Origin of the sequence: Pollutimonas bauzanensis (assembly GCF_900129885.1) — a bacterium.
GTDB lineage: Bacteria > Pseudomonadota > Gammaproteobacteria > Burkholderiales > Burkholderiaceae_B > Pollutimonas > Pollutimonas bauzanensis.
This window is the reverse complement of the sequence record NZ_FQXE01000010.1, coordinates 114,507-170,162: the sequence shown is the minus strand read 5'-3', so window position 1 is coordinate 170,162 and position 55,656 is coordinate 114,507. Positions and strand designations below refer to the sequence as shown.

The window sequence follows — 55,656 nt, the reverse complement described above, 5'->3', positions numbered from 1 at the left end:
TTCTGGTCTTTTCTATCGCCGTAGCCTTGTATTTCTGGCCCACGGACCAGCGCTATGTCGCCCTCGGGCTGCTGGCGCTGTTCTATGGCTTGCTGGGCTGCGGCTTGTTCCTGGCGGTGCGCAGCAAGCTGCTTTTCGCGCCCATCCCGTTTGCCGCCACGGTGGACGAGTTGCGCCGCGATCTGAGCCTGCTGGAGCGCTTGCGCGAGCCGTCTTCGCCGTCCGGGCAGTCATTTGAACAGTCCTCGAGCAGGGATCTGCGATGAAAAAATCCTTGTCCGCCAAAGAACGGGCCTTGCAAGTCGAACTAATGCGCGCCCGCGCCGCGCTGGAGCGCCAAAGCCTGGCGCGCGACCTCAATGGGCTGAGCCAGTCCATGAGGCCGGCGGCGCTCATGCATGCGCTGTTTCCGCGGCTGTCTTCCAGGAAACCTTCCGACTGGCTATTCCAGGCGCTGGCGCTGAGCCGGCAATATCCTTTGCTGGCGTCCGGCGCCTCGGCGCTGCTTACCGGCATAGGCAAGCGCCGGCGTTTGTGGCGCATAGGCGCCGGCCTGCTGCTCAGTTGGCAGGTCGCGCGCGCCATGAAGAAATAGCCGGCGCCTCCGCCTTACAATCCCAATTCGCCCCACATGGCGTCCACCCGCGTTTTGACGGCGGCGTCCATGTGTATGGGCGTGCCCCATTCGCGTTGCGTTTCGCCCGGCCATTTGTTGGTGGCATCCATGCCCATCTTTCCGCCCAGGCCGGACACGGGCGAGGCGAAATCCAGGTAGTCGATGGGTGTGTTCTCGACCAGCAGGGTATCGCGCACCGGGTCCATGCGGGTAGTCATGGCCCAGATCACTTCCTTCCAGTCCCGGGTATCGATATCGTGGTCCACCACGACTATGAATTTCGTGTACATGAACTGGCGCAATACGCTCCATATGCCGAACATCACGCGCTTGGCGTGGCCGGGGTATTGCTTGCGTATGGACACGACCGCCAGGCGGTAGCTGCACCCTTCGGGCGGCAGATAGAAATCCACGATCTCGGGGAAGGTTCGTTTCAGTATCGGCACGAAGACTTCGTTCAGGGCGACGCCCAGTATGGCGGGCTCATCTGGCGGCTTTCCCGTATAGGTGCTGTGGTAGATGGGATTGCGGCGCATGGTGATGCGCTCGACCGTGAAGACGGGAAACCAGTCTTTTTCATTGTAATAGCCGGTATGGTCGCCGTATGGCCCTTCCAGCGCCATTTCATAGCCGCTGGCGGGCGGCCCCGAAGCGCCGTCCGGCACTGCCGGCTCGATGGCGCGCGGGTCCGACGAGGGCAATATATGGCCTTCGAGGACGATTTCGGCGTAGGCGGGGACGGACAGGTCGCTGCCCAGCGCCCGGGTGACTTCGGTGCGCGAGCCGCGCAGCAGGCCGGCGAACTGATATTCCGAAAGGCTGTCGGGCACCGGGGTCACGGCCCCCAGTATGGTCGCCGGATCCGCCCCCAGCGCCACGGCAATGGGGAAGGGCGCGCCGGGATTGCCCAGGGCATGATCGCGAAAGTCCAGGGCGCCCCCGCGATGCGACAGCCAGCGCATGATGAGTTTGTTGCGGCCTATGAGCTGCTGGCGGTAGATGCCCAGGTTCTGGCGCTTGGCATTGGGGCCGCGGGTGATCACCAGCCCCCATGTCAGCAGCGGGGCGATGTCGCCGGGCCAGCAGCGTTGCAGCGGAATCTGGTTCAAGTCGACATCGTCGCCTTCGAGGACGATATCCTGGCAGGGCGCGCCTTTGACCGACTTGGGGCTCATGTCCCACAGGGCGGCCTTGAGCATGGACACTTTGGCCAGCGCGTCGCGCAGGCCGCGGGGCGCCTCGGGTTCGCGCAGGGACGCCAGCAATTCGCCGGTCTGGCGCAGGGCGCCGACGTCTTCGGCGCCCATCCCCCAGGCGACCCGCCTGGGCGTGCCGAATAGGTTGGTCAGCACCGGTATGGCGGCGCGCGATCCATTATGCATGGGGTGTTCGAACAGCAGGGCCGGGCCCGCCGCGCGCAGCACGCGGTCGCTGATCTCGGTCATTTCGAGATCCGTCGATACGGGAGCCGTCAGGCGCTTGAGTTCGCCCGCGCTTTCCAGTTGCGCGATAAAGTCTCTTAGGTCACGGTATTTCACAGAGTTCGCCGATCAGGTTACATTAGTACGACAGGCTAAGGTTAACATCGAGTCTCATTATTTCATCGAAAGGGGCGCAATGGCCGTGATTGGTTCCGGCAGTCTGGTAAGCCGTTCGGCGCGCGGCGCAATGTATCAGATGGGCGAGCTCATGCATGTCTGCGCCGTCTACTTGGGGATCGCCGTGCTGGTCACCCTGGCGCTCAGCGCCACGGTGCCCTCTTTGCGCGAGCAGGCCAGGCAAGTGCACGCGGCGCTGGTGCTGGTCCTGCGCCCCGACGGGCTCAAGGGCGATGTGTTCGCTACGCTGGGCGCGGACCAGAGCGGGATATTCCTGGGGGGCGAGGACTTCGACGCGGACGATGCCGAGCCGCCGCCCGCGGCGCCGCCCGCCGGGGGGCCGGCGCCGCCCCCGGCCGTGAAACCGGCGCCGCCGCCCGTGGCCGCCCCGCCCAATTTCAGCAAGGCCTTGAGCGCCTCGATGGCGGGGCAGCCCATCGCGGGTGTCACCCCGGCCCAGGCGCAGGCCTTGCGCAGCTATATCGCGCGCAAGTACAAAATCGCTCATAGCGTGGCCGGGGCGCTGATCAATACGGCATTCCTGGTCGGCAATGAAACCAAGCTGGATCCCCAGCTGTTGTTGGCGGTGATCGCGATTGAGTCCCGCTACAACCCCTACGCCGAAAGCCATGTGGGCGCGCAAGGCCTCATGCAGGTGATGACCAAGGTCCACAAGGAAAAATTCGATGCCTTCAACGAAGGCTCCATCGCCGCGCTCAATCCGATAGCCAATATCCGCGTGGGTTCGCAAATCCTGCGCGACTGCATCAAGCGCCGCGGTTCGGAAGAGGGCGGCCTGGCCTGCTACGTGGGCGCCACCGGGCCCAGCGACGGCGGTTATGGCGCCAAGGTGCTGGCCGAAAGGCGGCGCATTGCCCTGGCTTCGGGCATCCCCATAGGGCGTTGAGGCGCTCAGGCCAGGAAGCGTTCCATGCGCTGCACGGCTTCCTGCAGGCGGTCCAGCCCCGTCGTATACGAGAACCGCATGCTGTAAGAGGCATGCGCCGGGCCGAAATCCCTGCCGGGCACGGCCGCCACGCCGGCCTCGTGCAGCAGCCGGTGGGAAAAATCCCCGCTGTCCTGGCTGTGCTGGCGGATATCGGCATATATGTAGAAGGCGCCATCGGGCGCGACCGGAACCCGCAACCCCAGGCGTTCGAGCTCGGGCAGCAGGTAGTCGCGGCGCTGCTTGAATGACAGGCGCCGGTTTTCATAGATGCGCATGACTTCCGGCTCGAAGCAGGTGATCGCCGCGTGCTGCGCCAGGGACGGGGCGCAGATGGCCAGGCTGGCCGCCAGCTTTTCGATGGCCGGCACCATATGCGGCGGGGCGATCAGCCAGCCCAGGCGCCAGCCCGTCATGTGGAAGTATTTCGAGAAGCTGTTGATGATGACGATATTGTCGTCCAGCGTCAGGGCGCTTTGCGGGACATCGCCGTAATACAGGCCGAGGTAGATCTCGTCCATGATCACGAAGCCGCCGCGCTGCCTGACCTCGCCTATCAAGGCTTGCAGGTCCTCCCTGGCTATCGTTGTGCCGGTCGGGTTGCTGGGCGAGGCGATCAGCACGCCGCGGGTCGCCGGGCCCCAGTGCTCGCGTATGGCGGCCGCGTCCAGCTGGAAGCGCTGCCGGGCCGAGCAGGGGATCAGCCGCGGTATGCCGCCGGCCGCGGTGATGAAATTCTGGTTGGCCGGATACGACGGGTCCGGCATCAGGACTTCGTCGCCCGGATCGATCAGGGCCATGGCCGCCAGCAGCAGGGCGCCCGAGGCGCCGGCGGTCACGATGACGCGGTCGGGATCGAGCGCCGCGCCGAAGTGCTGCTCGTAATACAGGGCGATGGCGGCGCGCAGGGGCGCTATGCCCGCCGGCGAGGTATAGGCGCTCAGCCCGGCCTGCGAGGCCCGGTTCAGGGTTTCAACGACCTGGGGCGGCGCCGTAAAATCAGGTTCGCCGATTCCCAGGCTGATGATATCGCGGCCCTGCGCATTCAGCGCGCTGGCCTGTTTGAAGAGTTCCACAGCGTAGAATGGCATCACTTGTTCAGTACGCTTGGCAAGGCGGGGCATAAGGCGCAGTCTCAGGCAAAAAGCAAGATTGTAGCGCCCGCATTGCCGTCTGATCATTTTCAAGGTCGTTCAAAGGAAGTAAAAAATGGAGTCTCGTTCTCGCCGGGCCTTTCTGACGGGCAGGCGCTTGTCCCAAAACCCATGGGAGGCGTTTTGCCAGCGCGTGCGCCGCGTGGTGGCCGGTACGTTTTTCGAATTCGAGATGCACGAAGGCGTCGGCAGCGCCCGCCTTATTCCCAGGCAGGGCAGCGATGTGCACCAGGCCAGGGCCTTGTGCGCGGAATATGGGGTGGTGATGGCGCTGGACGGCATGCAGCATGCCGCAAGGCTCAATGACCAGCCCGTGCTCTGGGTCGAGCCGGGGCGCGATATGGCGGGCTGCCAGCGGCTCGAGCCAGGCGGCAGCAAATGGTTTGTACAGCCGGGCTGCCTGCTGGGCGAGCTCGAGGCCGCCGGCCTGCGGCAGTTCGCCGACTTGCCCTGCCACATCACCGTCGCCGCCTGGCTGGCCGACCGCACGCTGTGCGACTGGGACGCCGGTGAAACCTACAAGTCCGGCATCGAGCACGCCTGCGTGCTGCTGGCCGACGGCTCCAGCGTCAACCTGGGGCCTTTTGGCGAACGCAACCAAAAGCCGCTGGACGGCTTGCGCCTGCAGCAGCTCGTGCCCGTCCTGTTCCAGACGGCGGCGCATCCGGATGCGCTGGCTTGCCGGCAGGCCGCGCGCTGGCCCGGCCGCTACCGCCTCGACGCCCTGCTGCCCGCCGCCGGGCAAACCACCAATCTGTCGCACCTGCTGCTGGGGCATGGCAGCGACCTGGGCTGGGTGGAATGGATAGTGCTGGACCAGGAGCAGGCGCAGCCGCAGGTCGAGGCGCCCTATGCCGAACGCTATTCCTCGCGGAAAAACGGGCAGGACGAACTCGGCACGCGCGCGGCCGACCTGGACGCCCGCGTGAAGACGCTTTTCGACCCCGCCGAGGTATTCCCCTACCCCGGCCAGGATGTCTGAACGGCAGCGCGCCTGTTGTTTATATGGCGTATAGACATGTTCTAAACCCCGTCCAAAGGCTAGAATGTCTGTCTCTCACTCTAGACTATAAAAAACACCATGGAAGAAAATTTTCGCAAAGCGGCTCTGGAATACCATGAGCACGGGCGCCCCGGCAAAATCTCCGTTACGCCAACCAAGCAGTTGTCGAATCAGCGCGACCTCGCCTTGGCGTATTCCCCGGGAGTCGCGGCCGCTTGCGAAGAAATCGTCTCCGATCCCGCCAATGCGTTCCGCTACACGGCGCGCGGCAACCTGGTAGGCGTCATCACCAATGGCACGGCGGTGCTGGGCCTGGGCAATATCGGCGCGCTGGCGTCCAAGCCCGTCATGGAAGGCAAGGCGGTCCTGTTCAAGAAGTTTGCCGGCATCGACGTGTTCGACATCGAAATCAACGAAACCGACCCCGACAAGCTGGTCGACATCATCGCCGGCCTGGAACCGACTTTCGGCGGCATCAACCTCGAGGACATCAAGGCGCCGGAATGCTTCACGGTCGAACGCAAGCTGCGCGAACGCATGAACATCCCGGTCTTCCACGATGACCAGCACGGCACGGCCATTTGCGTTTCCGCGGCCTTCATCAACGGCCTGGAAGTCGTCGGCAAGGACATCAAGAAAATCAAGGTGGCGGTGTCGGGCGCGGGCGCGGCGGCCCTGGCCTGTCTGGATCTGCTGGTGGACCTGGGCCTGCCGCTCGAAAATATCTGGGTGACCGATATAGAAGGGGTGGTGTACAAGGGCCGCAAGACGCTCATGGACCCCGACAAAGAGCGTTTTGCGCAGGAGACCCCGGCCCGCAAGCTGGGCGAGGTCATCGACGGCGCCGACGTATTCCTGGGGCTGTCGGCGGGCGGGGTGCTGAAACCCGAAATGGTCGCCAAGATGGCCGCCAAGCCGCTGATCCTGGCGCTGGCCAATCCCAATCCCGAAATACTTCCCGAAGACGCCCACGCGGTGCGCGGCGACGTGGTCATGGCGACCGGCCGCTCCGATTACCCCAACCAGGTCAATAACGTCCTGTGCTTCCCCTATATTTTCCGCGGCGCCCTGGATGTCGGCGCCACCACCATTACGCGCGGCATGGAAAAAGCGGCCGTCATTGCCATTTGCAAGCTGGCCCAGGAAGAACAGAACGATGTGGTGGCCGCCGCCTACGGCACTTACGGCGTCTGCTTCGGCCCTGAATACTTCATTCCCAAGCCCTTCGACCCGCGCCTGATCGTGCGCATCGCGGTGGCCGTGGCGGTCGCGGCCATGCAGGACGGCGTGGCCACCCGGCCCATTGCCGATATCGAAAGCTATGCCGAGCAGTTGCAGCAATTCGTATATCGCTCGGGCTCCTTCATGAAACCGCTGTTCTCGGACGCCAAGAAGCTGGTGCGCGATGGCGGCAAGTCGCGCATCGTATTCACCGAAGGCGAGGACGAGCGCGTCCTGCGCGCGGTGCAGATCATCGTCGACGAAAAAGTCGCCAAACCCATTCTGGTGGGGCGTCCGGCCGTGCTGGCCGACCGCATCAAGAAATTCGGCCTGCGCCTGCGCCTGGGCCACGATGTCGAAGTGACCAACCCGGACTACGATGAACGGTTCCACCGCTACTGGACGACCTACTGGGAATTGATGTGCCGCCGCGGCATCAGCAAGGAAATGGCGCGCGTCGAAATGCGCCGCCGGCTGACCCTGATCGGCGCCATGATGGTGCATCTGGGCGACGCCGACGGCATGGTGTGCGGCACCGTGGGCGCCTATGCCGACCATTTGCGCTTCATCGATGAAGTCATAGGCAAGGCGCCCGGCGCCAAAATCTACGCCGCCATGAACATACTGCTGCTGGCCGAGCGCACCATAGCCCTGGCCGACACCCATATCAATGACAATCCCGACGCCGAGCAGGTCGCCGAGATCACCGTGGCGGCGGCCGCTGAAATGCGGCGCCTGAATATCGAACCCAAGGTCGCCCTGTTGTCGCGCTCCAATTTCGGAACCGGCAGTTCGTCGTCGGGCAGCAAGATGCAAGCGGCTCTCGCCCTGGTGCGCGAACGCGAGCCCGGGCTCGAGATCGACGGCGAAATGCATGGCGATTGCGCCCTCGACGAGGCCTTGCGCAAGCGCATCATGCCGTTGACCACATTGCAGGGGGAGGCCAATCTCCTGATATGCCCCAACGTCGATTCGGGCAATATCGCCTACAACCTGCTCAAGACGGCCGCGGGCGGCAATGTGGCGGTGGGGCCCTTCCTGCTGGGCGCCAACGCGCCCATCCATATCCTGACGTCCAGCTCCACCGTGCGCCGCATTGTGAACATGGCAGCTCTCACGGTTGTCGATGCGAACACCCCCCGCAGCAGCTGACGGGGTCGCTGTCAGCGGTTCGCCCGTCGGACTGATCCTGACAGGGGGCGGCGCGCGGGCCGCCTATCAGGTGGGCGTGCTGTCGGGCATCATGGACATCCTCGACCCGGCCCGCGCGCCGGGTTTCGCCAATCCCTTTGCGATTATCTGCGGTTCCTCCGCCGGCGCCATCAATGCGGCGGCGATGGCCTGCTTCGCCGACGACCCACATACCGGAATGGAGCGCCTGCGCAAGCTGTGGAGCGACCTGCACACCGGCATGGTGTACCGCGCCGATGCGGCGGGCCTGCTGCGCACCGGCCTGCTGTGGCTGGGCATTCTGGCCATGGGCTGGCTGCTGCCGGGCCTGCGCAATCGCCAGCCGCAATCCTTGCTCGACAACCAGCCGCTGGGCGAGCTGTTGTCCGCGACGCTGGATTTCGACCGCCTGCGGGACAACCTTTCCAGGAACCACCTGGATGCGCTGGCCATAACGGCCACCGCCTACACGACGGGCGAGCATTTGACCTTCTACCAATCGCACGGCACCATCAAGCCGTGGCAGCGTTCGCTGCGGCAAGCCGTGCCCTGCGCGATAGGGGTGGATCACCTCCTGGCATCCAGTTCCATACCATTCATCTTTCCCGCCCGGGCCATGCTGGTGCGAGGCCAGACCGCGTGGTGCGGCGACGGATCGATGCGGCAGCTGGCCCCCATGAGCCCGGCGATACACCTGGGCGCCAAGAAAATATTCGTGATAGGCACGGGCTATAACGACGATACCCATCCTGAAAAGCGCAAGGTCGACACGAAATACCCTACACTGGCGCAAATTGGCGGGCACGCCTTGTCGAATATCTTCCTGGACAGCATCTCGATGGATGTCGAGCGCATGGAAAGAATAAACGGGCTGCTTGCGCAGTTGCCACCAAATGTATTAAAAAGCCAGTCGTTGCGTCCGGTCAGCACTTTTTCGATTACACCCAGCCGGTCCCTGGACGAGATCGCCCTGGCGCACCTGGAACAAATGCCGCGCGCTGCGCGCGCCCTTTTCCGCGTTATCGGTGTATCGTCGAATTCCAGGCAAGCCAGCGGCGGCGCGCTAATCTCATATTTGTTGTTCGAGGCCAGCTATACCCAAGAGCTTATCCGTTTGGGACGAGCCGATAGCATGAGCCGTATTGAAGAAGTAAAAGCGTTTTTCAAGGAGACGCCAGAATGAACCAGGCGCAGTCATTGCAAAAGAAATTGCAAAAAGGCGGTTTGATGGATGTTTCCGCAGTTTCTCGGGACGAAGTGATAGTCGCCGCCGGCGCGCTGGGCATGACTGCTTTTGTGGTGGATTGTGACCGGGCCAGAAGTCGTTCCGCTGTATTGCGCGCCGTCGTCAAGGCCGTGGATTTTCCCGAGTATTTCGGCGGAAACCTGGATGCGCTGTACGATTGCCTGTGCGATACCCTGCTGGACCAGAAAACAGGCATGTTTTTATGGTTTCATAATCTGCATTCCGGCGATCCGGCGCTCAGCGACGATGCCCAAGCCATTCTGGGCGTATGCGCCGATGTGGTGGAGTTCGCCTCGAATAATGAAAAGTGCTTTACCTATGTCGTGGAGCACGCCGGCAGGCATCCGGACCCCGAACCGGGGATATCGCCCACGCCGTATTCCGGCTCGCGTTCGCCCGAATGAGCCCGCGTTCCGGGCGGCGGCCCTAGGTCCAGCCGCGCAGGGCGCTGACGGCGGCGATCAGGGCCAGGCCGGCGGTTTCGGTGCGCAGCACGCGTTTGCCGAAACTGACGGGAGTCAGGCCATGGCGCTCTACGGCGGCCTGTTCTTCTTTCGACCAGCCCCCTTCGGGCCCCACCAGAAGCGCCAGGCTATCCTGGCCCGGCGCAAGAGCCTGGGCCAGTGTATCCGGGCTGCCCGGATGGCAGAACAGGGTCGCGGCGGCTGATTGTTGCCTGGCGTCCTGCGCCAGGTAGTCCGGGAGGGGCAGGGGGTCGTCGATTTCCATGATGCGGTTGCGGCCGCTTTGCTCGCTCGCCGCTTGCGCAATCCGGCGCCAGTGCTGCATGCGCTTGCGCAATCGTTCGCCCGTCAGCTGCAGCACGCTGCGTTGGGCTGCAATGGGAACGAGGCGCCTGGCGCCCAGTTCCACGGCCTTTTCCACGATCCAATCCATTTTGTCGCCGGCGGGAATGCCTTGCACCAAGGTGATGTCGCCATCCAGTTCGGCCTCGGCGGGGTCGTGCTCGCCGACGGCTGCCAGGCCGTTCTTGCCTTCGATCAGCAGCCGCGCCGGATACTGCCCGCCCTGGCCGTTGAACAGGATGATGTCCGAATCGGGTTTCAGCCGCAGCACGCGTATGGCGTGATGCGCCAGTTCGGGCGGCAGTTCGATGGTGGCATTGGCCGCCAGGGCAGCGGGGCAGAAGAATCGGGGGGTGGCCATAAGACAAATACCGGACGGTGATCAAGACCGAAATGATACTGTCACATTCCCATATCGACACAGCGGCGTGTAAAACACCCCGGCCGGCGGTGCCCGCCCCTTGACTTCCATCTCGTCATAAACTATCGTACGACATATCTTAAGATATAAAAGGACGAAGAATGCATACCCACGACAGGATGAAATTGCAGCACAGCATATCCGGAACCCACGCGCGGGCGCTATGGCTGGCGCTGCGCGGGCACCACGGCCGGCACGGCGGCGGCCGGGGCGCCATGGACGATGACGACGGCATGGGCGGCGATGGCGCCGGCGGGCGCCTGACGCGCGGGCGCAAGTTTGGCTCGGACGAATTGCAATTGATGCTGCTGGCCCTGCTGGAAGAGCGACCCAGCCACGGCTATGAGCTCATCAAGGAATTGGACGCCCGGTCCAATGGCTTTTACAGCCCCAGCCCGGGCATGGTCTACCCCGCGCTGACGTATCTCGAAGAACTCGATTACGCGACGATAGAGGCGCACGGAAACCGCAAGCGCTACCATCTTGCCGAACCGGGACGCCTCCACCTGGAAGCCAATCGCGACCGCGTCGAACTGCTCTTCGCCGGCCTCAAGCATATGGCGCGGAAAATGGCCTGGGTGAAGCAGGCCCTGAACGACGAAGCGGCTACCGACCGCGCCGCGGTCGAGGCCGACGGGTGGCTGCCTGAGTTCGTCGCCGCGCGCCGGGCCTTGAAGACAGCCTTGCTGCGGCGTACCGACGCCTCCGCCGCCGAGCAACGGCGGATCGCCGCGGTCCTCGAACGCGCGGCGTCCGAAATCCTGGGCGACGCCGCTGCGCCTTCCCGATCTATTTAGGAACCACCATATGAATGCTTTAATGAACCCTGGACGATTGGCGCTGCAGAAAGTTCGCCATCCTCTCAAGACGCGGATGTTGCAGGTGCTGCGCGTGTCGCGGCTTGCGCCGTCGCTGGTGCGCGTAACCTTCACCGGAGACGACTTGGCCGATTTCATATCGGCGTCGTTCGATGACCATGTCAAACTGTTCTTGCCGCCTTCGCCAGGCGTCCGGCCCGTATTGCCTGTCATTGGTCCGCAAGGGCCGGTTTTCCCCGAAGGAGAGCCGCGTCCGATTGCGCGGGATTACACGCCGCGCCGATACGATCCAGCGGCGCGCGAACTCGACATTGATTTCGTGTTGCACGGCAGCGGCCCCGCGGCGACCTGGGCCGCTCAAGCCGCCGCGGGCCAGTACGCCGGCATTGCCGGGCCGCGCGGCTCCTTCGTCATTCCGCCGGAATTCGACTGGCATCTATTGATCGGGGACGAGTCGGCGCTGCCGGCCATTGGCCGCAGGCTGGCCGAGCTGCCCGAAGGCAAGCGTGTACTGGCCGTCATCGAAACAGGGCATCCCGGCGCCCAGATCGAGCTCGAAACCCGTGCGGATGCGAGCATCCAGTGGGTGCATTGCGCCGTCGACCCCGCCGACGGAATAAGCGCTCTGGAACGCGCGGTTCGCCGGCTTCAGCTTCCCGATGGCGATGGCTATGTATGGGCCGCCGGCGAGTTTGCGTCCATCCGGGGCATACGCCAGTATCTGGTGCATGAACGCGGGCTGGACAAGTCGCGCATACGGGCCGCCAGCTACTGGCGGCGTGGCGCCAGCGCCGCCCACGAAACCTTCGACGACTAAGGCGGCCGCCCGCCCGAGGGCCTTGCGGCAATGGGCGCGCCGGCCCGTTTTCCTTACTTCGCCAGGGCTTTCAGGGTTTCCAGCTGGTCCGCCTGCGCCGCGGACTTGTCATGCCGCCAGCGCAGTATGCGCGGGAAGCGCACGGCAATGCCGGACTTGTGCCGCCGGGACAGATTGACCGCTTCGAACGCCAGCTCGAAGACATGACGGGGCTCGACCGACCGCACCGGCCCGTAGCGTTCCAGCGTGTGGGCGCGTATCCAGCGGTCCAGTTCCAGTATCTCCGGGTCGCTCAAGCCGGAATAGGCCTTGGCGACCGGCGTCAGGGCCTGCTCGTTCCACAGCCCGAATGTATAGTCGGTATAAAGGGTGCTGCGCCGCCCGTGGCCGGGCTGGGCGTACAACAGCACCGCATCTATCGTCAGCGGGTCGATTTTCCATTTCCACCAATCGCCGCGCCGCCGGCCGGCCTGGTAGGGCGCGGTCTGGCGCTTGAGCATCAGGCCTTCCACGCCGCGCTCGCGCACGCCGGCGCGTAGCAGCGCCGCTTCGTGCCAATCGGCCGCGCCCACCAGCGGCGACAGGCGCAAGGGGGAGTCGCGGGGGCCTGCCGCCAGCAGCTCTTCCAGCGCAAGACGGCGCTCGCGCTGCGGCCGCGGCCGCCAGTCTTCGCCGTCCAGCTCCAGCAGGTCATAGAGCATTACCTGGACAGGCGCTTGCTGCAGTGTTCTGGGACCCGGCTTCAGCCTTTGAATCCGGGTCTGCAGCGCGGCGAAGGGTAGCGGAGTGTCCTCGTCATCGCGCCACGCCAGCAATTCACCATCGAGCACGCAGTCCCGCGGCAGTTGCGCCGCGGCTGCCTCGATTTCGGGAAAGCGCCCGTCGAGGCGTTCTTCGCCCCTGGACCAGAGCGCTACGCCGCCGCGCCGCTTGAGCACCTGCAGCCGGATTCCATCCCATTTCCATTCGAGCATCCAGTCTGCGATATGGCCGAGCGCGCTGGCCTGGCTTTCCAGGGGCGAGGCCAGGAAAAAAGGGTAGGGCTGCTGGCTGTCCGTGGGCAATGTTTCCGGCGTGAGCAAGTCGCGCAGGAAAGCGGGGGACGGCAGCCATGCGCCCAGCATGCGCTGGGCTATGCGGGCGATGTCTATGCCCGAAAGTTCCGCGAGGGCCTGCTGCACCAGCCGCCTGGATACGCCCACGCGCAGGGAGCCGGTCAGCAGCTTGTTGAACAGCAGCCGTTGCGCCAGCGGCAGGCTGCGCCAGGCATCGGTGATGGCTTCCTGCCGGACCAGCGGCGCGTCGTTGGCGACGGGCAGGAGGCGCAATTCGATCCAATCCGCCAGCGAAATATCCACCCTGGGGAAGACGGGATCAGGCAGCAGCAGGGCCAGGGTCTCGGCCAGGTCGCCGACGTGCTCATAGCTTTCCTGCACCAGCCAATCCGACATGCCGGCCGCCGCGGCAGCCCACGCGCGCAGCTCGGACGTGGTGGCGATCTTGCGTTTCGGGCTGGTGATCTTTCCACCCGACAGCAGGTATAGCGCCCATGCGGCGTCGCGCGGCGGCGCATCGCGAAAGTAGCCTACCAGCGCGGCGCGCTTGTCCAGGGTGGCGGTGCTGCGGTCGAGTTCCTGGTAAAGAAGAGCGAAGCGTTCCATATTGGTTTCAGTCGTCCTCGCCAAACTGGGTCGCCAGCGCTTCGGCGGCGATGCCGTCTTCATTGAGCGCGCGCACCAGTGCGCGTGTATCGCCATGCGTGACGATGACGCGGCGGGCGCCCGTGTCGCGTATGGTGCGCATCAGACCGGGCCAGTCGGCATGGTCCGAAATGACGAAGCCGCGATCCATGTTGCGGCGCCGGCGGTTGCCGCGCACCCGCATCCAGCCCGATGCAAAGCCTTGCTGCGCGCCGCCGAAGCGCCTGAGCCAGGCGCTGCCCGCCGCCGACGGCGGCGCCAGCACCAGCTCGCCGGCGAAATCCGCCGCGGCAGGCGTTTCGCCGGCCAGCCGTGTCCGGATCATGGAAATGCCGGCGCGGCGATAGATTTCCACGCCAGCCGCAATGGCGCCGTGCAGCAGCACCGGCTTGTCGGTGTGCGCCATCAGCTCGGCCAGCACGCGTTGCGCCTTGCCCAGCGCGTAGCAATACAGTATCGCGGCCTGGCCGCGCGCGGCGCAATGATCGCGCCAGCGCACGATGTCGCGGACGACTTCGGCGGTGTCCGGCCAGCGGTAGATCGGCAGGCCGAAGGTGGATTCCGTGATAAAGGTATCGCAGGGCACCACTTCGAAAGGTTCGCAGGTCGGGTCGGCTTGCCGCTTGTAGTCGCCCGAAACCACCCACGTGCCGCCGCGGGCCTCTATGCGCACCTGCGCCGATCCCAGCACATGGCCGGCGGAATGCAGCGATACCCGCGCATCGCCCAGCTGGAATACCTCGCCATAATCATGGCAGTGGAATTGCTGTTCCCGCAAACGCCATTGCAGAATGGGCAGGCCGCTGCGCGAGGTATGGTACTGGCCCATGCCGGCCCGGGCATGATCGCCATGGCCGTGCGTGATGACGGCGCGCGCCACCGGCCCCCAGGGGTCGATATGGAAATCCCCCGCTGGACAGTACAAACCTTCAGGGCGCAGCTGGACGATGTCTTCCACGGCTCGGCTTTATTGGCTGGATTCCTGTAGTGTAAGGAAAATCGCGCCTTGCCGCCGATGGTCCATGAATGGCGCGATCGCCGCGATTCGGGCGGATCGCTATTCCGCCTCAGGCCGTCCCGCCGCGCGCCTCGGCAAGCGCGATGGTCAAGTGCTGGACTTTCTTTTTCAGATGGTCGCGCTCTTCGGTGAGTTCGGCGACCAATAGCGTCAGGCGGTGGATCCGGATCTGATCGGGTGTGGCGTCGCTGGGCGGCGCCTCTGGTTCCGGCCTGAGCGGCAGCCTGGCTTCGCGCACCTGCCTTGCCGCCTGGCGCAGTTCCTTCCTGCCTCCGGCAACGGCCGCGGCTTGCTTCTCGCTGGGCAGGGACGCCACGGCGGCCGCGGCATTGATGGAGATCACGCCCGACTTTACGGCGTCCACCAGTTCCGGCGCGGCGGTCTTCTGGATTTTCTCGATCTGGCCCAGCGTTGCGCTGCTCACCCGCGCGGCGCGCGCGACGAGCTCGCGGGTCCAGGGCGGCTCGGCCTCCGGCGCGGCCCCGGCGCCGGCGCCGGCATCGGCGAGTTCCGCCGAAGCCCGCCGGGCTTGCGCCTGCGCCAGGCGCGCGGATATGATTTCCTTCTTGCGCAGCGCGAGCACGCCGCGCTGAAAATCCGATACGCTGCGCCGCCCGAGGTGGTTGTCTATCATCCACAGGTGCACGTCCTCCATGGACTGGAAGCTGTGGTTCTGCGTGGTGTTGAAAGGAATTCCGTGCTTCTGGCAGATGCTGTAGCGGTTGTGCCCGTCGACCAGAATATCGCCCCACAGCACCAGGGCATCGCGGCACCCTTCGGACAGCAGGCTGCGTTCCAGCGCTGCGAATTCGTCATTGGTCAGCGGGTCGATATAGGCACGGAGGTCTTCGTTGATAATAATGGTCATGGCCTGAAAAAAAGCGAGGGTAGCGCGCGTAGTGTACACAGCGGCGCCGCGGCGCGCCGGTGCAAGCGGCCTGTCCGGGAAGCCGGCCAGCCCCTGCCCTGCGGCTCAGCCGGCGCCGAGCAGGTCGTGCGCGTCAAGGAGGGCGTAGGCGATGTCGGGGTTTTTATCGAGGCAGCGGCGAACGGCCGCGGGGATGGATTGCCGCGTCTTGCGGCAAAGCCCGGGACGCTCGGCGAGCTGGATATTGAAGCCGCGCACGGTTCGGACTCCGCGCCCGCTCGGGGTGATCCGGAGGACAATCCCCAGTTGCGCCTGCATGCGTTCTTCGACATGCTTCAAGTCGGCATAGCTGGAAATATTCTCGATGCGCTCGATGAGCTTTTTTTCTTCCTGCCTGGTCAGCATCAGCACGCGGGTATCGCCGCCGGCCTCGTTCAACAGGCCGTCGCGCTCGCAGGTGCAGGCGCCAGGCGGGCAAGCCTCGCGTATCGGGACGGGGTTGGTCTGCGACATATGGGCCACACTGCGGACATGCATCCGGTTTTTCGGTAGATAATGGCATTTATCATAGCAAGAGATAAAGCAACAAAGGGATCATCATGAATTGGAGAGCCTGGCGCCGCCAGTGGCTGACTGAGCCTTTATACCGCAAGGCGCGCGAAACAATGCCGACCCTGTCGCCAACCGAGAGGCAAGCCATCGAAGCCGGCGACGTATGGTGGGATGCCCAGCTCTTTTCGGGCAAGCCCGACTGGCGCACCCTGGTCAATGCAAGGCCGGTCGCACTAACCGCCGGCGAACGCGCCTTCATGGACGGCCCCGTGGCCCAGGTATGCCGCATGCTCAATGATTGGGACATCACCTGGAAGCATGGCGACCTGCCCGAGGATGTCTGGGCCTTCCTCAAGCAGCACGGCTTTTTCGGCATGATCATCCCGCAGGAATATGGCGGGCTGGGCTTCTCGCCCTACGCCCATTCGGAAGTCGTGCGCCGGCTGTCCGTGCGCTCGGTCACTGCAGCAGTCACCGTCATGGTTCCGAATTCCCTGGGCCCCGGAGAGCTTCTCATGCAGTTCGGCACCGAGGAGCAGCGGCTATATTGGCTGCCGCGCCTTGCGCGCGGCGAGGAAATCCCGTGTTTCGGCCTTACCAGCCCTGAAGCCGGTTCCGACGCCGCGGCCATGACCGACACCGGCGTGGTATGCCGGCGCGATATCGACGGCGTCGATACCCTGGGCATCCTGCTCAATTGGCGCAAGCGCTACATTACCCTGAGCCCGGTGGCGACGGTGCTGGGCCTGGCGTTCAAGCTGTCGGACCCCGAACGGCTCATAGGCGGCGAGCGGGAATTGGGGATTTCCGTGGCGCTGGTGCCGACTCATCTGCCCGGCGTCGTCACGGGACGGCGCCATCTGCCCGCGATGCAGGCCTTCCAGAACGGCCCTACCGAAGGCACTGACGTGTTCGTCCCCCTTGACGCCCTGATAGGCGGCGTGGAGCGCGCGGGGCAGGGCTGGCAAATGCTGATGAGCGCCCTGGCCGCCGGCCGGGGCATTTCCCTGCCTTCATTGTCGGCGGCCGCCTGTGTGTTTGCGGCGCATACTTCGGGGGCATATGCCCGCGTTCGCACGCAGTTCGGCATCCCCGTCGGCAAATTCGAAGGCGTGCAGGAAAAGCTCGGCCGCCTGGCCGGCAATGCCTATCTGGTCGAAGCCGCGCGCCGCTTCACCTGCGCGGGCCTGCAACTGGGATACAAGCCGTCGGTAGTGTCGGCCATCATGAAGCTGCACGCCACCGAACGCATGCGGCTATCGGTAAACGACGCCATGGACATACACGCGGGCAAGGCGGTCATCGACGGCCCCGGCAACTACCTGGGCAATCTGTATCGGGCCCTGCCGGTGGCCATCACGGTGGAGGGCGCCAATATCCTTACCCGCAGCCTCATCATATTCGGGCAGGGCGCCATCCGGGCCCATCCTTATCTCATGAAGGAAGTGGTGGCCCTGGGCGACAGCGACCTGGCCGCCGGCGAGGACGCCTTCGACGCGGTCATCTGGAAGCACCTGGCCCATAGCGCGAAGAACGCCCTGAGGGCCATCGGCATGGCCTGGACGGCGGGCCGTTTTGCCGCCGCGCCCAAGGGTGTGGGGCCGGCGGCCCCCTACTATCGCGGCCTGGAGCGCTACGCCGCGGCATTCGCCCTGGTCTCGGAAGTGGCGCTGCTGACGCTGGGCGGCTCGCTCAAGCGCAAGGAGATGCTTTCCGCCCGCCTGGGCGACGTGCTGGCCGAGCTCTATCTGCTGTCCGCCGTGCTCAAGCGCTGGCAGGATGAAGGCCAGCATGAGTCCGACCTGCCGCTGGTGAAGTGGTGCTCCCAACAGGCTTGCGCCACCATCGAAAAGCGCCTGGACGACGTGCTGCTCAATCTGCCCTTGCGCAGCGCCGGATGGGTTTTGCGGGCGCTGCTGCTGCCGCCAGGCCTGCGGGCGGCGCCGCCGCTGGATAAAACCACGGCGCTTTGCGCCAATATCCTCCTGGAGCCCTCCGATACCCGCGACCGGCTGGTCGGCGCGGTCTGGGAAGGGCACGACAACCCCGGCGTGGAACGGCTGGAGCGCGCCTTTGAGCTGGTGGTCGAGGTGCAGCCGGTCCTCGATCGCATCAGGCACGCGGGCCTGAAGGACTGGCGCGTGGCCCATGCCAATGGCGCCATCACCGATGCCCAGGCCGGTTCGCTGGAGGCGGCCGAAGAGGCGGTCGCCGCGGTCATCGAAGTGGATGACTTCCCGCCCGGCGCCTTCGACCGTCAGCCGGCCTAGGGCCGGCGGCTTTTCCGGCGGACCGGGCCTAGTCGGCCCGTTCCTTGCGCTGTATCAGTTCTATCTTGTAGCCATCGGGGTCTTCCACGAAGGCAATGACGGTCTGGCCGTGCTTCATGGGGCCGGCTTCGCGCGTTACATTGCCGCCCTTTTCCTTGATGCGGGCACAGGCGTCATAGGCGTCTTCCACTTCCAGGGCGATGTGGCCATAGCCATTGCCCAGGTCGTAGGCCGGGGTGTCCCAATTATGGGTCAGCTCGATGACGGCGCCTTCGCTTTCATCCTGGTAGCCGACAAAGGCCAGGGTGAATTTGCCGTCGGGATAGTCTTTGCGGCGCAGCAGTTTCATTCCCAGCACATCGGTGTAGAACATCAGCGAGCGGTCCAGGTCGCCGACGCGCAGCATGGTATGTAGCAAACGCATGGTTTTCTCCTTCAGATTATTCGGGGTAACAGGAACGGGGCGTCAGAGCAGCGGCAATGAGCCGGGATCATGCTGCCGCAGGGCATTGCGCGATCGTTCGAAGCCGGGCAGTATCAGCCCCACTTCGCGCCAGAAGTCCTTGCTGTGGTTCATTTCACGCAAATGGGCGATTTCATGGGCGATCACATAGTCAATGATATCGTGTTCGAAGTGTATCAAGCGCCAGTTCAGCATGATATTGCCGTCGCTGCTGCACGATCCCCAGCGGGTGGCGGCCGACGAAAGCCTCCAGCGGCGTATCGTCAGCTGGCTGGCATCCAGGAAATGCTGCAGGCGCTGGCCGAACCAGGCCAGGGCCTGCTGCTGCAGCCATGAGTGCACGCTGTCGCGCACCCGGTTGCGATCCGCGTCGGCCGGCAGCGGCAGGCTGAGCACATTGCCATGCTCGGGCGCGAAGGGCGCGCCCTGGAACACCGGCGTTTTTTGCATGCCGTCCAGCTTCAGGACGATGCGCCTGCCCAGATAGGGAATGGTGCCGCCATTCTGCCACAGGGTATCGGCGGTGGCCAGGTGCTGCTGGCGCGCTTGCCGGATGCGCAATTTCCCCAGTATCCAGGGCGCTTTCTCGACCACGGTGGCGTCGATCTGGCCCAGCGTGACCCAATTGGGCGCCGTGACCTGCAGGCCATCGTCGTTGATGGTCAGGCCTATGCTTTTGCGCCGCGACCGCTGCAGCACATAGCCTATGGTTTGTTGCGCCGCCCGCACTTCGCGCCAGCGGGCGTTATGGGGCAGGGCCGGCGGGCAGGCCGTGGCGACGGCGTGCTCGGCCCTGGGCTGGGGCGCGGGCTGCAGCGCCGAGGTTGAAGCCGGGGTATCGGGAAACAGTGGAAGTTGCTCAGGCCAGCCCATATCGCTCGGGGTTAAGTACGCGCATTTCGGATTCGATCCAGTCCTGGACTTTCCGGTTTACTGTTTCGGCATCCAGCCCCGCGGTTTCGATGAGAGGGCCGATCGAAACGGTAATGAGGCCGGGTTTCTTGATAAAGGCATTGCGCTGCCAGCATTCCCCGGCGTTGTGGGCGACCGGGATGATGGGCGTGTTGGTGCGGGTGGCCAGCATCGCCCCGCCGAGTTTGTAGCGCCCCGTCTTGCCGGGCAGGATGCGCGTGCCTTCCGGAAACAGTATAGGCCAACGGCCTTCATTGATGCGTTCCTGGCCGATCTTGACGACCTGCTCGAAGGCGTCGCGCCCCTTGGCGCGGTCTATCGGGATCATGCGCAGCAGGGCCAGGCCCCAGCCGAAGAAGGGAACGCGGTGCAGTTCGCGCTTGTAGACGAAGCACATGTCTCGCGGCATATACGCGATGATGAACATCGTTTCCCAGGCGGACTGATGCTTGGACAGCATGACGGCGGGGCCGTCGGGAAGATTTTCCGCGCCTTTGATCTGCCAGCGTATGCCCAGTATCACCTTGGCGCCCCATATGCCCAGGCGGGGCCAGCCTATGGTGAGGCGATAGCGCCAGTGCAAGGGCAGCGGCGCCCACAGGAGGCAGGCGATGGCATAGGGAATGACGGTGACGATCAGAAAGATCTGGTAGAGCGTAGCGCGAAATACGGCCATGTTTATTCCTCGGAAAGCCAGGCGTCGACGACGGCGGCAAGATTGTCCCTGACCTGGGTGCCTGCCGGCAGGTCGCCTGCGTCCCGGGTTTTTTTTCCATTGCCGGTAAGCACCAGCCATGTCGGGCAGCCCGCCGCCTGGCCCGCCTGCAGATCGCGCAGGGAGTCGCCCACGGTGGGCACGTGTTTGAGTTCGATATCATAGCGGCGCGCTATGTCCAGCAGCATGCCCGGCTTGGGCTTGCGGCAGGCGCAACCGTCGTCGGGGCCGTGCGGGCAGACGAAGATCGCGTCGATGCCGCCGCCGGCATAGGCCACTTCGCGCCGCAATTTGGCGTGAATGGCGTTGAGCGCGTCCATGCTGAACAGGCCGCGCGCCACGCCCGACTGGTTGCTGGCGATGACGACGCGCCAATTGGCGCGCGACAGCCGCGCTATGGCTTCCAGGCTGCCCGGCAAGGCTATCCATTCGCCGGGAGTCTTGACGAAGGCCTGGCTTTCATAATTGATCACGCCGTCGCGGTCGAGTATGGCAAGTTTCACTGGGCTAACCTGGAGATGTCGGCCACCTGGTTCATGACCTGATGCAGGTCGGCCAGCAGGGCCAGGCGATTGGCGCGTATGGCCGGGTCGTCCGCCATGACCATGACGTCATTGAAAAAGGCGTCGACGGCGTCCTTGGCTTGCGCCATGGTGGCCAGGCTGGCCGTGAAATCGCCTTGCGCCAGTTGCGCCTGGGCTTGCGGCTTGAGCGCGGCTATGACTTTGGCCAGAGCCTGTTCGGCAGGCTCGCCTAGCTTGTCCGGATCGATGGCGCCTGGCTCGGCGCCGGCTTTCTTGAGCAGATTGGCAATACGCTTGTTGGCGGCGGCCAGGCTTGCCGCCTCGGGCCGCTGCGCAAAACTGGCGCAGGCCTGTATGCGGGCATGCACCTGGTGCAAGGGTGGCTCGAGCGCCAGCACGGCGTCGACCACATTGCGGTCGAAGTCGTTGGTCAACAGGTTGCGATAGCGTTCATAGATGAAGGCCCGGACCTCGGCGCCGCTTGCCTGGCTGGCGATGCCCGGCGCGAAGGTGCTTGCGGCAAAGGCCAGCAGCTCGGCAAGGTTCAGGCTGTCGCTGTCGCTGATGGCCAGGTAGCCGCCCGCCTGCAGTTGCTCGAAGGCGCTGATCAGGCCCAGCGCGGCGCGGCGCAGGCCGTAGGGGTCGCGTTCGCCCGTAGGCACCAGGCCTATGCCCCAGATACCCAGCAGCGTTTCGACGCGTTCGGCAATGAACAGCGCCGCCGAAGTAAGGGTGGCGGCGTCGACCGGCGCATCCAGGCGTATGCGGTATTGGTCTTTCAGGGCCAGGACGACGTCGTCGGGCTCGCCGTCGGCCTTGGCGTAATAGGCGCCCATGACGCCTTGCAGCTCGGGAAATTCGCCCACCATGCTGGAGCCCAGATCGGCCTTGGCCAGCAGGGCCGCGCGATCGGCGTTATCCGTATTGCCTCCCAACTGGCCGGCGACATGGCGGGCTATCTGGCGCACGCGCTCCACGCGCTCCAGTTGCGAGCCCAGCTTGTTGTGATAGACGCTGGTCGCGAGCCCGGCGACGCGGTCGGCCAGCCGGGTCTTGAGATCGGTCTGGAAAAAGAACTGGGCGTCCGCCAGGCGGGGGCGCACGACGCGCTGGTTGCCTTCGACGATATTGACCGGATCATCGACCTGCATATTGCTGACGATCAGGAAGCGGTGCGTGAGCCCGCCGCTGCCGGGTTCGAACAGCGGAAAGTATTTTTGATTCAAACGCATGGTCAGGATCAGGCATTCGGGCGGCACCTGCAGGAACTGCTCTTCGAATGCGCCGACATACACGGTGGGATGCTCGACCAGCGCGGTGACTTCTTCCAGCAGGGCGTCGACTTCCGGCCCCGCGCCTATGGTGGCGCCCAGCGCCTGGGCCTGGCTTTGCAGCTGCCGGCTGATGAGGGCGCGGCGCTGCGCGAACGAGGCGATGACCTTGCCGTCGTCGTGCAGCTGCTTTTCATAGGTATCGGGCGAAGCGATGTCGATGGCGTGGCCCGCCATGAAGCGATGGCCCAGGGTCCTGCGGCCGGCATCCAGCCCCAGCGCCCGAACCGGGATGACCTCGTTGCCCCACAGGGCGATCAACTGGTGGGCGGGGCGCACGAACTTGACGCTGCTGACGCCGTCGGCCAACTGGTAGCGCATGACCTTGGGGATGGGCAGGTGGGTAATGGCGTAGTCCAGCGCCTCTTGCAGCCCGTCGGCAAGCGCGGCGCCCGCCGCCACGCCCCTGGCGTACAGGTAGTCCTGCTTGCCGTCGGATTCCGTGATCAGGTCGGCGGCCGCGAGATGGCCCAGGCCTTTAGCGGCCAGCTTCTTCGCCAGCGCGGGGCTGATCCCGCCGGTATCGTCCAGGCCGATCTTGGCCGGCATGAGTTTTTCGGTATAGGTCTGTTCGGGCGCCTGGGCCAGTACCGCGCCCAGCACGACGGCCAGGCGGCGCGGCGTGGAAAAGTCGCTGACGCCGCAGCCGGGCGCCAGCAGATGGTGCTGATCCAGTATCTTGCGCAAGCCTTCGGCAAAGGCCAGGCCGAGTTTTTGCAGCGCCTTGGGCGGCAATTCCTCGGTAAGCAGTTCAATCAGCAATGGCCGGATGGTTGCGGCGGCTGTCGTCATAGCGCGGCCTCCGCAGCGTTGCGCTGGACTAGCATGGGGAATCCAAGTTGTTCGCGTGAGTCAAAATAAGCCTGGGCTACCGCGCGCGACAGGTTGCGGATGCGGCCGATATAGGTCGCCCTTTCGGTCACGCTGATGGCGCCGCGCGCATCCAGCATGTTGAAGGTATGCGCCGCCTTGAGCGTGGCCTCGTAGGCCGGCAGCGCCAGCGGCACTTCGATGAGGCGCTGGGCTTCAGCCTCGTAGTCGTTGAAATGCGCCAGCAGCATGGGAATCGAGGCATGCTCGAAGTTGTAGGTGGATTGCTCGACTTCGTTCTGGTGGAAGACGTCGCGGTAGAGCACTTTGCGCCCTTGCGCGCCTTCGGTCCACACCAGGTCGTATACGCTTTCCACCCCTTGCAGATACATGGCCAGCCGCTCGAGCCCGTAGGTGATCTCGCCGGTAGTGGGGTTGCAGTCCAGGCCGCCCACTTGCTGGAAGTAGGTGAACTGGGTGACTTCCATGCCATTGAGCCAGACTTCCCAGCCCAGGCCCCAGGCGCCCAGCGTGGGGTTTTCCCAGTCGTCCTCGACAAAGCGGATGTCATGCTCGCGCGGATCTATGCCCAGGGCGACCAGCGAACCGATATACAGATCCAGGATGTCGGTGGGGGCGGGCTTGAGCACCACCTGATACTGGTAGTAGTGCTGCAGGCGATTGGGGTTTTCGCCGTAGCGGCCATCCTTGGGGCGGCGCGAAGGCTGCACATACGCCGCGCGCCATGGCTCCGGCCCGATCGACCGCAGGAATGTCGCCGTGTGCGAGGTGCCGGCGCCGACTTCCATGTCATAGGGCTGCAGAAGGGCGCAGCCCTGCTTGTCCCAGTATTGCTGGAGCGTCAAAATGATTTGCTGAAAAGTGAGCATGAGCGAAGGCCAGTAAAGCGATGAGCCGCAAAATTTTTCAATTTTAACTGGTTCGCGCCAAAGAAGGCGGGCCGGCTCCCGGGGCCCGCGGCAATTGGTCGTATGATATTGGGTTATCGACCATCTTCAACAGGCGCATGTCGGCGTCGCGGCTTTTTTGGGAATTGTTCTATGTCTGACTTGGTAAAAGTGGAAATCATCGATCGTGTCCAGATCATTACGGTCAATAGGCCAGAGGCGCGCAACGCCGTCAACTACGAAACCGCTCACGAACTGGCCAGGGCCTTCGACCAGCTTGATGCCAACGACGACGTGGTGATAGGCATCCTGACGGGGGCCGGCAACACTTTTTCCTCGGGCATGGACCTGAAAGCCTTTGCGTTCAACGGGCAGCGCCCGCTGGTCGAAGGCCGCGGCTTTGCCGGCCTGTGCGAAAAGCCACCCAGAAAGCCGCTGATCGCCGCGGTCGAAGGCTATGCGCTGGCGGGCGGCTGCGAAATGGCTTTGGCCTGCGACATGATAGTCGCGGCCAACAACGCCAATTTCGGGCTTCCGGAAGTCAAGCGCGGGATCGTGCCCGGGTCGGGCGGCATGGTCCGCCTGCCCGGCCGCATTCCCTACCATATCGCCATGGAAGCCGTGCTCACCGGCGAAATGCTGCCGGCCGCGCGAGCGCATCATTATGGGCTGGTGAACAAGCTGGTCGAGCCCGGCCAGGCGCTCGAAGGCGCCCTGGCGCTGGCCCGCATCGTGGCCGCCAACGGGCCGCTCGCGGTGCAGACCGCCAAGAAAATCGTGACCGAATCACGCGATTGGCGCCAGGCCGACATGTTCGATCTGCAGCGCCCGCGCGTGGCCCATATCTTTGTCTCGGCCGACGCCAAGGAAGGCGCGACCGCCTTTGCCGAAAAGCGCCAGCCCGTCTGGACCGGCAAATAAGCCTGGCGCAACCGGCCAGAAATCCGGCGGGCTTTGCGTTGCCCGCCTTTTTTACGATTGAACCCGCAATATGACCACGATAATCAAAGAAAACGACCTGATCCAGTCCATCGCGGACGCCGTGCAATTCATCAGCTATTACCATCCGGCCGATTACATCCAGCATCTGGCGCGCGCCTACGATCTCGAAGAAAGCCCCGCGGCCAAAGACGCGATCGCGCAGATACTGACCAACTCGCGCATGTGCGCCGAGGGCCATCGTCCTATTTGCCAGGACACCGGCGTGGTCAACGTATTCCTGAAGATAGGCATGGGCGTGCGCTTCGACACGCGGCGCGGCATGCAGGAATTGTGCGACGAGGGCGTGCGCCAGGGCTACCTGAACCCGGACAATCCCCTGCGTGCGTCGATTCTTTCCGACCCCCTGTTCACGCGCAAGAACACGCGCGACAACACGCCCTGTATCATCAGCGTCGACCTTGTCGCCGGCGACAAGGTCGACGTGCAGGTGGCGGCCAAGGGCGGCGGCTCGGAGAACAAATCCAAGTTCGCCATGCTCAACCCCAGCGATTCGCTGATCGACTGGGTATTGAAGACCGTGCCGCAAATGGGCGCCGGCTGGTGCCCGCCGGGAATGCTGGGCATAGGGGTGGGCGGAACCGCCGAAAAAGCCATGCTGATGGCCAAGCAATCCCTGATGGAAGACATCGACATGTACGAGCTGCTGCAGCGCGGCCCGCAGAACAAGCTCGAAGAACTGCGCATCGAGATTTACCAGAAAGTGAATGCGCTGGGCATAGGCGCGCAGGGCCTGGGCGGCCTGACCACGGTCCTGGATGTGAAGATCCATACCTTCCCGACCCACGCGGCGTCCAAGCCCGTGGCCATGATTCCCAATTGCGCCGCGACGCGCCATGTGCATTTCGAGCTCGACGGTTCGGGCCCGGCGCAGCTGACGCCGCCGTCGCTGTCGGATTGGCCCGATGTGCACTGGGCGCCGGACTACAACAAGTCATTGCAGGTGGACCTGAACACGCTGACCAGGGAACAGGTCGCCGCGTGGAAGCCCGGCCAGACCCTGCTGCTGTCGGGCAAAATGCTGACCGGCCGCGACGCCGCCCACAAGCGCATTCACGACATGCTCGAAAAGGGCGAACAGCTGCCCGTCGACTTCACCAACCGGGTCATCTATTATGTCGGCCCGGTCGATCCCGTGCGCGAAGAGGTCGTCGGCCCGGCCGGCCCCACCACGGCTACCCGCATGGACAGCTTCACCGACATGATGCTGGAGAAGACCGGGCTGATTTCCATGATAGGCAAGGCCGAGCGCGGGCCGGTTGCGATCGAGTCCATACGCCGGCATGGCTCGGCCTACCTGATGGCGGTCGGCGGGTCGGCCTACCTGGTTTCCAAGGCCATACGCGCCGCCAAAGTGGTGGGCTTCGAAGACCTGGGCATGGAAGCCATCTATGAATTCGACGTGCAGGACATGCCTGTGACCGTGGCGGTGGACTCCACCGGCACGTCGGTGCATGAAACCGGGCCCAGGGAATGGAAGGCGCGCATCGCCGAGATTCCCCTGATGGCGGTCCAGTAGCCCGCGCAAGCAGCAAATAAGCCACCGCCTCGGCGGTGGTTTTTTTGCCGCCGGGCCGCCCCAAGGCAAAAAGCGCCCCCTTGGGGGGCAGCAAGCCGATAGGCGCAGCGTGGGGGTTTTTTTGCCGCCGGGCCGCCCCAAGGCAAAAAGCGCCCTTTTTTTCCGTCATTCCAGTGACTAGGGTTTTTGCCGATATTGCGCTGGCGGTGCAAAGGCTACTATCATTGAGATAGTAATATATTAGTATATATATCTTCCTCAGGAGTACATTGCCAATATGAAAACCTCCATCAAGCTGAGCGCCGCCGCCTGTCTGGCCCTGGCGTCCATCACTGCCCAGGCCAATGACGCCGGCGCTTATCCCGCCCGCCAGGTAACCATAGTCGTGCCATTCTCTCCTGGCGGCGGCACCGATACGACGACCCGGATCCTGGCCCAGAAACTGGGCGAAATGTGGGGCCAGTCGGTGGTGGTCGAAAACAAGGGAGGGGCGGCCGGGTCGATAGGCGCGGCGCAAGTGGCGCGGGCCAAGCCTGATGGCTACACCCTGCTGATGGGCAATATCGGAACGCAGTCCATCAATCCTTCCCTGTACAAGCTGCCATACGACCCCAAGACCGCATTTGCTCCGATCACCCAAGTGGTGGAGCTGCCGCTGATCCTGGTGGTCAATCCCAAAGAGGGGATAGGCTCGGTGAAGGACTTGATCGATGCGGCCAAGAAAAGGCCGGGGGAATTGTTCTTCAGCTCATCGGGAGCCGGCAGTTCCATGCAACTGGCTTCCGAGGCGTTCCAGAATGCCGCCGGCGTAAAGATGACCCACGTTCCTTTCGCGGGGGAGGGGCCGGCGATTTCCAATTTGATAGGCGGGCAAGTCAATGTGACGTTCGGCACGGTCATGGGCAGCGGGCCTTTTGTCAAGCAGGGCGCCTTGCAAGCCCTGGGCGTGACCAGCTCCAAGCGCTACCCTTCGTTTCCCGACGTGCCCACCATCGCCGAGAGCGGCCTGGACGGCTACAACTCCGTTTCCTGGGTGGGTCTGCTGGCTCCGGCGGGAACGCCGGCAGCCATCGTGGACAAGGTTTCCGGCGACGTGAAGCAATTGCTCTCGGACGCGAAGTTCAGCGAGCAATTGATCGGCCAGGGCGGGCTGCCGGTCGGTTCGAGTCCGAAAGAATTCTCCAAGAAGATCAACGATGACTTCGAGCTTTATAACAAGATCATCAAGGACAATAATATCGCGGTTCAATAGGGCCCGCCGGCCAGCCCGGCCTCAGGCCCGCGTGTAGGCGGTCTTGACGACGGTATAGAACTCGGCCGCGTAGCGCCCCTGTTCGCGCGGGCCAAAGCTCGAACCCTTGCGGCCGCCGAATGGCACGTGATAGTCCACGCCCGCCGCGGCCAGCGCCTGGCCGCCGGTGACCAGCGTGGCGCCTTCCTTGCGGCCGATGTCGATATAGGACAAGTTCTGTTCGAGCTGCCGTCCATCGACGACGGGCCCGATATGCGTGCCGGTCTTCAGGGCGTCGTCCACCACCAGTTCCCCCAGGCGCTGGGTGAGCGCGGCGACGTAACGGTCATGCATGCCTTGCGTGACGATTCTTATCGGCCCTTGGCCTGCCGCCAGGCGGCAAAATCGCTGCGGGCTTTTTCGTCGGTGGCGGGATAAAGCCCGATGATGGATCGCCCGTCGAGCACTTCTTCGGTGACAAAGTCTTCGTAAGCCGTCATTTCGACCGCTTCGTCGGCGATTTCGTCGGCCAGGTGCGCCGGTATCACCACCACGCCCTCGGCGTCGCCCACGATGATGTCGCCCGGAAACACGGCGACGTCGCCGCAGCCTATGGGCACATTGATGTCCAGAGCCTGGTGCAGCGTCAGATTGGTCGGGGCGGAAGGGCGCTTATGGTAGGCCGGGAAGGGCAGGCGGGCGATTTCGGGCGAGTCGCGAAAGCCGCCGTCGGTGACCACGCCGGCCGCGCCGCGCTTCATGAGGCGCGACACCAGTATCGAGCCCGCCGACGCCGCGCGGGCATTCTTGCGGCTGTCCATCACCAGGACGGCGCCCTCGGGGCACTGGTCCACCGCCACGCGCTGCGGATGCTGGCGATCCTGGAACACGGTGATGGGGTTGAGGTCTTCGCGCGCCGGGATATAGCGCAGCGTGTACGCGATTCCGACCATGTTGGGCAGGTCCGGATTGAGCGGACGCACATCCTGGATGAACTGGTTGCGCAAGCCGCGCTTGTATAGCGCGGTGCACAGCGTCGCTGTGCTGATGCTTGCAAATTTCTGGCGAGTGGCGGGCTTCAGGGACAAGGTTTGCTCCTAATCAATAAATACTGGGTTCGCTGTTCGGGGCTCCGAACTCGGTTTCGAGGAAATCGAGATCGCAGCCCGCATCGGCTTGCAGGATATGCTGCGAGAACATCCATCCGTAGCCGCGCTCGAAACGCTTGGGGGGCGGCGTCCATGCGGCGCGGCGCCGCGCCAGTTCTTCGTCGCTGATTTCAAGATGAATGCGGCGGGCGGGCACGTCCACGGTGATCAGGTCGCCGGTTTGCACCAGGGCCAAGTTGCCGCCGATATAGGCTTCGGGGGCCACGTGCAATATGCAGGCGCCGTAGCTGGTGCCGCTCATGCGGGCGTCGGACAGGCGCAGCATGTCGCGCACGCCCTGCTTGATCAGCTTGGCCGGTATCGGCAGCATGCCCCATTCTGGCATGCCCGGCCCGCCCTGCGGGCCGGCGTTGCGCAGCACCAGGATATGCTCTGGCGTGACGTCGAGGTTTTCATCTTCCACCGCGGCCTTCATGCTGGGGTAGTCGTCGAAAACCAGGGCCGGCCCCGTGTGCTGCAGGAACTGGGGCGCGCAGGCGCTGGGCTTGATCACGCAGCCCGAGGGCGCGAGGTTGCCGCGCAATACCGCCAGGGCGCCTTCCGGATAGAGGGGGTTGTCCAGCGGGCGGATGACGTCGTCGTTATAGACCTCGGCGCCGGCGATATTCTCGCCCAGCGTGCGGCCGTTGACCGTCAGCGCATCCAGGCGCAGGCGTTCGCCGAGGCGCGCCATCAGCGCCGGCAGGCCGCCGGCGTAAAAGAAATCTTCCATCAGATAGGTGTCGCCGCTGGGGCGCACATTGGCGATAACCGGAATGTCGCGGCTGGCCGCGTCGAAATCGTCGAGGCTGACCGCGCAGCCTGCGCGGCGCGACATGGCGACCAGATGAATGACCGCGTTAGTGGAACAGCCCATGGCCATGGCGACCACGATGGCGTTCATGAAGCTGTCCCGGGTCAGGATGCGCTGCGGCCCCAGGTCCTCCCACACCATGTCGACGATGCGGCGCCCGCATTCGGCCGACATGCGTATGTGGTTGGAATCCGCGGCGGGAATCGACGAAGCGCCGGGCAGCGTCATGCCTATGGATTCGGCGATGGCCATCATGGTGCTTGCCGTGCCCATGGTCATGCAGGTGCCGGCGCTGCGGGCAATGCCGCCTTCCACGCCTATCCATTCCGTCTTGGTGATTTTTCCGGCGCGGCGTTCGTCCCAGTATTTCCAGGCATCCGAGCCCGAGCCCAGCACTTTCCCCTTCCAGTTGCCGCGCAGCATGGGGCCGGCCGGAAGGTAAATGCACGGCAGCCCGGCGCTGATGGCGCCCATCAGCAAGCCGGGAGTGGTCTTGTCGCATCCGCCCATCAGCACGGCGCCGTCCACCGGATGGCTGCGCAGGAGTTCCTCGGCTTCCATCGCCAGCATGTTCCGGTACAGCATGGTGGTGGGCTTGACGAAATTTTCCGACAGCGAAAGCGCCGGCAATTCTATCGGAAAGCCGCCGCTTTGCAGTATGCCGCGCTTGACGTCTTCGACGCGCTGCTTGAAATGGGAATGACAGGGGTTGATATCCGACCAGGTATTGAGAATGGCGATGATGGGCCGGCCCTCCCAGTCCTCGGGCGCATAACCCATTTGCATGAGGCGGGAGCGGTGGCCGAAAGAACGCAGGTCGTCAGGGGCAAACCAGCGGGCGCTACGCAAAGAGTCGTAAGGGCGGTGTGACATGGGATTCAGGCCTGTTCGAATGGGGAATGAAAACGTTGCGGTCATTAAAACACTAATATATTAGCGTGTAAAGAATGGGGCGCGCAAATTTTCCCTGGCGAGCCGTCCCGGCTTTTCCTGATCTTTCGCGCAGGATGCGCGCTGGGGCCGGGCCAGTCTGCAGACTGGCCAGTTCAAGGCCAGTGAAGAGGGACTTATCGAAAATCGAATTCCCAAGCGCGCCATAAACCGGCAAGCTACGGGCTTTATGTGACGCAAGGCAGAGAGGCCGCAATGACAACCATGAATCCATCCGACTGGGTCGGCCGGACCGAAGCGTGCGACGATACGGTCGACATCGGCCATATCGAGAAAGTGGCGCTAAGCCTGGATGCCGAGGCGCCCCGGGCGGGCGGCGAATTGCCGCTGCTGTGGCATTGGGCCTTGTTCGTGAAGGGGGCGCCCTATGGCCAGCTGGGCGACGATGGCCACCCGCAGCGCGGCGGCTTTTTGCCGGCGGCCGACAATCGCAACCGCATGTGGGCGGGCGGGCGGCTCGAGTTCCGCCACCCTTTGCGCGTGGGAACGCCGGGCAAGCGGGCATCGACGATAGCCGCGGTCAAGGAAAAAGAAGGCCGCAGCGGCAAACTGCTGTTTGTGACGGTCAAGCATGAATACAGCCAGGACGGCGTGTCATGCATAGCCGAAGAGCAGGATATCGTCTACCGCGAACCCAGCCCGCCCAAGCTCGAAGGCAGCACGCCTGCGCCGCGGGCGCAGTGGTCCGAAACCGTCGCGCCGTCCTCCGTCATGCTGTTCCGTTATTCCGCCGTTACCTTCAATGGCCACCGCATCCACTACGACGAACCCTATGTCACGCAAACGGAAGGCTATCCCGGCCTGGTCGTGCATGGCCCGCTGATCGCCACGCTGATGTGCCGGGCGTTCTCCCGGGCCCATCCGGACAAGGCGGTCACGTCCTTCTCGTACAGGGGCTTGCGGCCGCTGATCGCGCCGCGCCCGTTCCAGGTCGCGGGGGCGCTTGCGGACGACCATGGCGCGCAGCTATGGGCCGAGCAGGACGGCATGCTCGCCCACCAGGCCGAACTGAGGTTCAAGCCATGAGCGGCCCGGCACAGCCCGCGCGCGATTCGAATGGCGCCGCGCCGCGGCCGCTGGACGGCATCACGGTAGTCAGCCTGGAACATGCCATTGCGGCTCCCTTCTGCACCCGCCAGCTTGCCGACATGGGCGCGCGCGTCATCAAGGTGGAGCGCCCCGGCGTGGGCGATTTCGCGCGCGGCTACGATGAGCGGGTAAAAGGCCTGGCCTCGCACTTCGTCTGGACCAACCGTTCCAAGGAAAGCCTCACCCTGGACCTGAAGCAGCCGCAGGCGGCAGAGATCCTGGGGCAATTGCTGGACCGGGCCGATGTGCTGGTGCAGAACCTGGCGCCGGGGGCCGCGGCCCGCCTGGGCCTGTCGTTCGACGCGCTGCGCGAAAAGAACCCGCGCCTGATCGTCTGCGATATTTCCGGGTATGGCGAGGGCGGTTCGTATCAGGACAAAAAGGCCTACGACCTGCTGATTCAAAGCGAAAGCGGCTTCCTGTCGGTCACCGGCACGCCCGACACTCCCGCCAAGGCGGGCTGCTCCATTTCCGATATCGCCGCCGGCATGTACGCCTATAGCGGCATTTTGTCGGCCTTGCTGCTGCGCGGGCGCACAGGCCTGGGCAGCCGCATCGACGTATCCATGCTGGAAAGCATGGTCGAGTGGATGGGCTTTCCCATGTATTACGCCTTCGAGGGCGCGCCACCTCCGCCCCGCGCCGGCGCCTCGCACGCCACCATCTACCCGTATGGCCCCTTTCCGGTGGGCGATGGCAGCGAAGTCATGCTGGGCCTGCAGAACGAGCGCGAGTGGGCAGCATTCTGCGAAGTCGTCCTGCAGCAGTCCGACGTGGCCGCCGACAGCCGCTTCAACAGCAATTCGCAGCGCGTGGCCAACAAGGAAGCGCTGCGCGTGCTGATCGTCACGACGTTCGCGTCGCTGTCGCGCGCGCAGGTCATCGAAAGGCTGGAAGCGGCCAGCATCGCCAATGCCAGCGTGAACACGATGATAGATGTGTGGAACCACCCGCAGCTTGCCGAACGCAAGCGCTGGCGCCAGATCGACAGCGCTGCCGGGCCGCTGCCGGCCCTGATGCCTCCCGCAAGCAACTCGGCTTTCCAGGCGCGCATGGACAAGATCCCGGCGCTGGGCGAGAATTCAGCTTCCATTCTTGCCAGCCTCGGATATTCCGAAGAACAAATCCGGAGCCTGGCGCAACAAGGGGTTATTTAATGCAGCAACAGATCCGGTCGGCCTTGTTTGTGCCGGCGACGCGGCCCGAGCGCTTTTCCAAGGCGCTGGCCGCCGGCGCCGATACCATGATCATCGATCTCGAAGACGCGGTGGAGCACGGCCTCAAAGACCAGGCGCGCGAAAACCTGCGCGACTTCGCCGGCGCCCATCCGCAAGCCTCGTTCCGGGTGCGGGTCAATGGCGCAACGACCTCCTGGTTCAATGCCGACCTCGCCGTGTGCGCCGCGCACCCGAATATCAAGGGCGTCTTGTTGCCCAAGGCCGAATCGGCTTTGCAGGTCCAGCAGGTGGCGCAGGCCGGCAAGGCGGTGCTGCCCATAGTGGAAAGCGCCAAGGGCGTGCTGGCGCTGGAACAGATCGCGGCCCAGCGCGGCGTGGACCGCCTGTCTTTCGGCAGCCTGGACCTGATGCTGGAACTGGGCACGGCGCCCGACACCGCGGGCGCGGCCTTAGTGCTCAACCACATACGCTGCCAGATCCTGCTGCAGAGCGCGGCCCATGGGCTGGCCGCGCCGCTGGACGGCGTCTACCCGGATTTCTCGGACCAGGACGGCCTGGCCGCGCTGGCCCTGCAGGTGCGCGACATGGGTTTCGGCGGCATGCTGTGCATACATCCCGCGCAGGTCGCCACCATCCATGCCGCGTTCGCGCCTACGGCGGCCGACGCCGATTGGGCCAGGCGCATAGTCGACCTCGCCGACGCCACCGGTTCGTCGGCCTTCCAGCTGGACGGAAAAATGGTGGATGCGCCGGTCATCGAGCGCGCCCGGCAGATCTTGCGGTAAGCGCCGGGACCGGCTCGCGCGTTCAGCCGGGAATACGCGCCAGGGCCTGGCCCGCGCATGCGGCCAGCAAGTCCGCCACCGGGCCTTGCTTCAGATGCAGGCCGGGGGCGAGGTCCGCCAGCGGCCGCAGCACGAAAGCCCGTTCATGCATGCGGGGGTGCGGAACGATCAGGTCGGGTTCCTGAATTTCTTGCGTGCCGTAGAGCAGCAAATCCAGATCCAGCGTGCGCGGGGCATTGCGGTAGGGCCGCAGCCGGCCATGCCGCTGTTCCACGCGCTGCAGCGCATGCAGCAGGTCGCGGGCCGTCATCGGGGTTTGCAGCGCCGCTACCGCATTGATATAGTCGGGGCCGCTGGAATCCACCGGGGCGCTGCGGTATAGCGGCGACAATTCAAGCTGCGCAATGCCGGGCGTCTGCGACAGCTCGGCAACAGCCTGCCGCAAAGTCGCCGCGGCGTCGCCCAGGTTCGCGCCCAAACCAATATAAGCCAGCGCCATTTGCCCTACCCGGCGCGGCCCGGGGGCGCGAAGAAGACCGTCATGCCTGCGGGGTGCCGGCCTGGGCGGCAGGGCGGCGCTTCGGGCTGCGGCGGCGGCGCGCGGCGGGCGTCTTGCCGCGGTTCTCGGTCTGATACGCTTCTATCATTGCGGCGCGTGTCGAATCATCGGCGTCGGCCAGGTCCATCCACCACTGCGCCTGGACGCTGTCGACCTCGTGCGCTTCGGCGCGCAACTGCAAAAAGTCGACGGCGGCCCGCAAGCGCGGCTGTTCCAGCAGGCGCCAGATGGTCTTGGGGTTGGGGCGCTCGAAGCGCGCCTGCATGAACCAGATCTCGCGCATGTCGGCCTGGAAGCGCTTTTGTATGGCCAGCTTGCGGGTTTGCTCCTCCACCACCGAATCGGCGGCCTGCATGAGCGCCTGGGCCGGATGTTCGCCGCTGGTGCATATCTGCTGCCAGCGCTTGTTGACCAGTTTCCACAGCAGCGCGGCGAACAGGAAGCTCGGGCTGATGGTTTTGCCGGCGCGGACCCGGGCGTCGGTGCGCGCCAGCGCCAGCTCGACGAATTGCTCGCCGCCGTCTTCCTTGAAGATGACGTCCATCAGCGGCAGCAGGCCCTGGTGCAAGCCCACCGATTGCAGCTGGCGCACGCAATCCATGGCGTGGCCGCAAGTCAGCAATTTGAGGATTTCATCGAACAGGCGCGACGCGGGGACGTTCTCGATAAGGTGGGCCATGCGCAGGATGGGCTCGCGCGAAGCCGGGTCTATCGTGGCGTTCAGCTTGGCGGCGAAGCGCAGCGCGCGCAGCATGCGCACGGGATCTTCGCGATAACGGGTTTCCGGGTCGCCTATCATGCGCACGACACGCTTTTTCAGGTCGTGGACGCCGCGGTGGTAGTCGATGACTTCCTCGGTGATCGGGTCGTAATACAGCGCGTTGAGCGTGAAATCGCGCCGCGCCGCGTCCTCTTCGTGCGTGCCGAACAGGTTGTCGCGCAGGATGCGGCCGTGCTCATCGGTGTCTTGTTCCACCGACGCGGGCGCCCGGAATGTCGACGTTTCGATGATTTCCTGGCCGAACACCACATGCACCAGCTGAAAACGCTTGCCTATGATGCGCGCGCGCCGGAACAGGGGGCGGATCTGGCTGGGCGTGGCGTTGGTGGCGACGTCGAAATCCTTGGGCTCGAGGCCGACGATAAGATCGCGCACCGCGCCGCCCACGATGTAGGCCACATAGCCGTGCTGGTGCAGAACCTCGCACACCTTGATGGCATGGCGCGAGACATTGCGCCGGTCTATGCCGTGCTTTTCGCGCGGCAGGCGCTCGGGCCCGCGGCGCGGCGTGGAGAATAGGCGTCCGACAAAGTTTTTTATTGTTTCTTTAAGCATGAATGTATTTTAAGACTTTGCGTCTTGCATGTCCTGGAACAGGTCAAGGATCTTCCAGCGGCGTTGCTGCGCGACCTGGCGCAGCGTCGGGCTGGGGTTGGTGGCGACAGGATGCGTCACGGCTTCCAGCAGGGGAAGGTCGTTGGGCGAGTCACTGTAGAAGAAAGAACATTCGAAATCGGCCAGCGCCAGGTCCATGCCCGCCAGCCATTGCTTGACCCGCGTGACTTTCCCGGCCTGGAAGCTGGGCACGCCCTGGATCCGCCCGGTATAGCGGCCGTCATGCATTTCGGGGATGGTGGCTATCAGGTGCGGCACGCCGAAGGCGCGCGCAATGGGAGCGGTGACGAATTCATTGGTGGCGGTGACGATGGCGCACAGGTCGCCCCGGGCCATATGTTCCTGGACCAGGCTGCGGGCAATCGGCAAGATGGCGGGGCGCACCACTTCGGCCATGAAGGCCTCATGCCACTGGGCCAGCTCGCTGCTCGCGGCGCGGGTGAGCAGGCCCAGCATGAATTCGGCCGACTGCTCGGCGGTAAGGTTGCCGGCGTTATAGCGCTGCATCAGGTCGTCGTTGCGCAACTGCGCCTGCACGGGGTCGCCGGCCCGGCCGGTGCGCGCCAGGAAATCGGCCCACTGGTAATCGCTGTCCAGGGGCAGCAGGGTGTGGTCAAGATCGAACAGGGCCAAGCGTTTTGCAGCCGTCATAGGTATAGGTTCATTCTAGGTCTGGCTCGATGCCAGCAGGTCTTTCAACAAAGGCAGGGTGATCGCCCTGTGCTTCTCCAGGGAATAGCGGTCCAGGGCCTCGACCAGCGCGCTCAGGCGGCTCATGTCGCGGGCATAATGGGTGAGAACCCAGCTTATGACCTCGGGCGAGAGCTGCAGGCCGCGCTCGCTGGCGCGGGTTTTCAGGGCCTCGGCGCGGTCCTGGTCGGACAGCAATTCCAGGCGAAACACCAGGTCCCATCCCAGGCGGGTACGCAGATCTTCGCGCAGCGGCATCGCCAGCGGCGCGCGATCCCCCGCCAAAATCAGCGCAAAGCCCTGTTTGGCGGCTGCGACCTCGCGCCAGCGATTGTACAGGGCAAACAGGGCTGCCTGGCCGGCGTCGTCCAGAAGCTCTATATTGTCGATGGCGATGAGCTTGTGTTCGAGCAGGTCGCCGGTGGCGATGCCTTTGAGCGCGGCGGGGTTGGCGCCGGGCCCGTGGTACAGGGCATCCGGCCGCGCGGCGACGGCCCGCAGCAGATGCGTGCGGCCCGCGCCCGGCGCGCCCCACAGGTAAATGGCGCGACCGGCTTCCCAATGGCGCAACGCGTCCAGCGCCGCCGCGTTTTCGCCGACAACGAAGTTGTCCAGCGTGGGCGCGGAAGGCGGTAACAGGTCGAGTATCAGTTGCTGTGTCATGTGTTGTCTAATGAGGGGCGGCGCAGTTCGAGCCTGGCCGCCGCATGCCAGGGGGGTGCATATGCCGCGTTCATCGTAAAATCAACCCTGGTATTTAATTCAACATGCAATTCTTACACATCCCACGGCATTTCTCATGACAAACAAACATTCAGCTTCCTTGACCTATCGCGATGCAGGGGTCGATATTGATGCCGGCGATGCGCTCGTCGACCGCATCAAGCCGCTTGCCGCCAAGACCATGAGGGCTGGGGTCATGGCGGGTATAGGCGGATTCGGCGCCTTGTTCGAGGTGCCCAAGCATCTCAAAGAGCCCGTGCTGGTGTCGGGAACCGACGGCGTGGGCACCAAGCTGCGCCTGGCCTTCGAGTGGCAGCGCCACGATACCGTCGGTATCGACCTCGTCGCCATGAGCGTGAATGATATCCTGGTGCAGGGGGCCGAGCCGCTTTTTTTCCTGGATTATTTCGCCTGCGGCAAACTGTCGGTGGATACGGCGGCCAGCGTGGTCGGCGGCATCGCCAAGGGCTGCGAGCTTTCGGGCTGCGCCCTGATCGGCGGCGAAACGGCCGAAATGCCCGGCATGTACCCTGACGGCGAATACGACCTGGCGGGTTTTGCCGTGGGGGCGGTGGAAAAATCGCGCATCATCGACGGCAAGTCCATAGCGCCGGGCGACCTGATCCTCGGGCTGGCTTCCAGCGGCGCGCACTCCAACGGCTTTTCGCTGTTGCGCAAGATCCTCACGCACGCCAACGCCAGGCCCGGCCAGGACCTGGGCGGCCGCCCCCTGGAGGACGTCGTGATGGAACCCACCCGCATCTATGTGAAGCCGGTGCTGGCGGCGCTGGCGGCGCACGGCGCCGCCATCAAGGGCCTGGCCCACATCACCGGCGGCGGCCTGCTCGACAATGTGCCGCGCATCCTGCAGCCGGGCCTGGCGGCCAGGCTGCGCCGCGACGCCTGGGCCATGCCGGAGCTGTTCACCTGGCTGCAGCGCAATGGCGGCGTGGCCGATGCGGAAATGCACCGCGTGTTCAATTGCGGCATAGGCATGGTCATCGTCGTGCCGGCGGATCAGGCCGAGGCCGTGAAGGCGACCCTGGCCGCCCATGGCGAGCAGGTCAGCGTCATAGGCGAAATCATCGAGCGCGCAGCGCCCGATGCCCCGCAAACCGTAGTGGTCTAGGAAGGCGGGCCTACGAGCCGCGGCCGCCTGCCGGCGGCCAGAATCCGGCAATCCTGTCCACGGCGCGCGCGGCCGCGTCGGGGGCCAGGCAGTCGATGACATGGCGCCCTGGCTGCGAGCGCAGCCAGGTCAGCTGGCGCTTGGCCAATTGGCGCGTGGCGGCGACCGCCTGCTCCACCGCCGGTTCCAGGCTGGTCCTGCCCTCCAGATGGTCCCACAATTGCCGATAACCCACGCAACGGATAGCTGGCAGCCCCGGATGCAGGTCGGGCCGCCGGCGCAGCGCCTGCACTTCCCCCAGCAGGCCCTGCTCTATCATGGCCCGAAAGCGCAGCGCTATCCTTGCGTGCAGCGCCAGGCGATCGGAGGGCTCCAGGCTGATCGTGATGAATCGCAGGCCGTCGTCGCGGGGAGGGCGGCCGTCGTCCAGCCAGGCGGACATCGGGCGGCCGCTGATCCGGTATATTTCAATGGCGCGCTGCAGGCGCTGGCTGTCGTTGGGCGCCAGCCGCGCGGCGGTCGCCGGGTCGAAGCCGGCCAGTTGCCGGTGCAGTTGCGGCCAGCCGCAAGCCTGCGCCTCATCGTCGATTTGCGCGCGGACCACTGGGTCCGCCGCGGGCAGTTCATTGAGCCCTTCCCGCAAGGCCTTGTAGTACAGCATGGTCCCGCCGCAGAGCAGCGGAATATTGCCTCTGGCCCTGATGGCTTGAATCAGCCCGGTGGCGTCTTGCTGGAACTCGGCGGCCGAATAGCTTTCGGCGGGGTCGCGGATATCCAGCAAATGATGGGGCGCCAGGGCCTGCTCGGCCTTGGACGGCTTGGCCGTGCCGATATCCATGCCGCGATAAATGGTCGCCGAATCGACGACGATGATTTCTATCGGCCAGCGCCGCGCCAGGGCCAGCGTCGTGGCGCTCTTGCCCGCGGCCGTGGGCCCCGCCAGGCAGATAATGGGCGTCGTCATTGGCCGCGCATGAACATTCTGTCGAGATCGCTGACCTGCCACTGCACCCAGGTCGGCCGGCCATGGTTGCATTGGTCGGCCCTTTCGGTCTGTTCCATTTTGCGCAGCAGGCCGTTCATTTCGTCCAGGGTCAGGCGCCGGTTGGCGCGCACCGAGCCATGGCAGGCCATGGTGGAAAGCAATTCGTTGCGCTGCTCGGTCAGGCGCGGCGACGTGCCCACGCTGGCCAGGTCGCGCAGGACGCCGCGCGCCAGCGATTCGATGTCGCCGTTGGCCAGCAGCGCGGGCACGGCCCGGACCGCCACGGACGCCGGCCCCGCCGCCCGCAGGGTCAGGCCCAGTTGCGCCAGGGTATCGCCATGTTCCTCGATGAGCCCGATTTCCTTTTCGGTGGCGGCGAAGACTACGGGCACCAGCAATTCCTGGCACGGCAGGCTTTGGGCGTCCATGGCTTTTTTCAGCTGTTCGTAGACCACGCGTTCGTGAGCCGCGTGCATATCGACGAGGACCAGTCCGGACTGGTTCTGGGCCAATATGTAGATGCCATGCAATTGCCCCAGCGCCATGCCCAGAGGGAATTCCTGCTCGCTTGCGGCCGCCGCGGCTTGCGGCCCGGGCGTGTCGCCGGGCGTGTCGCCGGGCGTGTCCAGGGGGCGGTAGAACGATTGCCAGTCAGCGCCGGCTCCGGCGCCGTGGTCGCGCAAGGGAAACGCGCGCTGGTACTGGCTCGGACGGAAAAAAGCCGGGCCCGGGACTGCCGGGTCGTCTGGCGGCGCCGGCGGCATTGGCGCGGAATACGCCGACGGCGCCGAGCCAGCGCCGCCGGGCGGGGCATAGGGGTCGGCATGCGGCGGCGCAAAGGCTGGGACCGGCCCGCCGGCGGCGGACTGCCCGCCGCCGCTGCCCAGCGTCTGGGTCAGCGCCTGGGATACGAAGCGGTGTATGGCGCCGCTGTCGCGAAAACGCACCTCGTGCTTGGCAGGGTGCACATTCACGTCCACGCCCGCGGGATCGACTTCCAGGAACAGCACATAGGCTGGCTGCCGGTCGCCATGCAGCACGTCGGCGTAAGCCTGCCGTATGGCATGCGCCACGGTGCGGTCCTTTACATAGCGGCCGTTCACGTACAGATACTGGCGATCGGCCCGGCTGCGGGCGTAGGTGGGGCGGGTCACGATGCCGCGCAGCGCGACCAGGCCGTGCTCCTGTTCGACCTGCAGGCCCTGCCCGACGAATTCGGCGCCCAGCACGTCGCGCAGGCGCTGGGGGATATCCGCGGCGCGCCAGTGGCGCTGCGGCTTGTCGTTGTGAAACAGCCGGAAGGCGATAGCCGGCTGCGCCAGGGCGATGCGCTCGAGCGCATCGACGCAATGGCCGTATTCGGTGGCTTCGGCGCGCAAAAACTTGCGGCGCGCCGGCACCTCGTCGAACAATTGCCGCACGTCTATGGTCGTGCCTATGGGGCCGGAGGCCGCCGCCGGATGGCTCTGGGCCGGCTCGATCTGCCAGGCATGGGCCTCGCCTTCGGTGCGCGAAGTCAGTGTCAGCCGCGCCACCGAGGCCACGGAAGCCAGCGCCTCGCCGCGGAAACCCATGGAGCTGACCGATTCGAGCTCATGCAGGCTGGCGATTTTGCTGGTGGCATGGCGCGTCAGCGCCAGGGCGAGCTCGGCCTCGGGGATGCCGCAGCCATCGTCGCTGACCGCGATGCGGCGTATGCCGCCCCCGTCCAGGCGCACTTCAATGGCCCGCGCGCCGGCGTCGATGGCGTTTTCCAGCAGTTCTTTCAAGACCGAGGCGGGGCGCTCGATGACTTCGCCGGCCGCGATCTGGCTGATGAGCAGATCGGGCAGGGGCGCGATGGAACGACGTTCAGGCATTAAGACATTCCGTTAGACTGTGGGTTGCGTTGAGTCCGATTTTAGCCCGTTGAATCGGACTTTTCTTTTTTTGCCGCGTCGAACACGCTATATTGCCGTATCTTTTTTTGGTAGCTTGCCATGCCCGATCTGTTGCACATGATTCTCCATATAGACCAATTCCTTGGCGCCTGGGTCGCCCAGTATGGGGAATGGATTTACCTGGTGCTGTTCCTGATTGTTTTTGGCGAGACCGGCCTGGTGGTGCTGCCATTCCTGCCCGGCGATTCGCTGCTGTTCATCGCGGGCGCCTTTGGCGCGTCGGGGATGCTGGACCCGGTGCTGCTGGCCGGTTTGCTGGTCCTTGCGGCCGTATTGGGCAATACCGTCAACTACGGGGTGGGCCGCTACCTGGGGCCGCGCGTCTTTACCAGCAATTATCGCTTCCTGGACCGCAGCGCCTTGATCAAGACCCATATCTTCTACGAGAAGCACGGCGGAAAAACCATAGTATTGTCGCGTTTTCTGCCGATATTCCGCACCTTCGCCCCTTTCGTGGCGGGCGTGGGCAGCATGAACTTCCTGCGCTTCCAGCTGTTCAATATATCCGGCGCCATATTGTGGGTGGGCAGTCTGGTGACCCTGGGCTACTTCTTCGGCAATGTCCCCATCATCAAGGAACACCTGAACACCATAGTCCTGGTGGGCGTGGGCGCCGCGGCGGTGCCCGTGGTCTTCGGCGCCTTGTGGAAAATCTTCAAGAAGAAATCGCCCGCTTCCTGAAGCGGGCGGCGTTCAGGCCCGGCGCGCCAGCGCGGGGCTGGAGGCGAAATAGCCGCTGATCCCGCTGAGCATGGCCTGCGCGATGCGGTCCTGATGCGCCGGGCTGCGCAGCAGGCGCTCTTCCTCGGGATTGCTGATGAACGCCGTTTCCACCAGGATGGATGGAATGTCCGGCGCCTTGAGCACGGCAAAGCCGGCCCGCTCGACCCGATTCTTGTGCAGGGTGTTGATTTTCCCGATCTCGCTCAGTATGCGGTCGCCCACCCGCATGGAGTCGTTGATCTGTGCCGCCGTGGACAGGTCCAGCAGCACCTGGGCCACCTGCTTGTTGTGCGACCCGAGGTTGATGCCGCCTACGAGGTCGGCGTCATTTTCGCGCTGGGCCATCCAGCGCGCGGCCGAGCTGGTGGCGCCGTTTTGCGACAAGGCGAAAATCGACGAGCCCCGGGCGCTGGGCTTGATCCAGGCGTCGGCATGGATGGAGATGAACAGATCGGCCTTGACGCGGCGGGCCTTCTGCACGCGCACCTGCAAGGGCACGAAGTAATCATTGTCGCGCGTCAGGTAGGCGCGCATATTGGGCTGGGCGTCGATCAGCTTCTTCAGGCGCCGCGCGATGCTCAGCACGATGTCTTTCTCGCGGGTGCCATTGCGGCCCACGGCGCCGGGGTCCTCGCCGCCATGGCCGGGGTCCAGGGCCACCAGTATCGGCTGGCCGCTGTCGCGCGGCTGGGCAATGCTGGGGGGCGGCGCCGCCGGCCCCCTGGGGTTCTTTGCCACGGGCGGCAGCTTCTGCCCTTCGACCGAAGGGATGGGCGCCTCCGAGGGCGAATTCTGGGCCAGGTCTTCCAGCACTTTGGCCAATGGGTCGCTGTCCTTGCCATCCATGATGGCCAGCAAGGGGTCTTGCGCAACCTTGGGATACAGATCCAGCACCAGCCGGTATTTGTATTCGCCTATGGGCTTGAGGGTAAAGACCTGCGGCGCGATAGGCTGCTTCAGGTCCATGACCAGGCGGATCACATCGGGCCGGTTCTGGGCGACGCGCACCGATCCGATATAGGGATCGTTGGGCTTGATCTTCGATACCAGGTCATTGATGGCGCGGCTCATGGTCAGGCCCTGGATGTCGACGACCAGCCTGTCGGGATGTTCCAGCACGAAATGTTCGGCCTTGAGTTCGCTGTCCATTTCAAGCGTGACGCGGGTGTATTCATCCGCCGGCCAGGTGCGTACCGCCAGGATCGTGCCCGCCATGGCCAGGCGGGGAACGACGGGCAGAAGAAACAAGGTGCTTGCGGTGGCTATGAGGCGGCGCCGGGAGAGTCCCGGGGAGGGAGGGCAAGTGTCGTCAGCCATAATTTTCCTTTGTTGCTATGGGCAGTTAAGCTGGCGTGCCGCCCGTTGTCTGCATATTCGAGATTGATGTCCAGGTCCGGGGGGGGTAACAAGTCGCCCGCTTGCTCCGGCCATTCGATCAAAACTACCGCTCTTTTTTGGAGTATATCCCGAAACCCGGCGTCCAGCCATTCGCGTGGATCGCTAAATCTATAAAAATCAAGGTGATAGAAGTATAAGTTAGAAAGATTATAGCTTTCAAGCAGCGCGTAGCTGGGACTTTTTATTCGGCCGGTGATGCCGGCCGCCCGCAGGAAGGCCCGCGCGAAGCTGGTCTTGCCCGCGCCGAGATCGCCGCGCAAGTGGATTCTGCCTCCCCGCTGGCTCGGTCCTATGGCCGGATGGGTGCCGCACAGCATGGGGGCCAGTGCCGCCGCCAGCGCTATCGTGGCGTTTTCATCTGGTAAATACAGGCTTCTTGTCGCTAATATGGTGTTTTCATTTTTCATATGCGCAGGCTATGGGCGGACGCCCATCATTAGCCAGAAAGGAATGGTCAATGCGGAAAGCAATGTCCCGACCGACATCGTGACGGCCACCAGCCGGCCGTCGCCGCCCATTCTCGCGGCCAAAACATAGGCGGAAGAGGCCGTCGGCAAGGCGCTAAATAACAACAGTACCTGGCGTTCGACCACCGGCAGGTCCATCGCCCATCCGATAAAGATGGCGGCGACCGGGGTCAGCAACAAGCGCAGGGCCAGCATCCATGCCATCAGCCTGGCGGCGCCTTTGGCACCCTGCAGCGAAAGCGTCGCGCCCACGCACATCAGCCCGATGGCGATGGCGCAGGCGCCCAGGCGTCCCAGGGCGACATCGACGGCCTTTGGAACAGGCACCGCAAAAATATTGCATAACAAGGCCAATACCGTGGCGATGATAAACGGATTGCGCAGGATTTCCGCGAATACCTTGCCGCCGTTCTGGCGGGCCAGGCCATGCACCGCCGCCATATTGGAAATAGGCACGGCAAAGCCCACGATCACCGCCATGACGGTCTGCCCGGCCGAGCCCGCCAGGCCGCCAGCGATCGACAGGCCCATATAGGTATTGAAACGATAGGCGCACTGGGCGACGGAGGCATGCGCCACCGGGTCGGGCCTCAAGACCGGCACGGCCAGCCAGGCCAATGCCACGCCGAAAGCCATGACGCCGACCGTGGCCTGCAACAGCACATAGGTCCCCGAAAGGCTCAAGGGCGTTTGAGTAATGGAATGGAACAGCAAGGCGGGAAACAGCACGAAATAGACCAGTTGCTCGGCGCCACGGAAAAATTCGCCGGAAAACTTCAGCTTGTGAAACAGCGCCCACCCCAGGGCGATCAGTAAAAAGTCGGGCAGGACGAGCTGGATGACGGACATAAGAATACAGGCAGGAATCGCGGAATGGGACGCCATTTTAGGCGCATTGCCGGACGCGGGGCGAAGAATGCAGGGGCCGATACCGGCAGACAGGTGCAAGCAATTGCTGTTATCCTTCCTTTCAGAATGAAGCGGCTTGGCTAAAATAAAGGCCTCGTTTTCCAAAAATATGTTTTTTCAACGGAGAGACTCCCTATGGCCCCATTTCGAAATAAATTTGCCGTCGTCGCCCTGGTTGCCGGCGTCGCGTCGGCGTTCGGCGCCGGCCCGGCCGCTGCCGCCGACTATCCCAGCCAGCCCATACGGGTCATCGTTCCTTTTGCGCCTGGCGGCTCGACCGACATCGTCGCGCGCATCGTCACGCAGCGCATGGGCCAGGAACTCGGCCAGACGCTGGTGGTCGAGAACAAGGGCGGAGCCGGCGGTGCCATCGGCGCCGCCGAAGCCGCGCGCGCCAAGCCGGACGGCTACACACTGTCCATAGCGACGGTGTCCACTCTGGCGGTGCTGCCGGCATGCCGTCCCAAGGACCTGCCCTACGATCCGCTGACCGATTTCGTTCCGGTCACCAATTTCGCCAACGTGCCTAACGTGATCGAAGTCAATCCCAAGTTCCCCGCCAAGGATTTCAAAGAATTCGTAGCGGCTCTCAAGGCCAATCCAGGCAAGTACTCCTACGGAAGCTCGGGTACTTGCTCCGTGCTGCACCTGTTTGGCGAGGCCTTCAAGCTGGCGACCGACACGGATGCCGTGCACGTCCCCTACAAGGGCTCGGGCCCTGCCGTGACGGACGCCGTAGGCGGCCAGATCGAAATCATGTTCGACAATCTGCCGTCTTCCATGCCGCAAATCCAGGCCGGCAACCTGCGCGCCATGGCGGTTGCCTGGCCGGAACGCCTGGCGTCCCTGAAGGATGTTCCGACACTGGCCGAAGCCGGCTACCCCCAGCTCAACCAGCCGGCATGGTATGGCTTGCTGGCTCCCAAGGGCACGCCTCCTGAAATCGTCAAAAAATTGCGCGACGCGGCGGTGGTGGCTCTGAAAGATCCCAAAGTCATCGAGACCCTCGAAAAACAGGGCGCCGCTCCTTCGGGCAACACGCCTGAAGAATTCGCCAAGGAAATCAAGGTGCAATTCGATTGGGCCAAGGACGTGGTCGCCAAAGGCAACATCAAGCTGGAGTAGCGGGCTTACTGCCGTTTTATTGCCTCGGAGGAAGCCGGCATGAAGCGTGCCGGCTTTTTTCCGGGCAGAGTGTCTTATAATTGCCCCCTTCGGCCGAGTCCCCGTAGTTAAATGGATATAACTTTCCCCTCCTAAGGGAAGATTGCAGGTTCGATTCCTGCCGGGGACGCCACTCAATTATCGGGGCTGGCGCCTAGCCCTTGGCCAAGGCCACATTCACGGGTTTGGCGCCCAGCAAGCCGCTCAGCGCCGACGCTGGCACGCCTATCAAATAGCCGCGCCGGCCGCCATTCAGGTAGATCACCGGCAACTCCAGAAGCCCCGCCTCGATCCAGACCGGCATTTTCTTGCGGGTCGCGAAAGGCGATGTGCCGCCCACCAGGTAGCCCGAATGCTTCTGCGCCGTCTCGGGACTGCATGGGCCGACTTTTTTTGCGCCTATCTGGCGCGCCAGGTTTTTGGTCGAAACTTCGCAATCGCCGTGCATGACGACGATCAGCGGCCGTGCGCTCTCGTCTTCCATGATCAGGGTCTTGGCGACCTGCCGCGGCTCCAGGCCCAGCTGCCTTGCCGCTTCCAGGGCGCCGCCGTGGTCTACATATTCATAGGGATGCTCGCTGTAGGCGACCTGGTTTTTTTTCAGAAACTGGGTGGCGGGAGTTTCCGAGACGTGCTTGTCTTTTGCCATGATGTCGATGCTTATGTGCTTATGTGCTTATGTGCCCGCGCCCGCCTGTTCAGGCGCGCGGATGGTGCCTGGCATGCAGGGCCTTGAGCCTTTCGCGCGCCACATGAGTATATATCTGCGTGGTGGAAATATCGGCATGCCCCAGCAGCATCTGCACGACGCGCAGGTCGGCGCCGTGGTTCAGCAAATGCGTGGCGAAGGCGTGCCGCAGCACATGGGGCGACAAGGGCGTATGGATTTCGGCCTGGAGCGCGTGCTTTTTCACGATCAGCCAGAACGACTGGCGCGTCATGGCGGCGGCCCGCGCCGTCACGAACAGGGCATCGCAGCGGCGCGGCCCCAGCAATTCGGGCCGCGCCTGTTTCATGTACAAGTCTATCCAGTGCTGCGCTTCGTCGCCCAGCGGCACCAGGCGGTCTTTTCCGCCCTTGCCCATGTTCACGCGCACCACGCCTTCGGTAAGGCTCACGTCCAGCACATTGAGGTTGATCAGTTCGCTGACCCGCAGGCCGGTGGCGTAAAGCGTTTCCAGCATGGCGCGGTCGCGCAGGCCCAGGGTGCCGCGCTCATCGGGGGCCTGCAGCAGGGCGTCCACCTGGTCTTCCGACAGGGTCTTGGGAAAGCGCGCCGCCTGCTTGGCCGCGCGCAGGGTCAGGCAGGGGTCCCTGGACACCAGGCCGTGGCGCAGGGCCCACAGGTAATAGCGCCGCAGGGCAGCCAGGCGGCGATTGGCGGTAGTGGCCTTGCTGGTCGCATGGCGTGCGGCAAACCAGTCCTGGATGTCGGCCGCGTCCGCCTGCTCCAGCGCCTTGCCCTTTTTTCCGTGCAGCCACAGCGCGAAAGCGCCGAGGTCGCGCCTGTAGGCCGACAGCGTGTTCTGCGCCAGGCCGTCTTCCAGCCAGACGGCATCGATAAAGGTATCGATGGAAGCGGGGGGCGAAAAAACCAAGTTCGTTGCCATGGAAAATGCCGCGGATACGGCGTATGGATGGGAAAGGCGGGGCCGGATCCGGCCTCGCCTGGTCATCCGCATCTTATCCCATCGGCGGCCGGCCTGATCTATTTCAAACAAGCTTGACCATTGCGTTTGACTATCGCTATATAGGTGGATATATTACGAAATCGTCCAGTATGTAATCTTCACAACAGCTGTCTATCGGGGAAAACAATGAAATTGAAACGATTTATCGCAACAGCGGTTTTTGCTACGCTGGGATGGAATGCCACGGCCCTGGCCGACGATATCGTCGTGTCGGCGGCGGCCAGCCTGACCAATGCTTTCACTGAACTGGGCACGCAGTTCCAGCAGCAGCATCCGGGCACCAAGGTTTTGAACAGTTTCGCCGCGTCGGACGTCCTGGTCCAGCAAATCATCCACGGCGCGCCGACGGATATCTTCGCCTCGGCGGACCAGAAGGCGATGGACAAGGCCGTCGAAGCCAAGGTCATCGACGCGGCGTCGCGCAAGGATTTCGTCCGCAATGAAGTCGTCCTCATCGTGCCCGCCGACAACCCGCTCAAGATCAAATCGCTGGCCGACCTCAAGGGCGCGAGCGTCAAGCGCGTGGCGTTCGGCAATCCGGCCACCGTCCCGGTGGGGCGCTACACCCAGGCCGGCCTCGAGAAAACCGGCAACTGGGATGACGTGAAGAAAAGGGAAGTCCTGGGCCAGAATGTGCGCCAGGTGCTGGACTATGTGGCGCGCGGCGAAGTGGACGCGGGCTTTGTCTTCGCCACCGACGCGGCCATCATGAAGGGCAAGGTAACGGTCATTGAAACACTGCCTTCGCCCATACCGGTGCTGTATCCCATCGCCCTGGTGCAGCGCGAGAAGCGCAATCCCCAGGCCGCTGACTTCCTGGCTTACATCCTCTCGCCTCAAGGGCAGGCCGTCCTGGCCAAATACGGTTTTTCCAAACCGTAAGAGGCCCTGCGCATGAGCAGCCTCACCGTTCCTTTATTGCTTTCCTTGAAGGTTGCGGGCTGGGCTGCCTTTTTCGCGGCGATCCTGGGCATCGCCATGGCCTATGGCCTGTCGCGCTGGCGTTCGCGCTGGTGCGACGTCGTCGATTCGCTGCTCACCCTGCCCATGGTGCTGCCCCCCACCGTCATCGGCTATTACCTGCTGGTGCTGCTGGGCCGCCGCGGCTGGCTCGGGCCCTTCCTGGAACAATTCGGAATCCAGCTGGTGTTCACCTGGCAGGGCGCGGTCATTGCCGCCACGGTGGTGGCCTTCCCCATGGTGCTCAAGGCCGCGCGCGCCGCCTTCGAGGGTGTCGACCATACCCTGGAGGATGCGGCCAGGGTATTGGGCATAGGCGCTCCCGGCGTGTTCTTCAGGGTCACCCTGCCGCTGGCGCTGCGCGGCATCCTGGCGGGGGTGTTGCTGGCATTTGCGCGGGCATTGGGCGAATTCGGCGCCACTTTGATGATAGCCGGCAGCATACCCGGGCGCACCCAGACCTTGTCGATTTCCATCTACGAGGCTGTCCAGGCCGGCAACGATGATCTTGCGAACATCCTTGTGCTGGTGACGTCTTTCACTTGCATCGCGGTGCTCTGGATAGCCAGCCAACTGCTGCCTGACAATCTGCGCATAAAAGGGTCGAGGGACAGGTCGTGATGATCAGCATGCACATCAAGCGGCGCCTGCAGGCTGGCGCGCGCGAATTTACACTGGATATCGCGATAGAATCGGCGGCCCCGCGCATCGCCTTGTTCGGCCCATCGGGCTCGGGCAAGACTCTTACGGTGCAAGCCATTGCTGGCTTGCTGCGCCCCGACAGCGGCTATATCCAGGTGAACGGGGTCACCCTGTACAGCTCGGAGCAGGGGGTCTTCCTGGCCCCGCAGGCGCGCCACCTGGCTTACCTGCAGCAGAACTACGGCTTGTTTCCGCATTTGAACGTCGCGCAGAATATCGGTTTCGGCCTGAAGAAGGGCTGGCTCAATCCGCGGCGCAATGCCTTGCCCGAGGCGGCGCGCCGCTGGATCGAGGCCTTCGAGCTGGAAGCCATCCTCGGCAGCTACCCCGCCGAAATATCGGGCGGGCAGAAACAGCGCGTGGCCCTGGCGCGCGCCCTGGCCGTCGAGCCACGGATGGTGCTGCTGGATGAACCGCTGGCGGCGCTGGATTCCACCCTGCGCCAGAAAATGCGCGGCGAACTGGCTGCGCTGCAGGCCAGGCTGAACATTCCCACCATCCTCATTACCCACGATCCCGCCGACGTGGTGGCGCTGGCCGACCATGTGTATCAAATCGAAAATGGCAGGATAGTGGCAAATTGCTCGCCGCAGCAGTTGTTCCCATCCGGCCGCGCCGCGCCGGGCATCACGCAAGACGCCCTGAAAATAGCATAGCCCGGGAGGTAAGCCGTTAGAATGACGCTCTTACTTATCAGCATGGCGCCCTGGAACAATGATAGCTGCCTACGCATCCGTTTCCCCGGATGGTCTTTCGGATTTCAACCCCGGCTCGACCCTGATCCTGACCGTCAATAACCGGCATGCGCGCCGCATTCTCGCCGAGTTGTCGGCCAGCCTGAGCGAGACGCGCCGGGTGATGGCCGTGCCGGACATCATTCCCCTGTCGGGCTGGCTGGCGCAGGCCGCCGACCAGTTGTCGTTCATTCCCGGTTCGGAGCTGGCCTCGCACACTGTCGATGCCTTCGGCTCGCAATTCCTGTGGCAGCGCGTGATTGCCGATGTGGAGTCCGACCATGCCCTGCTGGACGTGGCGCAGGCCGCGCGCCTGGCGGCGCAAGCCGACCATTTGCTGGATGAATGGCGGATCAAGGTGCCGGCCGAACTGGAAACCGCCGAATATCAGCGTTTCCAGGTATGGCGCGCGCATTACCGGGCCATGCTGGCCGACATGGATCTGGAGGACGGCAACCTGGCCTACGAAAGAATACATGGCGCCATGCATGGCGGCTTGCTTTCCCTGCCTTTCACGACGCTGGTGCTGGCCGGGTTCAATGAAGTATCGCCGCGCTTCTCCAGCGTGCTGGCGGCCATGCAGGCGCAGGGCATAGAGGTGCTCGCCCTGGACAGCCGCCAGCAGAAGGCCGGCGACCTGCGGCGCGTCGCCGCGCCCGATCCGGACCATGAATGGCGCATGGCGGCGCGCTGGGCCGCGGACAATTTGCGGCGGCATCCCGCCGGACGCTATGCCATCGTGGCCGCCAGGCTCGAGGCCGATGTGGTGCTGGCCCATCGCAGCCTGCGCGCCGCCCTGGGCGCCGACGCCGAGGGCAGGCCGGTTCCATACAATATCGCGGTGGCCAGGCCCTTGGCGGAATGGCCGCTGGTGCGCGCCGCGCTGGCCTGGCTGCGCATAGTGGCCCAGTTCGCCCAAAAGAAATATTGCGCGCCGGCCGACCTGGGCCAGGCGCTGCTGGCCGGAGGGTGCGCCGGCGATGCGCGCGAGGCGCCAGGGCGTGCCGCGATAGACGCGTTCTGGCGCAGGCAGGCCACGACCAGGGTGTCGCTTGCCGACTTCCGGCGCCTGCTGGAACGGCACGCCCCCAGCCTGGGCGCCGCCTGGAAGCTCTGCGAGGATGCCTGGCCGGACCAGACCGGCACGGCGGACATCGATGCCTGGACACGGCGCTTCCGGCTATGGCTGCAAGCCCTCGGGTTTCCCGGCCAGGCGGGCCTCGACAGCCATGCCTACCAGGTCGTGGAAGCCTTCGATAGCCTGGTCGATCGCCTCGCCCGGCAAGCGCCCGCGGTCGGGCCATCGGGTTTTTCGGGGGCGGTGGCCATGTTGAGCCGCCTGGCGCGCGAGACGCCATTCCAGCCGCAGCGCGATCCGGGGGCGCGGCTGGACGTGCTCGGCTTCCTGGAATCGGAAGGCGGGCGCTGGGATGGGGTGTGGGTGCTGGGCCTGACCGACGACGTGCTGCCCGCGGTGCCCAAGCCCAACCCCTTCATTCCCTTGGCGGCCCTGCGCCAGGCCAATGCGCCGCGCGCCACGCCCGACCGGGAGTTGCATTGGGCCCAGACCATGTACGACGCGTTGCTGGCCTGCGCGCCCGAGGTGCTGCTCAGCCACGCCCTGCACGAAGGCGAAAGCGAATTGCGGCCCAGTCCTTTCATCGCCGGGCTGGATATCGCCGAGATGGCGGCGCAAGCCGTGGAGCAGGGCGCCTGCGCGCTCGAATATGTGCTGGACGATCACGGGCCGGCCTTGCAGGCGGGCGGCAAGACGCGCGGCGGCATAGGGGTCATAGACACCCAGGCGCGCAATCCCTTGTGGGCTTTCGTGAAGTACCGGCTGGGCGCGAGCCAGATGGTGGACTACGCCGATATTTCCGACCAGAACGCGCGCGGAATATTTCTGCACCGGGCGATCGAGCTGGTGTGGCGCATGGTGCCCGACCAGCAGGGCTTGAGGGATCTGCAGGCTGATGGACGGCTGGCCGGCTTGCTGGAGCAGGCCCTGCGGCAGGCGGCGGATGAATGCCTGCAGGATTACGGCGCGGCGCTGCGCTCGCTGGAGACCGCGCGCGCCTTGCGGGTGCTGGAAGAGTGGCTGGCGCTGGAAGCGGCGCGCGCGCCATTCAGGGTGCGCGATGTGGAGCAGAGCTATCAATGGTCGCACGGCCCGCTCGAACTGAATCTGCGGCTCGACCGCATCGACGAATTGCATGACGGCCGCCTGGCGGTCATCGATTACAAGGCGGGCGACAGCGACATCGACCCGCGCCCGGACTGGATGCGCCAGCGTCCGGTGGGCTTGCAGCTGCCTTTTTATGCCGCGGTGCTGGCGGGCGAGGACCAGGCGGTTGCCGCGCTGGTCCTGGCCAGGCTGCATGCGCGCGGGATACAGGTGAAGGGGCTGGTCGACGGCGATTACGGCCTCGATGGATTGTCGGCCGTGAACGAATGGCCGGCCTTCGCCGGCTATACCTGGGACAGGCTGATGTCTGAATGGCGCCATACCATCGAAAGCCTGGCCCGGGAATATGCCGCGGGCGTGGCGCGCAATGAAAGCCTGCGCCCGGACGACATCAGGTTCTGCGATGTCCTGCCTTTCCTGCGCCTGACCGAGGAGTACCGGCATGCCGATTAAGCAGCCCAGCGACAGCGCCGTGCGGGCCGCCGCCATCGATCCGGCCCGCTCCTTCATCATCCAGGCTCCCGCCGGCTCGGGCAAGACCGAATTGCTGACCGACCGGATCCTGGCGCTGCTTGCCACCGTGAACCGTCCCGAGGAAATCGTGGCGATTACCTTCACGCGCAAGGCCGCCTCGGAGATGCATGCGCGCGTGCTTGGGAAGCTTGCGGCGGGCAGGGGCCCATGTCCGGCCGAGTCCTACAAGCAGCGCAGCTGGCAACTGGCGCAGAAGGCCATGCAGCGCAATGACGAGCTGGGCTGGAACCTGCTGCAATACCCGGCGCGCCTGAGCATACGCACCATAGATTCGTTTTGCACCTATCTGGTCAGGGCGATGCCGTGGCTCAGTTCGCTGGGCGGCTTGCCGGGCATTACCGACAATGCCAGGGAACACTACGAGGCGGCGGCCAAGGCCACGCTGGCCATGGCCGACGAGAACGACGCCGTGGCCAGGCTGATTTCGCACCTGGACGTCAACCGGCAAAGCGCGCAGGGCCTGCTGGCCGATATGCTGGCCAGCCGCGACCACTGGCTGCCGCTGCTTGCGCCGGGCAGCGACGTCGACCAATTGCTCGACAACCTGGACCGGGCGGTGCAGTCGGACCTGGAGCGCCTGTCCCAGGCCATGCCGCCGGGCTGGGCCGGCGCGCTCGCCCCCATGGTGTCGCGCGCGGCCAGCGTGCTGGCGGGCAAAGGCGCGCCCGAGGACTGGTGCATCCTGGAAGACTGGCGAGGCGAGGCTTTCGATAGCGACATATCCTGCCTGGCGCAGTGGCAGGCCTTGGCCGATGTGCTGCTGACCAAGGAAAACAAGCTGCGGCGCACAGTCAATATACGCCAGGGCTTCGAAGCCAAGGCGGATTACAAAGATGATTTCCTCGCCTGGATCAAGGCGGTGCCGGAGGCCGAGCCCTGGGTCGCGGCCCTGGCCGATATCCGCAGCGCCCCGCGCGGCGGCTACAGCGGCGAGCAGCAGGAAACCTTGCGCGTCCTCATCGAAGTCCTGTGGCTGGCCGCCGCCCAGCTGAATGTCTGCTTTACCGAAGCGGCCGAAGTGGATTTCACCGAAATCTCGCGCCGCGCCCTCGACGCCCTGGGGCAGGTCGACGACCCCAGCGACCTGCTGTTGGCGCTGGATACCGTCATCCGCCACATACTGGTCGATGAGTTCCAGGACACGAGCCAATCGCAGATCCAGCTGCTCGAGCGCCTGACTTCGGGCTGGATGGCGGGCGATGGCCGCACGCTGTTCCTGGTGGGCGACCCCATGCAGTCGATCTATCGTTTCCGCAAGGCCGAAGTGGGCTTGTTCCTGACGGTAAAAGAGCGCGGCCTGGGCGAGGTTGCCCTGACTCCGCTGGAGCTCAAGGACAATTTCCGTTCCCAGGCGCAGCTGGTGGACTGGGTGAACAAGACTTGCCGGCCTATTTTTCCCAAAGAAGACCATCCCGGGCTGGGGGCCATCCGCTATACGGACTCGGTGGCGTTCAACGACGCGGTGGAGGGCCTGGGCGTGGAGTTCCATCCGGTATGGACGCTCAAGGGCGCGCAGGATCCCGAGTCCGGCGACCCGGCCGCCACCGCCGAATCCATCGCGATACAGCTGGCCAATGAGGCTTTGGCGCGCCATCCGGACAGCGAGCATCCGGTGGCCATACTGGTCAGGGCCCGCAGCCACCTGGACAGCATCGTGCATCGCCTGGCCCAGCAGAATATTCCCTGCCGCGCCGTCGAGCTCGTATCGCTGAAGTCCCGCCAAGTGGTCATAGACCTTGCGCAACTGGCGCGCGCCTTGTCGCATCCGGCCGACAGGCTGGCCTGGCTGTCGGTCCTGCGCTCGCCGCTGTGCGGCCTGACCCTGGCCAGCCTGCACGCCTTGTGCGGCGCCGATTTGCGCGCGGCAGTGCCCGCGCTGCTGGCCAAGTGGCTGGCGCAGGGCGGCGGGGCCGGGCTGGACGAAATGGAAGCCAAGCGCATGCGGCACGCGGCCGCGGTGCTGCTGGACGCCAGCAATGCCTCGGGCGCCATCCCGTTCGCCGCCTGGCTGGAGAGCTGCTGGCAGCGCCTGGGCGGGCCGGCCGTCTACAGCAGCCAGAGCGATGCGGCCGATGCCGAACGGCTGTTGCGGCTGGTCGAAGAGCTGGCCCCCTATGGCAACCTGGATCCGGCGGCGCTGGACGAGCGGCTGGAAAAACTGTATGCGGCCCCCGAGGGCAGCGGCCAGGCGGTGGAGGTCATGACCATACACAAGTCCAAGGGGCTGGAATTCGACACCGTCATCCTGGCCGGCCTGCATCGCCGGCCCAAGGGGGATACTCCGCCCTTGCTGCGTTTCGAGCATAGCGGCGGCGAGCTGTTGCTGGGCCCGATCAAGCACAAGGTATCGGACGAGCATGACCCGGTGTCGGTGTACCTGGCCGGGCGCGACAAGAAGCGCGCGGCCTACGAGGCCGACCGGCTCTTGTACGTGGCCTTGACGCGCGCCCGCCAGCAACTGCATTTGATAGGCGCCGTAACGCTGGAGGACGGGCCCGCCATGAAAAGGCCCGAGCCGGCTTCCTTGCTGGGGCGTTTGTGGGACTACATGCAAGCGCCCGAGATTCCCGAGCTTGCCGAACTGGGCGGCGATGGCGCGGCGCCCGACGCTCCCCGGCCGCAGCGCCTGCTGGTGCGCATGGCGGCGCAATCGCTGCCGGCCGCCGCCGCGCCGCAAATCGTTCCGCCGCAGGCCGGCGGCTGGGCCTGGCGGCCGGATTCCGGCCACGAGAGCATGGTCGGGACAGTGGCTCACGCCTGGCTGGAGCGCATAGGCAAGGAGGGCATCGATGCCTGGTCCGTTGAGCGCGTCGACGGCAGCCTGCCCATCTTCCGCAAGCAACTGAGCCGCGCCGGCCTGGTCGGGGCGGCGGTCGATGCCGCCACCCAGGTATTGCGCGACACCCTGGCGGCCACCCTGGAGAGCCCGAAGGGCCGGTGGCTGCTATGGGCCGCGCGCGCCCACCGGGAATGGTCGCTGCTGGACGTGAGCGGCCGCGTCTCGGTGATAGACCTGGCGATTTCGCAGGAGCAGGACTGGCTCGTCGTCGACTACAAGACCGGCGTGCCGCAAGGCGGCGAAACGCGCGATGCTTTCGCCGGCCGCATGCGCGAGCGCTACCGCGAGCAAATCGAACGCTACTGCGCCCATGTCAGCGCCCTGGAC

The 55,656-nt window shown here is 64.6% G+C and carries 50 protein-coding genes, 1 tRNA gene and 1 pseudogene (2 of these 52 running past the window's edge); 25 read left to right on the top strand and 27 right to left on the bottom strand.

Annotated features, from left to right (window positions below; translation table 11 throughout):
- Positions 1–266 carry the 3' portion of a phage holin family protein gene (locus BUB23_RS17820; RefSeq protein WP_073105577.1) on the top strand. 160 nt of this gene lie to the left of the window's left edge, so the window shows 266 of its 426 coding nt (coding positions 161–426); its start codon lies off the left edge, out of view; its stop codon occupies positions 264–266.
- A complete protein-coding gene (locus BUB23_RS17815; protein WP_073105572.1) occupies positions 263–595 on the top strand; it encodes a hypothetical protein in 333 nt (110 codons plus the stop codon). Before BUB23_RS17820 ends, BUB23_RS17815 begins: the two co-directional genes overlap by 4 nt.
- 14 nt (positions 596–609) lie before the next feature.
- Here the strand turns inward: BUB23_RS17815 and ubiD are convergent, their stop codons facing one another.
- Entirely contained in the window at positions 610–2,154 is a 1,545-nt protein-coding gene (ubiD, locus tag BUB23_RS17810) for a 4-hydroxy-3-polyprenylbenzoate decarboxylase (RefSeq protein WP_073105569.1), read from the bottom strand.
- 79 nt (positions 2,155–2,233) lie between these two features.
- Here ubiD and BUB23_RS17805 point away from each other — a divergent pair, with 79 nt between their 5' ends.
- On the top strand, positions 2,234–3,121 hold the full coding sequence (locus BUB23_RS17805; protein WP_073105565.1) for a transglycosylase SLT domain-containing protein: 888 nt from the start codon (positions 2,234–2,236) through the stop codon (positions 3,119–3,121).
- Between the two features lie 5 nt (positions 3,122–3,126).
- Here BUB23_RS17805 and BUB23_RS17800 read toward each other — a convergent pair whose 3' ends face one another.
- The gene (locus BUB23_RS17800) at positions 3,127–4,284 is read right to left on the bottom strand and encodes a pyridoxal phosphate-dependent aminotransferase (protein WP_073105559.1); all 1,158 of its coding nucleotides are present in this window, start codon (positions 4,282–4,284) and stop codon (positions 3,127–3,129) included.
- An 85-nt stretch (positions 4,285–4,369) separates the two neighbouring features.
- On the opposite strand from BUB23_RS17800, the gene BUB23_RS17795 reads away from it, so the two are divergent.
- The 4 genes from BUB23_RS17795 to BUB23_RS17780 all read left to right on the top strand — a co-directional run bounded on the left by BUB23_RS17795 (position 4,370) and on the right by BUB23_RS17780 (position 9,358).
- Positions 4,370–5,296 (top strand): hypothetical protein, encoded by a 927-nt coding sequence (locus tag BUB23_RS17795; protein WP_073105556.1) that lies wholly within the window; start codon positions 4,370–4,372, stop codon positions 5,294–5,296.
- Between the two features lie 99 nt (positions 5,297–5,395).
- Positions 5,396–7,690, top strand: a complete 2,295-nt coding sequence (locus tag BUB23_RS17790) for an NADP-dependent malic enzyme (protein WP_073105553.1) — start codon at positions 5,396–5,398, stop codon at positions 7,688–7,690.
- A complete protein-coding gene (locus BUB23_RS17785) occupies positions 7,665–8,891 on the top strand; it encodes a patatin-like phospholipase family protein (RefSeq protein ID WP_073105551.1) in 1,227 nt (408 codons plus the stop codon). The genes BUB23_RS17790 and BUB23_RS17785 overlap by 26 nt, the downstream gene beginning before the upstream one ends.
- Positions 8,888–9,358 carry a barstar family protein gene (locus BUB23_RS17780; protein WP_073105548.1) on the top strand — a complete coding sequence of 157 codons (471 nt, stop codon included), beginning with the start codon at positions 8,888–8,890 and terminating at the stop codon, positions 9,356–9,358. The genes BUB23_RS17785 and BUB23_RS17780 overlap by 4 nt, the downstream gene beginning before the upstream one ends.
- A 22-nt stretch (positions 9,359–9,380) precedes the next feature.
- Here BUB23_RS17780 and BUB23_RS17775 read toward each other — a convergent pair whose 3' ends face one another.
- Positions 9,381–10,121, bottom strand: coding sequence for a 16S rRNA (uracil(1498)-N(3))-methyltransferase (locus BUB23_RS17775; protein ID WP_073105546.1), 741 nt, complete (start codon positions 10,119–10,121; stop codon positions 9,381–9,383).
- A gap of 161 nt (positions 10,122–10,282) precedes the next feature.
- On the opposite strand from BUB23_RS17775, the gene BUB23_RS17770 reads away from it, so the two are divergent.
- On the top strand, positions 10,283–10,978 hold the full coding sequence (locus BUB23_RS17770; RefSeq protein WP_073105545.1) for a PadR family transcriptional regulator: 696 nt from the start codon (positions 10,283–10,285) through the stop codon (positions 10,976–10,978).
- A 22-nt stretch (positions 10,979–11,000) separates the two neighbouring features.
- The gene (locus BUB23_RS17765; RefSeq protein WP_143161032.1) at positions 11,001–11,816 is read left to right on the top strand and encodes a siderophore-interacting protein; all 816 of its coding nucleotides are present in this window, start codon (positions 11,001–11,003) and stop codon (positions 11,814–11,816) included.
- A gap of 53 nt (positions 11,817–11,869) precedes the next feature.
- On the opposite strand, the gene BUB23_RS17760 is transcribed toward BUB23_RS17765, so the two are convergent.
- The 4 genes from BUB23_RS17760 to BUB23_RS17745 all read right to left on the bottom strand — a co-directional run bounded on the left by BUB23_RS17760 (position 11,870) and on the right by BUB23_RS17745 (position 15,939).
- The gene (locus BUB23_RS17760) at positions 11,870–13,477 is read right to left on the bottom strand and encodes an ATP-dependent DNA ligase (protein ID WP_073105540.1); all 1,608 of its coding nucleotides are present in this window, start codon (positions 13,475–13,477) and stop codon (positions 11,870–11,872) included.
- Between the two features lie 7 nt (positions 13,478–13,484).
- A complete protein-coding gene (locus BUB23_RS17755) occupies positions 13,485–14,474 on the bottom strand; it encodes a ligase-associated DNA damage response exonuclease (protein WP_073105537.1) in 990 nt (329 codons plus the stop codon).
- A 109-nt stretch (positions 14,475–14,583) separates the two neighbouring features.
- On the bottom strand, positions 14,584–15,402 hold the full coding sequence (locus BUB23_RS17750) for a ParB N-terminal domain-containing protein (RefSeq protein ID WP_073105534.1): 819 nt from the start codon (positions 15,400–15,402) through the stop codon (positions 14,584–14,586).
- 105 nt (positions 15,403–15,507) lie between these two features.
- Positions 15,508–15,939 (bottom strand): hypothetical protein, encoded by a 432-nt coding sequence (locus BUB23_RS17745; RefSeq protein WP_245801314.1) that lies wholly within the window; start codon positions 15,937–15,939, stop codon positions 15,508–15,510.
- Between the two features lie 62 nt (positions 15,940–16,001).
- Between BUB23_RS17745 and BUB23_RS17740 the strand changes: the two genes are divergently transcribed.
- A complete protein-coding gene (locus BUB23_RS17740; protein ID WP_073105532.1) occupies positions 16,002–18,224 on the top strand; it encodes an acyl-CoA dehydrogenase in 2,223 nt (740 codons plus the stop codon).
- A gap of 28 nt (positions 18,225–18,252) precedes the next feature.
- On the opposite strand, the gene gloA is transcribed toward BUB23_RS17740, so the two are convergent.
- From gloA to glyQ, 6 genes are read right to left on the bottom strand one after another with little or no spacing between them, the layout of a single operon-like run.
- Complete coding sequence (gene gloA, locus BUB23_RS17735) at positions 18,253–18,648, bottom strand: lactoylglutathione lyase (RefSeq protein WP_073105529.1); 396 nt, start codon at positions 18,646–18,648, stop codon at positions 18,253–18,255.
- Between the two features lie 42 nt (positions 18,649–18,690).
- Positions 18,691–19,560: a M48 family metallopeptidase gene (locus tag BUB23_RS17730; RefSeq protein ID WP_073105526.1), complete on the bottom strand. Its 870-nt coding sequence runs from the start codon at positions 19,558–19,560 to the stop codon at positions 18,691–18,693.
- Entirely contained in the window at positions 19,547–20,275 is a 729-nt protein-coding gene (locus tag BUB23_RS17725; protein ID WP_073105524.1) for a lysophospholipid acyltransferase family protein, read from the bottom strand. The genes BUB23_RS17730 and BUB23_RS17725 overlap by 14 nt, the downstream gene beginning before the upstream one ends.
- A gap of 2 nt (positions 20,276–20,277) precedes the next feature.
- On the bottom strand, positions 20,278–20,817 hold the full coding sequence (gene gmhB / locus BUB23_RS17720) for a D-glycero-beta-D-manno-heptose 1,7-bisphosphate 7-phosphatase (RefSeq protein WP_073105521.1): 540 nt from the start codon (positions 20,815–20,817) through the stop codon (positions 20,278–20,280).
- The gene (gene glyS / locus BUB23_RS17715) at positions 20,814–22,961 is read right to left on the bottom strand and encodes a glycine--tRNA ligase subunit beta (protein ID WP_073105519.1); all 2,148 of its coding nucleotides are present in this window, start codon (positions 22,959–22,961) and stop codon (positions 20,814–20,816) included. Before glyS ends, gmhB begins: the two co-directional genes overlap by 4 nt.
- On the bottom strand, positions 22,958–23,869 hold the full coding sequence (gene glyQ, locus BUB23_RS17710; RefSeq protein ID WP_073105515.1) for a glycine--tRNA ligase subunit alpha: 912 nt from the start codon (positions 23,867–23,869) through the stop codon (positions 22,958–22,960). The genes glyS and glyQ overlap by 4 nt, the downstream gene beginning before the upstream one ends.
- A 171-nt stretch (positions 23,870–24,040) precedes the next feature.
- Between glyQ and BUB23_RS17705 the strand changes: the two genes are divergently transcribed.
- The 3 genes from BUB23_RS17705 (at position 24,041) to BUB23_RS17695 (ending at position 27,657) form a co-directional block, all read left to right on the top strand.
- Positions 24,041–24,808 carry a crotonase/enoyl-CoA hydratase family protein gene (locus BUB23_RS17705; protein ID WP_073105512.1) on the top strand — a complete coding sequence of 256 codons (768 nt, stop codon included), beginning with the start codon at positions 24,041–24,043 and terminating at the stop codon, positions 24,806–24,808.
- A 70-nt stretch (positions 24,809–24,878) separates the two neighbouring features.
- Positions 24,879–26,405: a fumarate hydratase gene (locus BUB23_RS17700; protein ID WP_073105510.1), complete on the top strand. Its 1,527-nt coding sequence runs from the start codon at positions 24,879–24,881 to the stop codon at positions 26,403–26,405.
- 277 nt (positions 26,406–26,682) lie between these two features.
- Positions 26,683–27,657: a Bug family tripartite tricarboxylate transporter substrate binding protein gene (locus tag BUB23_RS17695; protein ID WP_073105507.1), complete on the top strand. Its 975-nt coding sequence runs from the start codon at positions 26,683–26,685 to the stop codon at positions 27,655–27,657.
- 21 nt (positions 27,658–27,678) lie between these two features.
- Here BUB23_RS17695 and BUB23_RS17690 read toward each other — a convergent pair.
- From BUB23_RS17690 to araD, 3 genes and pseudogenes are all read right to left on the bottom strand, one after another.
- Positions 27,679–28,005: pseudogene (locus tag BUB23_RS17690) on the bottom strand (aldehyde dehydrogenase family protein); the annotation flags it as partial.
- Between the two features lie 2 nt (positions 28,006–28,007).
- Positions 28,008–28,718, bottom strand: a complete 711-nt coding sequence (locus BUB23_RS17685; protein WP_073105657.1) for a ribonuclease activity regulator RraA — start codon at positions 28,716–28,718, stop codon at positions 28,008–28,010.
- 19 nt (positions 28,719–28,737) lie between these two features.
- Positions 28,738–30,471 carry an L-arabinonate dehydratase gene (araD, locus tag BUB23_RS17680; RefSeq protein WP_073105501.1) on the bottom strand — a complete coding sequence of 578 codons (1,734 nt, stop codon included), beginning with the start codon at positions 30,469–30,471 and terminating at the stop codon, positions 28,738–28,740.
- Positions 30,472–30,744: 273 nt separating this feature from the next.
- On the opposite strand from araD, the gene BUB23_RS17675 reads away from it, so the two are divergent.
- The 3 genes from BUB23_RS17675 to BUB23_RS17665 are packed head-to-tail and all read left to right on the top strand — an operon-like array spanning position 30,745 to position 33,601.
- Positions 30,745–31,575, top strand: a complete 831-nt coding sequence (locus BUB23_RS17675; RefSeq protein WP_073105499.1) for an HTD2 family dehydratase — start codon at positions 30,745–30,747, stop codon at positions 31,573–31,575.
- Positions 31,572–32,795: a CaiB/BaiF CoA transferase family protein gene (locus BUB23_RS17670; protein WP_073105496.1), complete on the top strand. Its 1,224-nt coding sequence runs from the start codon at positions 31,572–31,574 to the stop codon at positions 32,793–32,795. Before BUB23_RS17675 ends, BUB23_RS17670 begins: the two co-directional genes overlap by 4 nt.
- Positions 32,795–33,601, top strand: coding sequence for an HpcH/HpaI aldolase/citrate lyase family protein (locus tag BUB23_RS17665; RefSeq protein WP_073105493.1), 807 nt, complete (start codon positions 32,795–32,797; stop codon positions 33,599–33,601). Before BUB23_RS17670 ends, BUB23_RS17665 begins: the two co-directional genes overlap by 1 nt.
- Before the next feature lie 22 nt (positions 33,602–33,623).
- Here the strand turns inward: BUB23_RS17665 and folK are convergent, their stop codons facing one another.
- From folK to hda, 4 genes are read right to left on the bottom strand one after another with little or no spacing between them, the layout of a single operon-like run.
- Positions 33,624–34,100 (bottom strand): 2-amino-4-hydroxy-6-hydroxymethyldihydropteridine diphosphokinase, encoded by a 477-nt coding sequence (gene folK / locus BUB23_RS17660; protein WP_073105491.1) that lies wholly within the window; start codon positions 34,098–34,100, stop codon positions 33,624–33,626.
- A gap of 40 nt (positions 34,101–34,140) precedes the next feature.
- Entirely contained in the window at positions 34,141–35,496 is a 1,356-nt protein-coding gene (gene pcnB, locus BUB23_RS17655; RefSeq protein WP_073105488.1) for a polynucleotide adenylyltransferase PcnB, read from the bottom strand.
- A gap of 9 nt (positions 35,497–35,505) precedes the next feature.
- Positions 35,506–36,207: an HAD family hydrolase gene (locus BUB23_RS17650; RefSeq protein ID WP_073105485.1), complete on the bottom strand. Its 702-nt coding sequence runs from the start codon at positions 36,205–36,207 to the stop codon at positions 35,506–35,508.
- 15 nt (positions 36,208–36,222) lie between these two features.
- A complete protein-coding gene (gene hda / locus BUB23_RS17645; RefSeq protein ID WP_073105482.1) occupies positions 36,223–36,909 on the bottom strand; it encodes a DnaA regulatory inactivator Hda in 687 nt (228 codons plus the stop codon).
- Between the two features lie 136 nt (positions 36,910–37,045).
- On the opposite strand from hda, the gene purM reads away from it, so the two are divergent.
- Positions 37,046–38,098, top strand: a complete 1,053-nt coding sequence (gene purM / locus BUB23_RS17640) for a phosphoribosylformylglycinamidine cyclo-ligase (RefSeq protein WP_073105480.1) — start codon at positions 37,046–37,048, stop codon at positions 38,096–38,098.
- A 10-nt stretch (positions 38,099–38,108) separates the two neighbouring features.
- Here purM and miaA read toward each other — a convergent pair whose 3' ends face one another.
- Both miaA and mutL read right to left on the bottom strand, forming a co-directional pair.
- Positions 38,109–39,062, bottom strand: coding sequence for a tRNA (adenosine(37)-N6)-dimethylallyltransferase MiaA (gene miaA / locus BUB23_RS17635; protein ID WP_073105477.1), 954 nt, complete (start codon positions 39,060–39,062; stop codon positions 38,109–38,111).
- Positions 39,059–40,942: a DNA mismatch repair endonuclease MutL gene (gene mutL, locus BUB23_RS17630; protein ID WP_073105474.1), complete on the bottom strand. Its 1,884-nt coding sequence runs from the start codon at positions 40,940–40,942 to the stop codon at positions 39,059–39,061. Before mutL ends, miaA begins: the two co-directional genes overlap by 4 nt.
- Positions 40,943–41,062: 120 nt before the next feature.
- Between mutL and BUB23_RS17625 the strand changes: the two genes are divergently transcribed.
- A complete protein-coding gene (locus BUB23_RS17625) occupies positions 41,063–41,704 on the top strand; it encodes a VTT domain-containing protein (RefSeq protein WP_073105471.1) in 642 nt (213 codons plus the stop codon).
- Between the two features lie 12 nt (positions 41,705–41,716).
- Here BUB23_RS17625 and BUB23_RS17620 read toward each other — a convergent pair whose 3' ends face one another.
- The 3 genes from BUB23_RS17620 to BUB23_RS17610 are packed head-to-tail and all read right to left on the bottom strand — an operon-like array spanning position 41,717 to position 44,496.
- Positions 41,717–43,063, bottom strand: a complete 1,347-nt coding sequence (locus BUB23_RS17620; RefSeq protein WP_073105468.1) for an N-acetylmuramoyl-L-alanine amidase — start codon at positions 43,061–43,063, stop codon at positions 41,717–41,719.
- Positions 43,009–43,551, bottom strand: a complete 543-nt coding sequence (gene tsaE, locus BUB23_RS17615; protein WP_073105465.1) for a tRNA (adenosine(37)-N6)-threonylcarbamoyltransferase complex ATPase subunit type 1 TsaE — start codon at positions 43,549–43,551, stop codon at positions 43,009–43,011. Before tsaE ends, BUB23_RS17620 begins: the two co-directional genes overlap by 55 nt.
- A gap of 9 nt (positions 43,552–43,560) precedes the next feature.
- Positions 43,561–44,496, bottom strand: a complete 936-nt coding sequence (locus BUB23_RS17610) for an AEC family transporter (RefSeq protein ID WP_073105462.1) — start codon at positions 44,494–44,496, stop codon at positions 43,561–43,563.
- 159 nt (positions 44,497–44,655) lie between these two features.
- Here BUB23_RS17610 and BUB23_RS17605 point away from each other — a divergent pair, with 159 nt between their 5' ends.
- Together BUB23_RS17605 and BUB23_RS17600 are read left to right on the top strand one after the other, a co-directional pair.
- Positions 44,656–45,645, top strand: a complete 990-nt coding sequence (locus BUB23_RS17605; protein ID WP_073105460.1) for a tripartite tricarboxylate transporter substrate binding protein BugE — start codon at positions 44,656–44,658, stop codon at positions 45,643–45,645.
- 97 nt (positions 45,646–45,742) lie between these two features.
- Positions 45,743–45,817: transfer RNA gene (locus BUB23_RS17600), tRNA-Arg, on the top strand.
- 21 nt (positions 45,818–45,838) lie between these two features.
- Here the strand turns inward: BUB23_RS17600 and BUB23_RS17595 are convergent.
- Together BUB23_RS17595 and xerD are read right to left on the bottom strand one after the other, a co-directional pair.
- A complete protein-coding gene (locus BUB23_RS17595; RefSeq protein WP_073105456.1) occupies positions 45,839–46,333 on the bottom strand; it encodes an aminoacyl-tRNA deacylase in 495 nt (164 codons plus the stop codon).
- Positions 46,334–46,382: 49 nt separating this feature from the next.
- On the bottom strand, positions 46,383–47,294 hold the full coding sequence (gene xerD / locus BUB23_RS17590) for a site-specific tyrosine recombinase XerD (protein ID WP_073105453.1): 912 nt from the start codon (positions 47,292–47,294) through the stop codon (positions 46,383–46,385).
- 207 nt (positions 47,295–47,501) lie between these two features.
- On the opposite strand from xerD, the gene modA reads away from it, so the two are divergent.
- The 5 genes in view from modA to BUB23_RS17565 are tightly spaced (at most 58 nt apart) and all read left to right on the top strand, a layout consistent with a single transcriptional unit that may run on beyond the window.
- Positions 47,502–48,257 carry a molybdate ABC transporter substrate-binding protein gene (modA, locus tag BUB23_RS17585; RefSeq protein ID WP_073105450.1) on the top strand — a complete coding sequence of 252 codons (756 nt, stop codon included), beginning with the start codon at positions 47,502–47,504 and terminating at the stop codon, positions 48,255–48,257.
- Between the two features lie 12 nt (positions 48,258–48,269).
- Positions 48,270–48,956 carry a molybdate ABC transporter permease subunit gene (gene modB / locus BUB23_RS17580; protein WP_073105448.1) on the top strand — a complete coding sequence of 229 codons (687 nt, stop codon included), beginning with the start codon at positions 48,270–48,272 and terminating at the stop codon, positions 48,954–48,956.
- On the top strand, positions 48,956–49,693 hold the full coding sequence (locus BUB23_RS17575) for an ATP-binding cassette domain-containing protein (protein WP_073105445.1): 738 nt from the start codon (positions 48,956–48,958) through the stop codon (positions 49,691–49,693). Before modB ends, BUB23_RS17575 begins: the two co-directional genes overlap by 1 nt.
- A 58-nt stretch (positions 49,694–49,751) precedes the next feature.
- On the top strand, positions 49,752–52,409 hold the full coding sequence (locus BUB23_RS17570; protein WP_073105442.1) for a PD-(D/E)XK nuclease family protein: 2,658 nt from the start codon (positions 49,752–49,754) through the stop codon (positions 52,407–52,409).
- Positions 52,399–55,656, top strand: partial view of a UvrD-helicase domain-containing protein gene (locus tag BUB23_RS17565; RefSeq protein ID WP_073105439.1) — the 5' portion only. Its footprint extends 60 nt past the window's final position; the window shows 3,258 of its 3,318 coding nt (coding positions 1–3,258); the start codon lies at positions 52,399–52,401; the stop codon falls past the right edge of the window. The genes BUB23_RS17570 and BUB23_RS17565 overlap by 11 nt, the downstream gene beginning before the upstream one ends.

Bases quoted from the DNA above. Each gene is read 5' to 3' on its own strand.
- BUB23_RS17815 (WP_073105572.1), top strand. From the start codon at position 263: ATGAAAAAATCCTTGTCCGCCAAAGAACGGGCCTTGCAAGTCGAACTA.
- BUB23_RS17805 (WP_073105565.1), top strand. From the start codon at position 2,234: ATGGCCGTGATTGGTTCCGGCAGTCTGGTAAGCCGTTCGGCGCGCGGC.
- BUB23_RS17800 (WP_073105559.1), bottom strand. From the start codon at position 4,284: ATGCCCCGCCTTGCCAAGCGTACTGAACAAGTGATGCCATTCTACGCT.
- BUB23_RS17795 (WP_073105556.1), top strand. From the start codon at position 4,370: ATGGAGTCTCGTTCTCGCCGGGCCTTTCTGACGGGCAGGCGCTTGTCC.
- BUB23_RS17790 (WP_073105553.1), top strand. From the start codon at position 5,396: ATGGAAGAAAATTTTCGCAAAGCGGCTCTGGAATACCATGAGCACGGG.
- BUB23_RS17785 (WP_073105551.1), top strand. From the start codon at position 7,665: ATGCGAACACCCCCCGCAGCAGCTGACGGGGTCGCTGTCAGCGGTTCG.
- BUB23_RS17780 (WP_073105548.1), top strand. From the start codon at position 8,888: ATGAACCAGGCGCAGTCATTGCAAAAGAAATTGCAAAAAGGCGGTTTG.
- BUB23_RS17775 (WP_073105546.1), bottom strand. From the start codon at position 10,121: ATGGCCACCCCCCGATTCTTCTGCCCCGCTGCCCTGGCGGCCAATGCC.
- BUB23_RS17770 (WP_073105545.1), top strand. From the start codon at position 10,283: ATGCATACCCACGACAGGATGAAATTGCAGCACAGCATATCCGGAACC.
- BUB23_RS17765 (WP_143161032.1), top strand. From the start codon at position 11,001: ATGAACCCTGGACGATTGGCGCTGCAGAAAGTTCGCCATCCTCTCAAG.
- BUB23_RS17760 (WP_073105540.1), bottom strand. From the start codon at position 13,477: ATGGAACGCTTCGCTCTTCTTTACCAGGAACTCGACCGCAGCACCGCC.
- BUB23_RS17750 (WP_073105534.1), bottom strand. From the start codon at position 15,402: ATGACCATTATTATCAACGAAGACCTCCGTGCCTATATCGACCCGCTG.
- BUB23_RS17745 (WP_245801314.1), bottom strand. From the start codon at position 15,939: ATGCATGTCCGCAGTGTGGCCCATATGTCGCAGACCAACCCCGTCCCG.
- BUB23_RS17740 (WP_073105532.1), top strand. From the start codon at position 16,002: ATGAATTGGAGAGCCTGGCGCCGCCAGTGGCTGACTGAGCCTTTATAC.
- gloA (WP_073105529.1), bottom strand. From the start codon at position 18,648: ATGCGTTTGCTACATACCATGCTGCGCGTCGGCGACCTGGACCGCTCG.
- BUB23_RS17730 (WP_073105526.1), bottom strand. From the start codon at position 19,560: ATGGGCTGGCCTGAGCAACTTCCACTGTTTCCCGATACCCCGGCTTCA.
- BUB23_RS17725 (WP_073105524.1), bottom strand. From the start codon at position 20,275: ATGGCCGTATTTCGCGCTACGCTCTACCAGATCTTTCTGATCGTCACC.
- glyS (WP_073105519.1), bottom strand. From the start codon at position 22,961: ATGACGACAGCCGCCGCAACCATCCGGCCATTGCTGATTGAACTGCTT.
- glyQ (WP_073105515.1), bottom strand. From the start codon at position 23,869: ATGCTCACTTTTCAGCAAATCATTTTGACGCTCCAGCAATACTGGGAC.
- BUB23_RS17705 (WP_073105512.1), top strand. From the start codon at position 24,041: ATGTCTGACTTGGTAAAAGTGGAAATCATCGATCGTGTCCAGATCATT.
- BUB23_RS17700 (WP_073105510.1), top strand. From the start codon at position 24,879: ATGACCACGATAATCAAAGAAAACGACCTGATCCAGTCCATCGCGGAC.
- BUB23_RS17695 (WP_073105507.1), top strand. From the start codon at position 26,683: ATGAAAACCTCCATCAAGCTGAGCGCCGCCGCCTGTCTGGCCCTGGCG.
- araD (WP_073105501.1), bottom strand. From the start codon at position 30,471: ATGTCACACCGCCCTTACGACTCTTTGCGTAGCGCCCGCTGGTTTGCC.
- BUB23_RS17675 (WP_073105499.1), top strand. From the start codon at position 30,745: ATGACAACCATGAATCCATCCGACTGGGTCGGCCGGACCGAAGCGTGC.
- BUB23_RS17670 (WP_073105496.1), top strand. From the start codon at position 31,572: ATGAGCGGCCCGGCACAGCCCGCGCGCGATTCGAATGGCGCCGCGCCG.
- BUB23_RS17665 (WP_073105493.1), top strand. From the start codon at position 32,795: ATGCAGCAACAGATCCGGTCGGCCTTGTTTGTGCCGGCGACGCGGCCC.
- folK (WP_073105491.1), bottom strand. From the start codon at position 34,100: ATGGCGCTGGCTTATATTGGTTTGGGCGCGAACCTGGGCGACGCCGCG.
- pcnB (WP_073105488.1), bottom strand. From the start codon at position 35,496: ATGCTTAAAGAAACAATAAAAAACTTTGTCGGACGCCTATTCTCCACG.
- BUB23_RS17650 (WP_073105485.1), bottom strand. From the start codon at position 36,207: ATGACGGCTGCAAAACGCTTGGCCCTGTTCGATCTTGACCACACCCTG.
- hda (WP_073105482.1), bottom strand. From the start codon at position 36,909: ATGACACAGCAACTGATACTCGACCTGTTACCGCCTTCCGCGCCCACG.
- purM (WP_073105480.1), top strand. From the start codon at position 37,046: ATGACAAACAAACATTCAGCTTCCTTGACCTATCGCGATGCAGGGGTC.
- miaA (WP_073105477.1), bottom strand. From the start codon at position 39,062: ATGACGACGCCCATTATCTGCCTGGCGGGGCCCACGGCCGCGGGCAAG.
- mutL (WP_073105474.1), bottom strand. From the start codon at position 40,942: ATGCCTGAACGTCGTTCCATCGCGCCCCTGCCCGATCTGCTCATCAGC.
- BUB23_RS17625 (WP_073105471.1), top strand. From the start codon at position 41,063: ATGCCCGATCTGTTGCACATGATTCTCCATATAGACCAATTCCTTGGC.
- BUB23_RS17620 (WP_073105468.1), bottom strand. From the start codon at position 43,063: ATGGCTGACGACACTTGCCCTCCCTCCCCGGGACTCTCCCGGCGCCGC.
- tsaE (WP_073105465.1), bottom strand. From the start codon at position 43,551: ATGAAAAATGAAAACACCATATTAGCGACAAGAAGCCTGTATTTACCA.
- BUB23_RS17610 (WP_073105462.1), bottom strand. From the start codon at position 44,496: ATGGCGTCCCATTCCGCGATTCCTGCCTGTATTCTTATGTCCGTCATC.
- BUB23_RS17605 (WP_073105460.1), top strand. From the start codon at position 44,656: ATGGCCCCATTTCGAAATAAATTTGCCGTCGTCGCCCTGGTTGCCGGC.
- BUB23_RS17595 (WP_073105456.1), bottom strand. From the start codon at position 46,333: ATGGCAAAAGACAAGCACGTCTCGGAAACTCCCGCCACCCAGTTTCTG.
- xerD (WP_073105453.1), bottom strand. From the start codon at position 47,294: ATGGCAACGAACTTGGTTTTTTCGCCCCCCGCTTCCATCGATACCTTT.
- modA (WP_073105450.1), top strand. From the start codon at position 47,502: ATGAAATTGAAACGATTTATCGCAACAGCGGTTTTTGCTACGCTGGGA.
- modB (WP_073105448.1), top strand. From the start codon at position 48,270: ATGAGCAGCCTCACCGTTCCTTTATTGCTTTCCTTGAAGGTTGCGGGC.
- BUB23_RS17575 (WP_073105445.1), top strand. From the start codon at position 48,956: ATGATCAGCATGCACATCAAGCGGCGCCTGCAGGCTGGCGCGCGCGAA.
- BUB23_RS17570 (WP_073105442.1), top strand. From the start codon at position 49,752: ATGATAGCTGCCTACGCATCCGTTTCCCCGGATGGTCTTTCGGATTTC.